The organism is Streptomyces sp. NPDC020490 (genome assembly GCF_044335305.1).
Lineage (GTDB): Bacteria > Actinomycetota > Actinomycetes > Streptomycetales > Streptomycetaceae > Streptomyces.
Genome location: NZ_JBIRUY010000011.1, coordinates 113,956 through 170,579, shown reverse-complemented (window position 1 = coordinate 170,579; position 56,624 = coordinate 113,956). Strand labels below are relative to the sequence as shown.

The 56,624-nt window shown below is 72.4% G+C and carries 48 protein-coding genes and 2 pseudogenes (2 of these 50 only partly in view); 23 read left to right on the top strand and 27 right to left on the bottom strand.

From position 1 onward, the window contains the following. Positions 1–111: the 3' portion of a hypothetical protein gene (locus tag ACH4ZX_RS14555; RefSeq protein ID WP_398272083.1), read on the top strand. 45 nt of this gene lie to the left of the window's left edge; 111 of the gene's 156 nt are visible here — the last part of the coding sequence; the start codon falls outside the window, past its left edge; it ends in the stop codon at positions 109–111. Positions 112–207: 96 nt separating this feature from the next. Here the strand turns inward: ACH4ZX_RS14555 and ACH4ZX_RS14550 are convergent, their stop codons facing one another. From ACH4ZX_RS14550 to ACH4ZX_RS14510, 9 genes are all read right to left on the bottom strand, one after another. Beyond that, on the bottom strand, positions 208–762 hold the full coding sequence (locus ACH4ZX_RS14550) for an RNA polymerase sigma factor (RefSeq protein WP_398272081.1): 555 nt from the start codon (positions 760–762) through the stop codon (positions 208–210). Between the two features lie 712 nt (positions 763–1,474). After that, entirely contained in the window at positions 1,475–1,777 is a 303-nt protein-coding gene (locus tag ACH4ZX_RS14545; RefSeq protein WP_398272079.1) for an anti-sigma factor family protein, read from the bottom strand. A 202-nt stretch (positions 1,778–1,979) separates the two neighbouring features. After that, positions 1,980–2,681, bottom strand: coding sequence for a response regulator (locus ACH4ZX_RS14540; protein ID WP_398272077.1), 702 nt, complete (start codon positions 2,679–2,681; stop codon positions 1,980–1,982). Beyond that, a complete protein-coding gene (locus ACH4ZX_RS14535; RefSeq protein WP_398272075.1) occupies positions 2,678–4,582 on the bottom strand; it encodes a PAS domain S-box protein in 1,905 nt (634 codons plus the stop codon). Before ACH4ZX_RS14535 ends, ACH4ZX_RS14540 begins: the two co-directional genes overlap by 4 nt. After that, positions 4,579–5,016, bottom strand: coding sequence for a hypothetical protein (locus ACH4ZX_RS14530; protein ID WP_398272073.1), 438 nt, complete (start codon positions 5,014–5,016; stop codon positions 4,579–4,581). Before ACH4ZX_RS14530 ends, ACH4ZX_RS14535 begins: the two co-directional genes overlap by 4 nt. Positions 5,017–5,078: 62 nt before the next feature. Further along, positions 5,079–6,479, bottom strand: coding sequence for a hypothetical protein (locus ACH4ZX_RS14525; RefSeq protein ID WP_398272071.1), 1,401 nt, complete (start codon positions 6,477–6,479; stop codon positions 5,079–5,081). Between the two features lie 558 nt (positions 6,480–7,037). Then, complete coding sequence (locus ACH4ZX_RS14520; RefSeq protein WP_398272069.1) at positions 7,038–8,738, bottom strand: glycosyltransferase family 39 protein; 1,701 nt, start codon at positions 8,736–8,738, stop codon at positions 7,038–7,040. A gap of 16 nt (positions 8,739–8,754) precedes the next feature. Then, on the bottom strand, positions 8,755–10,047 hold the full coding sequence (locus ACH4ZX_RS14515; RefSeq protein WP_398272067.1) for a glycosyltransferase: 1,293 nt from the start codon (positions 10,045–10,047) through the stop codon (positions 8,755–8,757). Further along, positions 10,044–10,541, bottom strand: a complete 498-nt coding sequence (locus ACH4ZX_RS14510; protein WP_398272065.1) for a GtrA family protein — start codon at positions 10,539–10,541, stop codon at positions 10,044–10,046. Before ACH4ZX_RS14510 ends, ACH4ZX_RS14515 begins: the two co-directional genes overlap by 4 nt. 563 nt (positions 10,542–11,104) lie before the next feature. On the opposite strand from ACH4ZX_RS14510, the gene ACH4ZX_RS14505 reads away from it, so the two are divergent. The 4 genes from ACH4ZX_RS14505 to ACH4ZX_RS14490 all read left to right on the top strand — a co-directional run bounded on the left by ACH4ZX_RS14505 (position 11,105) and on the right by ACH4ZX_RS14490 (position 14,961). Further along, positions 11,105–12,055, top strand: coding sequence for a S8 family serine peptidase (locus ACH4ZX_RS14505; protein ID WP_398272063.1), 951 nt, complete (start codon positions 11,105–11,107; stop codon positions 12,053–12,055). 8 nt (positions 12,056–12,063) lie between these two features. After that, complete coding sequence (locus ACH4ZX_RS14500; RefSeq protein WP_398272061.1) at positions 12,064–13,128, top strand: glycoside hydrolase family 6 protein; 1,065 nt, start codon at positions 12,064–12,066, stop codon at positions 13,126–13,128. A 205-nt stretch (positions 13,129–13,333) separates the two neighbouring features. Continuing rightward, positions 13,334–13,675, top strand: coding sequence for a DNA-binding response regulator (locus ACH4ZX_RS14495; RefSeq protein ID WP_360743000.1), 342 nt, complete (start codon positions 13,334–13,336; stop codon positions 13,673–13,675). Next, on the top strand, positions 13,672–14,961 hold the full coding sequence (locus ACH4ZX_RS14490) for a glycoside hydrolase family 5 protein (RefSeq protein WP_398272059.1): 1,290 nt from the start codon (positions 13,672–13,674) through the stop codon (positions 14,959–14,961). The genes ACH4ZX_RS14495 and ACH4ZX_RS14490 overlap by 4 nt, the downstream gene beginning before the upstream one ends. A gap of 168 nt (positions 14,962–15,129) precedes the next feature. On the opposite strand, the gene ACH4ZX_RS14485 is transcribed toward ACH4ZX_RS14490, so the two are convergent. The 6 genes from ACH4ZX_RS14485 to ACH4ZX_RS14460 all read right to left on the bottom strand — a co-directional run bounded on the left by ACH4ZX_RS14485 (position 15,130) and on the right by ACH4ZX_RS14460 (position 21,230). Then, complete coding sequence (locus ACH4ZX_RS14485; RefSeq protein ID WP_398272057.1) at positions 15,130–15,810, bottom strand: response regulator; 681 nt, start codon at positions 15,808–15,810, stop codon at positions 15,130–15,132. Positions 15,811–15,945: 135 nt separating this feature from the next. Then, positions 15,946–16,728 (bottom strand): phosphatase PAP2 family protein, encoded by a 783-nt coding sequence (locus ACH4ZX_RS14480; protein WP_398272055.1) that lies wholly within the window; start codon positions 16,726–16,728, stop codon positions 15,946–15,948. Positions 16,729–17,159: 431 nt separating this feature from the next. Beyond that, on the bottom strand, positions 17,160–18,476 hold the full coding sequence (locus ACH4ZX_RS14475; RefSeq protein WP_398272053.1) for an FAD-dependent oxidoreductase: 1,317 nt from the start codon (positions 18,474–18,476) through the stop codon (positions 17,160–17,162). Positions 18,477–18,514: 38 nt separating this feature from the next. After that, positions 18,515–19,225 carry a maleylpyruvate isomerase family mycothiol-dependent enzyme gene (locus ACH4ZX_RS14470; protein ID WP_398272051.1) on the bottom strand — a complete coding sequence of 237 codons (711 nt, stop codon included), beginning with the start codon at positions 19,223–19,225 and terminating at the stop codon, positions 18,515–18,517. After that, positions 19,225–20,064: a fumarylacetoacetate hydrolase family protein gene (locus tag ACH4ZX_RS14465; RefSeq protein WP_398272049.1), complete on the bottom strand. Its 840-nt coding sequence runs from the start codon at positions 20,062–20,064 to the stop codon at positions 19,225–19,227. The genes ACH4ZX_RS14470 and ACH4ZX_RS14465 overlap by 1 nt, the downstream gene beginning before the upstream one ends. Beyond that, positions 20,061–21,230, bottom strand: coding sequence for a cupin domain-containing protein (locus ACH4ZX_RS14460; RefSeq protein ID WP_398272047.1), 1,170 nt, complete (start codon positions 21,228–21,230; stop codon positions 20,061–20,063). Before ACH4ZX_RS14460 ends, ACH4ZX_RS14465 begins: the two co-directional genes overlap by 4 nt. A 99-nt stretch (positions 21,231–21,329) precedes the next feature. On the opposite strand from ACH4ZX_RS14460, the gene ACH4ZX_RS14455 reads away from it, so the two are divergent. Together ACH4ZX_RS14455 and ACH4ZX_RS14450 are read left to right on the top strand one after the other, a co-directional pair. Beyond that, entirely contained in the window at positions 21,330–22,118 is a 789-nt protein-coding gene (locus ACH4ZX_RS14455; protein WP_398272045.1) for an IclR family transcriptional regulator, read from the top strand. Positions 22,119–22,452: 334 nt separating this feature from the next. Then, positions 22,453–24,090, top strand: coding sequence for an MFS transporter (locus ACH4ZX_RS14450; RefSeq protein WP_398272043.1), 1,638 nt, complete (start codon positions 22,453–22,455; stop codon positions 24,088–24,090). Between the two features lie 329 nt (positions 24,091–24,419). Here the strand turns inward: ACH4ZX_RS14450 and ACH4ZX_RS14445 are convergent, their stop codons facing one another. From ACH4ZX_RS14445 to ACH4ZX_RS14425, 5 genes are all read right to left on the bottom strand, one after another. Then, positions 24,420–26,687: an SWIM zinc finger family protein gene (locus tag ACH4ZX_RS14445; RefSeq protein ID WP_398272041.1), complete on the bottom strand. Its 2,268-nt coding sequence runs from the start codon at positions 26,685–26,687 to the stop codon at positions 24,420–24,422. Further along, positions 26,684–29,554, bottom strand: coding sequence for an SNF2-related protein (locus tag ACH4ZX_RS14440; RefSeq protein WP_398272039.1), 2,871 nt, complete (start codon positions 29,552–29,554; stop codon positions 26,684–26,686). The genes ACH4ZX_RS14445 and ACH4ZX_RS14440 overlap by 4 nt, the downstream gene beginning before the upstream one ends. 106 nt (positions 29,555–29,660) lie before the next feature. Next, positions 29,661–30,242: a sugar kinase gene (locus tag ACH4ZX_RS14435; protein WP_398272038.1), complete on the bottom strand. Its 582-nt coding sequence runs from the start codon at positions 30,240–30,242 to the stop codon at positions 29,661–29,663. After that, complete coding sequence (locus ACH4ZX_RS14430) at positions 30,239–31,381, bottom strand: ROK family glucokinase (protein ID WP_398272036.1); 1,143 nt, start codon at positions 31,379–31,381, stop codon at positions 30,239–30,241. The genes ACH4ZX_RS14435 and ACH4ZX_RS14430 overlap by 4 nt, the downstream gene beginning before the upstream one ends. Before the next feature lie 105 nt (positions 31,382–31,486). Further along, positions 31,487–32,224 (bottom strand): GntR family transcriptional regulator, encoded by a 738-nt coding sequence (locus ACH4ZX_RS14425; protein ID WP_398272142.1) that lies wholly within the window; start codon positions 32,222–32,224, stop codon positions 31,487–31,489. Between the two features lie 131 nt (positions 32,225–32,355). Here ACH4ZX_RS14425 and ACH4ZX_RS14420 point away from each other — a divergent pair, with 131 nt between their 5' ends. Then, positions 32,356–33,378, top strand: coding sequence for a Gfo/Idh/MocA family oxidoreductase (locus ACH4ZX_RS14420; RefSeq protein ID WP_398272034.1), 1,023 nt, complete (start codon positions 32,356–32,358; stop codon positions 33,376–33,378). An 85-nt stretch (positions 33,379–33,463) separates the two neighbouring features. Then, positions 33,464–33,859, top strand: coding sequence for a ribonuclease domain-containing protein (locus ACH4ZX_RS14415; RefSeq protein ID WP_398272032.1), 396 nt, complete (start codon positions 33,464–33,466; stop codon positions 33,857–33,859). Here the strand turns inward: ACH4ZX_RS14415 and ACH4ZX_RS14410 are convergent. Then, positions 33,840–34,489: pseudogene (locus ACH4ZX_RS14410) on the bottom strand (dihydrofolate reductase family protein). The gene ACH4ZX_RS14415 and the pseudogene ACH4ZX_RS14410 sit on opposite strands and share 20 nt — an antisense overlap. 151 nt (positions 34,490–34,640) lie before the next feature. On the opposite strand from ACH4ZX_RS14410, the gene ACH4ZX_RS14405 reads away from it, so the two are divergent. Beyond that, positions 34,641–35,435: an SDR family NAD(P)-dependent oxidoreductase gene (locus ACH4ZX_RS14405; protein WP_398272030.1), complete on the top strand. Its 795-nt coding sequence runs from the start codon at positions 34,641–34,643 to the stop codon at positions 35,433–35,435. A 414-nt stretch (positions 35,436–35,849) separates the two neighbouring features. Here ACH4ZX_RS14405 and alc read toward each other — a convergent pair whose 3' ends face one another. Together alc and allB are read right to left on the bottom strand one after the other, a co-directional pair. Further along, positions 35,850–36,968 carry an allantoicase gene (gene alc / locus ACH4ZX_RS14400; RefSeq protein WP_398272028.1) on the bottom strand — a complete coding sequence of 373 codons (1,119 nt, stop codon included), beginning with the start codon at positions 36,966–36,968 and terminating at the stop codon, positions 35,850–35,852. Positions 36,969–37,060: 92 nt separating this feature from the next. Next, the gene (gene allB / locus ACH4ZX_RS14395; RefSeq protein ID WP_398272026.1) at positions 37,061–38,413 is read right to left on the bottom strand and encodes an allantoinase AllB; all 1,353 of its coding nucleotides are present in this window, start codon (positions 38,411–38,413) and stop codon (positions 37,061–37,063) included. 266 nt (positions 38,414–38,679) lie between these two features. Between allB and ACH4ZX_RS14390 the strand changes: the two genes are divergently transcribed. Beyond that, a complete protein-coding gene (locus tag ACH4ZX_RS14390; RefSeq protein ID WP_398272025.1) occupies positions 38,680–39,483 on the top strand; it encodes an IclR family transcriptional regulator in 804 nt (267 codons plus the stop codon). 37 nt (positions 39,484–39,520) lie between these two features. Here ACH4ZX_RS14390 and ACH4ZX_RS14385 read toward each other — a convergent pair whose 3' ends face one another. After that, complete coding sequence (locus ACH4ZX_RS14385) at positions 39,521–39,835, bottom strand: DUF5955 family protein (protein ID WP_398272023.1); 315 nt, start codon at positions 39,833–39,835, stop codon at positions 39,521–39,523. 230 nt (positions 39,836–40,065) lie between these two features. Between ACH4ZX_RS14385 and ACH4ZX_RS14380 the strand changes: the two genes are divergently transcribed. Next, positions 40,066–40,674 carry an NTP transferase domain-containing protein gene (locus ACH4ZX_RS14380; RefSeq protein WP_398272021.1) on the top strand — a complete coding sequence of 203 codons (609 nt, stop codon included), beginning with the start codon at positions 40,066–40,068 and terminating at the stop codon, positions 40,672–40,674. Between the two features lie 108 nt (positions 40,675–40,782). Next, positions 40,783–42,408: a malate synthase A gene (gene aceB, locus ACH4ZX_RS14375; RefSeq protein ID WP_398272019.1), complete on the top strand. Its 1,626-nt coding sequence runs from the start codon at positions 40,783–40,785 to the stop codon at positions 42,406–42,408. Positions 42,409–42,412: 4 nt separating this feature from the next. On the opposite strand, the gene ACH4ZX_RS14370 is transcribed toward aceB, so the two are convergent. After that, a complete protein-coding gene (locus ACH4ZX_RS14370) occupies positions 42,413–43,327 on the bottom strand; it encodes a HipA family kinase (RefSeq protein ID WP_398272017.1) in 915 nt (304 codons plus the stop codon). 405 nt (positions 43,328–43,732) lie between these two features. Between ACH4ZX_RS14370 and ACH4ZX_RS14365 the strand changes: the two genes are divergently transcribed. Both ACH4ZX_RS14365 and ACH4ZX_RS14360 read left to right on the top strand, forming a co-directional pair. Next, entirely contained in the window at positions 43,733–45,724 is a 1,992-nt protein-coding gene (locus tag ACH4ZX_RS14365) for an ABC transporter ATP-binding protein (protein ID WP_398272015.1), read from the top strand. A 95-nt stretch (positions 45,725–45,819) separates the two neighbouring features. Then, positions 45,820–46,908, top strand: coding sequence for a sulfite oxidase (locus tag ACH4ZX_RS14360; RefSeq protein ID WP_398272013.1), 1,089 nt, complete (start codon positions 45,820–45,822; stop codon positions 46,906–46,908). A 37-nt stretch (positions 46,909–46,945) separates the two neighbouring features. Here the strand turns inward: ACH4ZX_RS14360 and ACH4ZX_RS14355 are convergent, their stop codons facing one another. Next, positions 46,946–47,095 carry a DoxX family protein gene (locus tag ACH4ZX_RS14355; protein ID WP_398272141.1) on the bottom strand — a complete coding sequence of 50 codons (150 nt, stop codon included), beginning with the start codon at positions 47,093–47,095 and terminating at the stop codon, positions 46,946–46,948. Positions 47,096–47,169: 74 nt separating this feature from the next. Between ACH4ZX_RS14355 and ACH4ZX_RS14350 the strand changes: the two are divergent. Then, a pseudogene (locus ACH4ZX_RS14350) lies at positions 47,170–47,466 on the top strand (TetR/AcrR family transcriptional regulator); the annotation flags it as partial. Between the two features lie 17 nt (positions 47,467–47,483). Here ACH4ZX_RS14350 and ACH4ZX_RS14345 read toward each other — a convergent pair. Further along, positions 47,484–48,455 (bottom strand): LysR family transcriptional regulator, encoded by a 972-nt coding sequence (locus ACH4ZX_RS14345; RefSeq protein WP_398272012.1) that lies wholly within the window; start codon positions 48,453–48,455, stop codon positions 47,484–47,486. Positions 48,456–48,802: 347 nt separating this feature from the next. On the opposite strand from ACH4ZX_RS14345, the gene ACH4ZX_RS14340 reads away from it, so the two are divergent. From ACH4ZX_RS14340 to ACH4ZX_RS14310, 7 genes are all read left to right on the top strand, one after another. Next, positions 48,803–49,306, top strand: a complete 504-nt coding sequence (locus ACH4ZX_RS14340; protein ID WP_398272010.1) for an ATP-binding protein — start codon at positions 48,803–48,805, stop codon at positions 49,304–49,306. Continuing rightward, on the top strand, positions 49,303–50,802 hold the full coding sequence (locus ACH4ZX_RS14335) for an aminopeptidase P family protein (RefSeq protein ID WP_398272008.1): 1,500 nt from the start codon (positions 49,303–49,305) through the stop codon (positions 50,800–50,802). The genes ACH4ZX_RS14340 and ACH4ZX_RS14335 overlap by 4 nt, the downstream gene beginning before the upstream one ends. 136 nt (positions 50,803–50,938) lie before the next feature. After that, positions 50,939–52,384, top strand: a complete 1,446-nt coding sequence (locus ACH4ZX_RS14330) for an aminopeptidase P family protein (protein ID WP_398272007.1) — start codon at positions 50,939–50,941, stop codon at positions 52,382–52,384. Between the two features lie 124 nt (positions 52,385–52,508). Then, positions 52,509–53,213 (top strand): GntR family transcriptional regulator, encoded by a 705-nt coding sequence (locus ACH4ZX_RS14325; protein ID WP_398272005.1) that lies wholly within the window; start codon positions 52,509–52,511, stop codon positions 53,211–53,213. Between the two features lie 327 nt (positions 53,214–53,540). Further along, entirely contained in the window at positions 53,541–55,286 is a 1,746-nt protein-coding gene (locus tag ACH4ZX_RS14320) for an ABC transporter substrate-binding protein (protein ID WP_398272003.1), read from the top strand. 72 nt (positions 55,287–55,358) lie between these two features. Further along, positions 55,359–56,243, top strand: coding sequence for an ABC transporter permease (locus tag ACH4ZX_RS14315; RefSeq protein ID WP_398272139.1), 885 nt, complete (start codon positions 55,359–55,361; stop codon positions 56,241–56,243). Beyond that, positions 56,240–56,624, top strand: partial view of an ABC transporter permease gene (locus ACH4ZX_RS14310; RefSeq protein ID WP_324786923.1) — the 5' portion only. The gene runs 602 nt beyond the window's last position; the window shows 385 of its 987 coding nt (coding positions 1–385); it begins with the start codon at positions 56,240–56,242; its stop codon lies beyond the right edge, outside the window. Before ACH4ZX_RS14315 ends, ACH4ZX_RS14310 begins: the two co-directional genes overlap by 4 nt.

The window sequence follows — 56,624 nt, the reverse complement described above, 5'->3', positions numbered from 1 at the left end:
GAAGCCGAGGTGCTGGACGTCGTCGGACAGCGGAGCCGCCCCGCCGGGACGATGGAGCGGGTGGCCGGACACGGGGGCACGGCCCCGCAGGCGCCGGCCGAGCCGCCCTGATGACCGGCGCGGAGCGGGTGCTGCGGGCGGGCACAGCGGCGGGGTGCACCGCACCGGGGCGAGTGGTCCGGGACGCAGGTCCGGTCCGGCGCCGGGTCACATCCTCCTGCTGTTCGGCTTCGGTGCGAGTCCGGCCGCGACGAGCTGGGTCCTTATGCGCTTGCGGGCCCGGTGCAGCCGGCTCATCACGGTCCCCTCCGGCACGCCGAGCACCTCGGCGGCCTCCGCGTAGCTCAGCCCGCCGATGTCCACCAGCCGTACGACCTCACGGTGCTTGTCGGGCAGGGCGGCCAGCGCGGCGCCGACCGCCTCCTCGAAGCCCTCGCCGACCACCACGTCCTCCGGTGAGGCCACCGCCCGGGCGGACGGCACGCGGTCGAGGTCGGTGTCCGGGTCGTCGAGGAGGTGGGGCCTGCGGCGGCGGTGCCGGTTGATCTCCACCCGGCGCATGATGGTCAGCAGCCAGGCGCGCGGATGTTCGCCGTCGAACCGGTCGATCGCCCGGTAGGCGCGCAACAGCGTCTCCTGCACCAGGTCGTCGGCGTCCGCGGGCTGCGCGGTCAGCGTCATCGCCACCCGCAGCAGCACCTCCACCTCGGGCAGCACGAACTCCACGAACGCCTCGTCCCGCACCTTAGACGGCTCGGCCACACTGTCTCCCACGGGCTGGTATCCCCCAGGCCAACCTGAGCATTCCACGCGGACGGACACCGCGTAACGCGGACTTCCGGCGCACGACGGAACCGGGTGCCCGCGCGCGGGGCCGGTGGCGGGCGGAGTGCCGCGAGTGGCCGCGCCGGGTGCGACCGGCACCGCGCGGCCGAGGTCCGGACGCGCCACCGCGCCGACGCCCTTGTCCGCACTGCCCCGCCGGTCCGCGGCCGGCCGGACCACCGGCCGGCGCGGGCGGGCCGGCGCGCCCGGATTCCCGCGGCGATCCGGCTGATCAGGATGGACCGGTCCGGCGGCGCGGCGGGCTGCATGAAGGTTTTCCCGGCCCTCGGCCGAAAGGGTGAACCGGCTCGCCCCGTCCCACCGGTCGGGCGGCCGCCGGACCGTGGCTTGCGGATCCGCGTGGTCGGCACGGAACACTCACCCTCCGGGTGTGGCGGCAGGAACCCGCCACACGCCCGGATGCCGCTGCCCGTCCGGCTCGGGCCGCGTCCGGCCACCGGTGCGCGGTCGGCCACCGGTGCGCGGTCGGCCGGGTCCTGCCCGACGGCCGCGGTCCGGAAGCCCGCCTCGGACAACGCCGCCTCGGACAGCGGCGCCACGGACGGCGGCGCCACGGACGGCGGCGCCACGGACGGCGGCGCCACGAACGGCCCCGGCGGGCCACCCGCTCCTGCCGTCCTCACCGGTCTCACACCCCGGTCCTGCGCCTGTGCTGCCCGTCCGCGTCGCTCTGCAGCAGTCCCCCGGCGAACGCGCGCAGCCGCTCGACCGCGTCGGGGTCCGGCTCCGGCCTGCGGGCGAGCGCGTCCTTGATCCTCCGGTAGGTCTCGGCATCCGGTCCGCAGTGGTGGCAGTCCTCCAGATGGGCCGCCACCCGGCGGGCGGTCTCCTCGTCGGTCTCCCCGTCCAGGTACGCCTGCAGGGCCCGGGCCACCTGCGTGCAGGTCGTCCCTCGGTCGGCGGGTCGTCCGCGCTTCCCCCAGATGCTCACCGCTCACTTCCTTCCGAGTGAAACGTCGGTCCGGCCCTGGTCCCGCACCGGTTCTCCGGCCTGTTCCGGCCTGTTCCGGCCGCACGGTCGACATCGTCGCCACCCGCGGCGACGTCGCCCCTGAGCGGCGTTTCGCCCACTTTAGGTGGTTTCCGCCCCGGCGGCCTTCCCGCAGGACGGCACCGGAGCCGGAACGGACCCGTCACGCTCCGTCCGGCTCCGGTGCCGCGTCCGGGGCGGGCGGGCGCAGGCCCCACTCGAAGGCCTTGGCGACCGCCTCGAGCTGGGACCGGACCTCCAGCTTCTCCAGGATTCCGCGCACATGGGTGCGTACGGTGGCGTAGCTGATGGTCAGGCGGTCGGCGATGGCCCGGTTGTCGAGCCCCTGGGTCATGAGGACGAGGATCTCTTCTTCCCGGGCGGTGAGTCTGCCCAGTCGTTCCGCGTGCTGGTCGGAGACACGGGTGGTCTCGCGATGGCGGGCGAGGACCTCCATGAGGGTGCGGGCGGGGATGAGGATCTCGCCCGCGGCCGCCGCGCGGATCGCCGTGGCGATCTCGTCGCCGCCCGCCGACTTGAGCAGGTAGCCGCTCGCGCCCGCCTCGGCCGCGGAGAGCAGGGCGGCGTCGCTGGTGTCGGCGCTGAGGAAGACGGCCACGACGGCCGGGTCGCGGGCCCGGATGCGGGCCGCGGCCTCGGCGCCGGTGCCGTCGGAGAGCCGGTAGTCGATCAGCACCACCTGCGGGGAGAGCTGCTCCGCCATGGGCACGGCCTCGGCGACGGAGTCGGCCCAGCCGACCACCGTCAGGTCGTCGTACTCGTCGAGCAGGGCCCACAGCCCCTCGGCGACGGCCCGGTGGTCCTCGACCAGCATCACCGTGACGAGGTCGGGCGGAGCCTTCATGGCTGGGTGTCCTCCGGTGCGGAGGCGCCGCCCTCCTCCGTCCCGGGCTCCGGGGGCAGTGTCTCCGCGAGCGGCACCCAGAACTCGACCGTGGTGCCCGTCCCCGGCTCGCTCTCCACCCGGCTCCAGCCTCCCGCCATCCGGGCGCGTTCGTGGATGAGGGTGAGGCCGAGATGGCCGGGGCGGGACTCCACTTCGCGCGGGTCGTAGCCCACGCCGTCGTCGACGATCCGCATCAGGCAGCCCTCTTCGACGCCGAGCAGCTGGACGCGCACCATCGTGGCCCGGGCGTGCTTGCGCACGTTCATCAGGGCTTCCTGCGCGGTCCGGTAGATCAGCACCATGGTGTCGACCGGCAGGGTGGCCACCATCTGGTCCTCGAACTTGTAGTGGGTGCCGGTCTCGGCGCGCATCCGGTCGAGCAGGGTCTTCAGGGCGGTGGCCAGGCTGCCGTGCTCCAGGCTGGAGGGCCGCAGGTCGAAGATGAGCTGCCGCAGGCGGCTCAGCGAGAGTTTCAGGGTCTCGTCCAGCCGCTCCGTCACCTGGAGGTCCTTCGGATCCGTCAGCCGTCTGCGCAGCTGCTGCAGGCGCAGCGCGGCCGCGGTGATGACCTGGATGGTGTCGTCGTGGATGTCGGCGGCGATGCGCCTGCGTTCCTCCTCCTGCACGTAGATGAGGTGGCTGAGCAGCGCCTGCCGGTCCCGGTCGGTGCCTTCCAGGAGTTCCAGGCTGCGTTCGAGGACGAACTGGGCGCGCTGCACCTCGGTGATGTCCCGGATGGTCAGCACGGTGAACACGCCCTCGGCGGTGCGCAGCGGGCTGATGCTCACGTCGGCCGGGAACTGCTTGGAGTCGTGGCGCCGGCCGACCAGTTCCACGCTGTGCGCCATCGGTTCCTGGCGCGGGCCGGTCCAGTCGCGCAGCGAGACGGCCAGCGCCTGGTCGGGCAGCAGTACGTCGATGCGCATGCCCAGCAACTGCTCACGGCCGTAGCCGAACATGGTTTCGACACGGGGGCTGGCCTGGACGATGCGGCCCGCCGCGTCCACGACCACCATGGCGTCGGGAGACGACTCGACGAGCTGGCGCAGCCGGTCACCGGTCACGCCCGCTTCGCTCAGGTCCGTCACGTACACCACGTACCGGGGACGGCCGCCGCGCAGCCGGCCGCCGCCGATCCGGGCCGGGAACTCCGAGCCGTCCCGGCGCAGACCCCGTATCGCGGGCGCGAGCTCCGGTCCGCCGGCCGGTCCGGTGACGGGGAGTTCGGGCAGCAGGTCCCGCAGCCGCTTGCCGCGCAGTTCGGCCGTGCTGTAGCCGAACATGTGCCGGGCCGGCGCGTTGGCGAGTTCGATCCGGCCCTGGGCACCGGTGACGAGCACCGCGCAGGGGGCCTGTTCGAGCACGTCCAGGCAGGCCTTCTCCTCGATGCGTACGGGCGCGGTTCCCGCCCCGGGCACCTGCGGCCGGTGGGCGCGCCGCAGGGGGACCAGGCAGGCCTCGGCCAGCTCGACCGGGATGCTGAACTGGTCCCGGGCGGCCCGGCTGACCGCCTCCAGGATCTCCTCCGCGGGCGCGCCCTTGACCAGGTAGCCGACGGCCCCGGAGGCGAGCACGTCGGTCACGGTCTCCCGGTCCGCGTACGCCGACAGTGCCAGGATCCTGGTGTCCGGTGCCCGTTCGCGGAGGGTGCGTATGGTGGCGGGGGCGTCCCCCTTGGGCATGTGCACGTCCAGGACGAGCACCCGCGGGTGCGTCTCGCTCACCGCCGCGACCGTCTGCGCGTGGTCGACGGCCAGCCCCACCATCTCGAAGGCGGGATGGGACCGGACCAGGTCCGCGAGCGCCTCGCGGACCTCGGCGTCGTTGTCGGCCACCATGACGGTGATGCGGTGGCTCATGGCTGCCCGCTCCTTCCGCACATGGTGTCCGACAGGAGGCGGGCGCCGAGCCGGTCGGGCCGGCAGACTTCGAGCGACGGCATGACGGCGGCGACCGGGGCGATCAGGACGTCGTAGTGACCGCCGATCCTGTCGCAGACGGCGATCGCCATCACCGCGTCCCACACCGCGGCCCAGAACGCCCAGTCGTGCCTCTGGTGGTTCAGCGCCGTGTCCAGGGCCGCCCGGCGGGCGGCCGAAGCCGCCACCAGGATGCGGTAGCGCTCCTCCTCGGTGGTGGTGCGCCGCACCTCCGCCCACGCCTCCGCGCGGGTCTGGCTGGAGGTCTGCCGCCACAGGCCGGCCACCCGGTCGATCTGCTGCGCCGACAGGTCCTCGATGCGGGTGAGAAACTGCAGGACCCCTCGGGTGTTGGGCCCGAAGACGACACTCATGGTGCTCTCCTTGCGAGTCTGCCGCTCCGCCGGCTCCGGGCCGCTCGTCCAGCCCGCCCGGCCTACTGCCCCTGCCCCTGCTGTCCCTGGTTCTGCCCCTGGTTCTGGCCTTGGTTCTGGCCTTGGTTCTGGCCTTGGTTCTGGCCCTGGTTCTGGCCCTGGTTCTGCTGGCCGCCCCGCTGGGCCGAGTTGACGGACGCCTTGGTCACGCCGCCGCTCTTGCTGCCGACGAGCTTGAAGCTCACGCCTCCCTCGTCCGCCTTGGTGATCTGGTAGGAACCCACGGCCTCCGCCGCGCCCTTGTCGTTGACCTGGAAGGTCGCGATCTTCCTCGCGTCGCCGTTCGGGCCGCCGGTGAAGACGGTCACGTTCTCCCTCGGGGCGAACCCGGTGACGTAGAAGCTCACCGCCGTACCGGCCTTGCCGGAGTATGTGCTCGGCTCGGCGGCCGGCGTGTAGGGCATCACCTGGAAGGCGGAGCGGACCACGGCGCGGGTCCGGTCGCCCATCGCGGTGAGGCTCTGCGTGCCCTTCAAACCGAAGGGTACGTCGAAGGCGACGGTTCCGGACCTTCCGTTGGCGTCCGCGTTGGCGGTGAAGGCGGGGATTCCGCCGGCGCTGTTGATGTAGAAGAGGATGCGCTCGTTGGGAGCGAACCCGCTGGCGGAGACGCTGATCCGCTGCCCGGACTTCAGGGCCCAGGGCGACGACTTGATCGTCGGGTACAGGCCCAGGACCTGGAAGGGCGCGCTGGCCGTGGTGTGGCTCTTCCTGCCGACCAGGATCAGCGTGCTGGGGCCGGTGGGGGCCACCCCGACCTTGACGTCCGCGCGGCCGATGCCGCCGGATCCGTCGGCGGTCAGCGTGGCGTCCGGCTTGCCGCTGGCGCGGCCCCAGTAGACGTCGATGGTCTCGCCGGCCCCGAAACCGCGGACGTTCAGCGACACCGAGTCACCGGGCTTGCCCACCATCTTGCTGGCCTTCACGGAACCGGCCACGCCACCCGCGACGAGCTGGGCCTCGGCCGTCTTCTCGGCGTCACGCTGCTGCGCGACCACGACGGCGCCGCTGCTGACATTCTCGGGCACGGTGATCTGGGCGTTGATCGACCCCCACTTGTCGGTCTTCGCCGACGCGATGCCCTTTCCCTCGTCCTTCTTGGCCGAGGTCTTCAGGAACAGGTCCACCATGGACCTGGCGTCGAAGCCCGCGCCCTCGACGGTGGCCTTGCCGCCGGGGGTGACCAGGCCGGGGTTGACCACGATGATCGGTCCGGCCTGCCTGGGGACCCGCTGCCCGCCCAGTCTGATCGTCTTCGGCTTCTCGGAGGGCGACTCGAGCTTCTTGGACTCCTTCCCGTGCCCGGACTTGTCTCCGGTGGTGTTGAGCGCTCCGCCGAAACCGCCGCTCTTCGCGACGACCTGGACGAGGGAGCCCACGGCCACCAGCGCCACGGCGATCATCAGGAACTTCTTCCAGGTGAACCGCCTCTTCGTTCCTCCGGGTCCACCGGGGTCCCCGGGATCGCCGGGATCGCCGGGTCCTCCGGGTCCGCCGGGTCCTTCCGGTTCCACGGGCCATCCGGTCTCTTCGGATCCACCTGATCCACCGGATCCGCGAGGTCCTTCCCGTCCTGCGGGCCATCCGCTCCTTCCGGTCCCTCCGGATCCACCGGATCCACCGGATCCGCGAGGTCCTTCCCGTCCTGCGGGCCACCCGCTCCCTCCGCTCCCTCCGCTCCCTCCGCTCCCTCCGGTCCCTCCGGATCCACCGGATCCACCGGGTCCGCCGGGTCCATCCGGTCCCCAGGGCCACCCGCTCCCTCCGGTCCCACCGGATCCGCGAGGGCCATCCGGTCCCCCAGGCCACCCGCTCCCTCCGGATCCGCCAGGTCCATCCGGTCCCCCAGGCCATCCGGTTCCTCCAGGTGGAACCTGTTCGGTTCCATCGAAGCCCTCCGGTATTCCCTTTTCCCTGTGCTGGAAGTTTTCGGGCATGACGTTCACCTCCTCGGCCCGGGACTAACCGACCCGGTAGATTTGCAGCTTGATGTCGCCCTGACCGGCCTCCCAGACCTGCCTGGAGTTCTTCAGGGCGGTCAGGATCCAGTTCTCGCGGCCGTCGCTGTTGTTGCCCACCATGGACTGCCGCATCTTGTTGGACATGACGATGTAGTCGATGTTCTGCCACTTCTTGGCGAAGAGCTTGTCGCGCACATCGGGGTCGGACGAGGCATTCCAGTGGGAATGCGCGTACGGATAGAAGGGAGCGACGTCGTGGAGTTCGCTCCACAGGTCGTCGTCCATGATGATCCGCGCGTCCGCCGGCACGTGCTTGCGTATCCAGGCGACCTGCTGCTCCTGCATGCGCGTCAGGTTCAGCTTCGGCTGGTACTGGTCCGCGATCGCCACCCGTCCCTCGGTGTTGATCGTCAGCAGGTAGTTGGTGACCGGGGCGATCAGCAGTACGGCGCAGGCCAGGGCGGGCAACGCCACCCGCACCGCCGGACGGAAGCGGCGCAGCAGCCGGTCCGTCACCATGCCGATGGACGCCGCGAACAGCGGGATCAGGGGGACGATGTAGAAGTCCAGCAGCACGCTGCCGCGCACCAGGTAGAAGGTGTACGCGAGGGTGAGCGTGCCGATCACCAGGAAGCCCAGGTTCCGCTGCCGGTCCCGGAATCCCCAGTACAGCGCGGCCAGCATGGAGAACAGGCCGAGCAGCAGGAAGAGCCCGTCGCGGGGGATCCAGCTGTTGTACAGGAAGCTGCCCTGGCCGAGCAGGGAACCCTGGTTGCGGTTGAGCTGCCACCACAGGGTGTAGAGCAGGGACACGTGGTCGGCCGGCGGGTTGTTCAGGTCGAAGTCGAAGCCGCTGGGCAGCAACTCGTTCTTCAGCACGGCGTACAGGACGTAGCCGCTGACCGGGACCGCCGTCGCGAACGGCCACAGCGACTTGGCGAACCGCCGCTGCGTGGAACCCGACACCCTGCGGTGCAGCAGGTACACCAGGGTGGGCACGAAGAAGATCGCGTTCTCCTTGGTGATCAGCGCCATCCCCAGCGCGGTCCCGGCGCCCAGCGCGTGGCGGATCCGCATGTCGCGGCCGAGCAGCAGGTACAGGCTCAGCAGCACCCAGAACATCATGAGGTTGTCCAGCAGGACCTGCCGCTGGTAGTAGACGGCGATCGGCGAGACGTTGTAGAAGAACGCGGTCACCGAGGCGGCCAGGAGGCTGCCGGACAGCCGCCGGACGATCTCGAAGAGCAGCACGATGCCGGCGAGGTGGACCAGCAGCATCAGGACCCGGCCGGTGTTGATCGCGTTGCCGAACGTCTCGAACTGGTTCGGCAGCGGGAAGGCCCAGCCCGCGAGCTGGATCCAGCCGCCGGGCGCGTGGTCGTAGTCGTAGGTGTACGGCGACAGGCTGGTCTGCCGCACCAGCGACCACGCCCGCTGCATGTAGATGCCCTCGTCGGTGAGGTACAGCGGATACTCGAACAGGTGCCAGCCGTGCGTGACGAGGCCCGTGAGTACGGCGGCGCCCAGTGCGATCTTCCCGCCGGCCCCCAGCGGGGGGAACCGGCCCGGTGTGACGACCGACTGCGGGGCGCGCCGCCGAGGCGCCGGGGCCTGCCCGGCGGCCCGTCCGGAGGTCTGTCCGCTGGTCTGTCCGCTGGATGCGCGTCCCTTGTCGGGGACCACGACCAGCCGGGGCCTCATCGAACCCCGTCCCGGCTCACGCGACATGGGAGTCCGCCTCCGGTGGCTCGGTCCGGTGGGCGCCGACGTGCTGCGTCTTCTCCCAGTCGCTGCGGCCGGCCATCTGGCGACGCATGGCGCGGATCGCCGCGTAGGCGAGGACGAGCTGGTACGGGTACCAGGCGACGGCCATCTTCAGGACGGCCATCGGCGACCCCTTCAGCCCGTGGGCGTCGGTGAACTCGTACAGGCCGACGGCCTGCGTCACGAAGTGCGCCACCAGCATCAGCACGGGCAGCCAGGAGACGAGCGCCACCAGCACCGGGACCTTCAGGAAGAACATCATGCCGAGGGAGACCAGCAGGTACACGCCCAGCAGCGCCTGTCCGTGCGGGAACGCCAGTACGTAGAAGGAGAGCCAGCGCTGTTTGCGGGTGGGCATCTGCTTCCAGGTCCCCTTGCGCAGGGTCTGCATGAACCCCTGGCTCCACCGGGTGCGCTGCCGGACGAAGTGACCGAGCGTCGGCGGGGTCTCCTCCTTGGTGACGTAGCGGTCGTCGTAGACCACGCGTACGCGCTCCCCCGCGACGGACACCCGCAGCCCGAGGTCCGCGTCCTCGGTGAGGTTGCGGTCGTCCCAGCCGCCCAGGCGCACCAGCAACTCGCGTGCGAAGAACACCGTGTTGCCGCCGAGCGGGATGGCCCCCTCGAGGGCGTGGTAGTGCAGCCGGCTCTTGAACCAGAAGAAGTACTCCAGGACGTTCAGGGAGGAGTACCAGGTGGACTGGTAGTTCATCAGCTGCACGCCTGCCTGGACGACCCTGACCCGGTCCTGGAGCATCACCGTGTTGACCAGGTTGAAGATCGCGGGGTGGATGTCGTCCTCGGCGTCGAAGATGGTCACCACGTCGTGACTCGTCTGCGGCAGGGCCGCGTTGAGGCCATGGGGCTTGTTCACTGGCTGGTCGTCGAAGACGACGACCCCGACGTTGTGCACCCCCTCCCGGCCGAGTTCGGAGATCTTCTCCTCGGCCATGCCGATCGTGCCGGTGTCGTCCGCCGAGCAGATCACGAAGACCTCCAGCAGCTCGGCCGGATAGTCGGCGCGCACCACCCGCTCGATGGTGGTCTGGATGACGTCCTCTTCGTGCCGGGCCGGCAGCAGCACGCTGAAGGACAGCCGGGGCGGCAGGAACTCCTCCGGCGCCCTGGCCCTGTCCTCGGCGTCCTTCTGGTCCCAGGTGTAGAGCATCAGGTACAGGACGTGCGCCGACTGCGCCGTGAGCAGGACGGAGACCGTGACCAGCACGGTGTACAGAACCGCGGTCATCGGATGCTCCCCCGGGTCCCGTCCCACACCCACAGGGCGCTGGAGACGTAGTTGACGGTGAAGGCGGCGCCGATCGCGAGCAGGTTCGCCACCACGAGGTGGACTCCGCCGTGCACCAGGATCCACAGCACGAGCACGTTGACCCCGAGCCCGGTGAGCATGGACACGTTGAACTTGCCGAACCGCTTGAGCGACGGAGCCCGCGCGGCGAAGGTCCACCAGTCGTTGAGCAGGTAGTTGTTCACCACGGCGACTTCGACGGCGACGGCCGAGGCCGCGAGGAGCGGCAGCCCCAGCGGGCCGTGCAGGACGTACAGCACCGCCGTGTTCACGACCGTGCCCACACCGCCGACCACCGCGAACCGGAGGATCCGGCTCTCCAGCAGCGCCCTGGCCCGCGCACCCCAGGCCGTGGATGCGGCATTTCTCGGGGACAGTTCCGCCTCCGCTCGTGGTTCGTCGGTGTGCACGGGCACCGTTCGGAAACAGCGCATATCGGCTCCTCCAAGCGGGAGACGCCCCGACTCCACGCGGCGGGACATCACACACCAGCCTGCGCTCAGGAGCAGGCGCGGACATCACATAAACGGGTGAGCGCGATGGCCCCGTTCTGGGGAGGCGTCGCTCCCCCATTCGGGGGATGTACCACTGCCTGCCGAAAGAGGGGGGAGCCTGTTCCCTCACCCGAAGGGGGGAGCGCCTCCTCCCCCGTTGGCGGGTGCAACGCCCTTCTCCCCCTGCGGAAAGTGGAGCGCGCAGGGATGTCCCGGCCCGGCCCTCCCGGTGGGAGCGGCGGGGCCGGGACCACCGGGCCGCCGGCCCAGTCTCGGCGGCCCGGCCCATGGCCCAGCAGCAGAGGTAGGTGCCTCATATGGCCGGTCGTTCCAACGCACGTTCCAGGCTAGCCGCCCGCGCCGGAGCAGCCGTCGCGGCGACGGCTCTGGCCGTCCTCTCGGGCACAGCCGCTTCGGCGGGCTCCGGAGGGCTACGCGATTCCGAATGGGCGTTGCACGCCCTCAAGGCCGACCGGGCCTGGGAGACCTCCAGGGGGGAGGGCGTGACGGTAGCGGTGATCGGCACCGGCGTCGAGGCCTCCCATCCCGACCTGCGGGGCCGCGTGGTCAGGAGCAAGGACGTCAACGCCACGCACGACGAGGGGTCCGCCCCGGTACAGGGCACCCACGCGGCGGGCGTGATCGCCGGAACCGGCCGCAACTACGGCGGCGACGGCCTGGTCGGGCTCGCTCCGGAGGCGCGCATACTCCCCTTCCGGGTCTACCGCGACAACACGGCCCTGACCGCCGCGACCGCCAGGGCGATCATGGACGCCGCGCGGCAGGGGGCCGGGGTCATCGACGTCACCGTCGGCTTCCGCCGCCCGAGCGACGACCTCAGGACGGCCGTCAAGTTCGCGGCCGACCGGGACGCCCTGGTCGTGGCCGGTGCGGGCGACACGGGCGGGAAAGGGAACGCGGTGACCTACCCGGCCGCCTATCCGGAGGTCCTCTCGGTCACGGCGGTCGACAAGAAGGGCACGGTCTGGCCTGACTCGCACCGCGGCAAGGACGTGGACCTGGCGGCGCCGGGTGTCGACATCCTGACCACCGCCAGGAGCCACGACTACTGGACCGGCACCGGCACCGGGTTCGCGGCGGCCTGGGTGGCGGGCTCGGCCGCGCTGCTGCGCTCCGACCACCCGAAGTGGACCGTCGAGCAGGTCACCCGGTCACTGACCGAGACGGCCACCGAGCGGGGCAAGGCGGACTGGAACGCGCGGTACGGCTGGGGGACCGTGGCCCCCGCGGCGGCGCTGTCGCGGCGTGCCGCCCCGTCCGGCTCCGACGCGGCCGCGCCGGCGAACGCCCAGGCGGCGGGCATCGGCGTCCGTCACGCCTCCGACACCGGGCCGATCCTGGTCGTGCTGGCCGTGGCCGCGACGACGCTCGTCCTGGCCGTCGCCGCCTGGTTCCTGATCCGCCGCAGCGTCACCGCGTCGGACGACGAATGACGACCCGGTTGAGCGAGCCCGCCCCCGAGCGCGCGCGCCCCGAAACACCGGCCCCGGGGCGCGCGCTTTCCCGTCCGCTGGGGGTGCGGCTGACGGCTCTGCTGGCCTCTCTCGGCCTGCTCGTGGCGGTCGCCGCGGCAACGGCCGCGCCGTTCCTCCCGGCCCCGGGCACCGGGGCCGCCCCGCCCCGCGCCCTGCCGGAGCCGCGTCTGCCCGCCACGGCCCGCCTCTACACCGCCCCGGACACCCCGGCCGCCGGCTGGGTGCGGGAACACGCCGACGACCCCCGGGCGGCGGTCATCCGCAAGCGCATCGCCTCCCGGCCCCAGGGGACCTGGTTCACCGACGCGGATCCGTCGCAGGTGGAGAGCCAGGTGCGCGCCGTGGTCGGCGCGGCCCGGGCGCGGGGCGAGCTGCCGGTCCTGGTCGCCTACGCCGTGCACCGCCGCGACTGCTCCGGGCACAGCAGCGGCGGCACCGGTGATCTGGCCGCCTACCGTGACTGGATCAGGGGCTTCGCCCGCGGGATCGGCGCCACGCGCGCGCTGGTGGTCCTCGAACCGGACGCCCTCGCGCTCGCCGACTGCCTCAACGCCCGGGAGCGGAAGATCCGCTTCGCGTCCCTGTTCTACGCGGGCCAGGTGCTCCGCCGCGACGCCCCGGGCGCCAAGGTCTACTACGACGCGGGCAACTCCGGCTGGCAGCCCGCCCGGACCATGGCCGACCGGCTCAGGCGCGCCGGTGTCACCCGCTACGCGGACGGCATCGCGCTGAACGTGTCCAACTTCAACCGGACCCGTGACGAGATCCGCTACGGCCGCTCGGTGCTCCGGGAACTGGACAGCACCCGCCTGACCATGGTGATCGACACCAGCCGCAACGGCGCCGGTCCGGCCCGGGGCCACCACGCCTGCGATCCGGCGGGCCGGCGCCTGGGACGGGCCCCGACGACCGACACCGGGGTGCGCGGCGTCGACGCCTACCTGTGGGTGAAGCCGCCGGGACAGGCCGACGGGTGCGCGGCGGCCGCGGGGACCTTCGACGCGCGGTACGCCTACCGGCTCGCCCGATAACCGGACATAAACCCCACATCATCACCTTCAGCACATAACTCATATAAGTAACCAAACGGCCGAATTCGGTCTACTTCAATTGAGGTAGACCGAATTCGGCCGTTTAGCGTGCATGGAATTCGACCGGTCGCAGGAAGATTTGACCAGAACTCTTTTCCTAGTGTCGTGGGCAACGCAGCAAGAAGTCCGAAGGAGCCCACCGCCCATGAAAAGAGTTCTCGTCGTGGAGCCTCATCCGCAGGTACGGGCGGCCCTTTCCGATCTCGTAGAGGACGAGCCCGGATGTGAACTCGCGGGGGCCTTCACCACCATCGCCGAGGCAATGCCACTGGTCAGTGAGCTAATGCCGGACGTGGTCCTGATCGACGCGGACACGCCGGACCGGCAGGCCCAACGACTCGGCGAACTCCTTCCCACGGCATTTCTGGTCTTTATTTCGACCGCCACCGAGCCGTGTGAAGAGTGCCCGGAGCCGTCGGCAAAAACACCCGGCATCGGCATCCTCAAGTCCGACGTAATCGAATTCCTCAGGAGTCTTACCTCATGAATTCCCCCCTGGGAAAGAACAACGACTCGACCAATCCCATGCCCGAATCCGCGGCCGCTGAGAAGAAGCCGGGTCGTGGTCGGCGGCGGCTGGTGCTGAGCGTCACGGCAGCGGCTGTCACGGCCGCCGCGATCGGCGGAACCGTCACCGCGTTTACAGTGGATTCCGTGAGCGGCTCCGCCAAGAAGGACACCGTTTCCGGGGTGCACGGCGCACTGCACACCAAGGGTGGCGACATCGTCGACGCCAACGGCAAGAAGGTGGTGCTGACCGGCGTCAACTGGTTCGGCCTGGAAACCGGCACGTTCGCGCCGCACGGACTGTGGACCCGCAACCTCGACTCCATGGTCGATCAGATGGTCGACACCGGGTTCAACACCCTCCGGCTGCCGTACTCCAACGAGCTGTTCGACGCCAAGAGCAAGCCCAACGGCATCGACTTCAAGCAGAACCCCGACCTCAAGGGCCTCAACGGCCTGCAGATCATGGACAAGGTCGTCGACGCTGCCACCAAGCGCGGGATGATGGTCATCCTCGACCAGCACCGCCCGGACCAGTACGGCCAGAGCGAGCTCTGGTACACCGAGAAGGTCCCCGAGAGCAAGTGGCTGTCCGACTGGAAGATGCTCGCCGAGCGCTACAAGAACAACGACAAGGTCATCGGCGCGGACCTGCACAACGAGCCGCGCGGCCAGGCCACCTGGGGTGACGGCAACCCCAAGACCGACTGGAAGATGGCCTCCGAGAAGGCCGGCAACACCATCCACTCGGTCAACCCCGACTGGCTGATCTTCGTCGAGGGCAACGACAACTACAAGAACGAGACCACCTGGTGGGGCGGCGAGCTGCGGGGCGTCAAGGACCACCCGGTCAAGCTCAAGGAAGCCAATAAGGTCGTGTACTCCGCGCACGACTACGGGCCGGGCGTCTACAACCAGAACTGGTTCATGGACAAGGACTTCCCGAACAACATGCCCGCCTTCTGGGACAAGCACTGGGGCTTCGTCAAGAAGGAGAACATCGCTCCCGTGCTGCTCGGCGAGTTCGGTGGCCGGAAGAGCGCCGGCAAGAGCACCGAGGCCGTCTGGCAGCAGAGCCTCATGCAGTACCTGAAGAAGAACGGCATGAGCTACACCTACTGGTGCTGGAACCCGGACTCGGGTGACACCGGCGGCGTTCTCCAGAACGACTGGAAGACGCTGGACCAGGGCAAGAAGGACCTGCTCTCCGTCTACCAGGAGCGACTGCCGGCGGCGAAGAAGACGGCGGATTCCTCGCAGCGGTAATCGCGGCGACCCCCTTCACAGCGGTGATCCACCGCACACCACCGGGTGACCGGTGAGCGTGAGAGGCCGCGGGCATTCGTGCCCGTGGCCTCTCAGCCGTACCCGCCCGCTTCCGCGGCGCCGCCGCACGGGCGGCGTCGGCCGGGGCGGTGCGGCTGGACGCCTCCGTCACGCCGACCACGGGTAGTCGTCCACCGCGACGAGACCTTGGGCGAGTTCACCGGACGGCACGAGCCCCAGCCGCAGGGCGTGGGCGACCGCCTGGGTCCGGCTGTGCACGCCGAGCTTGTCGAAGATGTGGCTGACGTACGTCTTCACGGTCTGCTGCCCTATGCCCAGCTCGCGGGCGATCTCCTTGTTCGCCTTGCCGCGGGCCAGCATGACCAGTACCTCGGACTCGCGCTCGGTGAGACGCTCCGGCCCGCCCGCGCCGTTGACCTGGTCCACCAGGCGGGCGACCGCCGCGCTGGAGACGTACGTCTTGCCCGCCGCCGCGGCCTTCACCGCGTGCCGCAGTTCGTCGGCCTCCGCGTTCTTCAGCAGGAAACCCGTCGCGCCCGCCCGCACCGCCGCCATCACGATGCCCCCGTCGAGCGCGCTCGTCAGCGCCACGACCCTGACCTCGGGCAGTTCCTCGCGGATCTGCTCCGTGGCCTCGATGCCGTCCATGACGGGCAGCATCAGGTCCATCAGCACCACGTCCGGGCTCAGCTCCCGGGCCAGGCGAACAGCCTCCCGGCCATTGGTCGTCTCACCGGCCACCGCGATGTCACCGTCAAGGCTCAGGAAGTCCCGCAAGCCCTGCCGGACCACCGCATGGTCCTCCGCGATCAGAACATGCACTGCCACTGATGATCTCCGTTGTCGAGCACCGGCTCGAGGCGCCACCACGACTGCTGCGCGGTACGTGCCCGCGGCCGACACGGCCGGCATCGTCCCTGCTTTCCCTCCACTTCCCAGCCAACAGGGAACATGAACGGATTTTTAGGACATACCGGGAACCCGCGGCGGCCCGCGCTCATTCCACACCCGGGGATGCGAGGCGAGCGCCGCGCCCGCGGAAGACGGCGCGGCCCGGCACAGCGCCGCGCGCCCGCAGGCCCTCGGCGCCCCGCCGGCCACGGCCGCCACGGGGGCCGGCCACGGCACGGGAGCGGGCCGCGGCCGCTCGCGGAGCCTGCCGGCCCATACGGTCAGACGCTCGGCGAAGCGCTCGCAGAGCGGCAGCGCCAGCAGCACCAGCGCGCCGGCGATCCAGCCGCCCAGGGCGTCGCTGAACCAGTGGTAGCCCTGGTAGACGGTGGTCAGCCCGACCGCGAGGGCGGCCAGCGCGGCCAGCGCCCCCGCCGCTCTGCGGCGGCGCGGGGCGAGGTGGGCCAGCGTCCCCCACACGACGACGCTGTTGGCCGTGTGCCCGGACGGGAACATGTCGCCGCCCCGGAAGAACTCGGGGGATCCGAAGGCGTGCGCGTAGTCGGGCCCCACGCGCCCGGTGCCGAGTTTGACCGCGCCGACGCTCACATTGAGCAGCACCAGCGCGGCCAGGAGGACCAGCAGCGGGCGCGGGTCCCGGCTGCGCCGGAAGCCCCACCCCAGCCACGCCGCCGCCACGGTCGCCGTCGGACCTCGCTGCCCCGCGACGACGAGGACGCCCAGCAGCCCGGCCGGCTGCGGCCATTGCCGGTACGGCCGCCACATGGCCACGCGCCAGTCGAACTCCAGCAGGGGCGACCGGGTGAGCACCGCCGCCAAGACGGCCGCGTACATCCCGGCCGCGAGTGCGAAGAGGGCCGCCGTGCGCCCGCCGCCCCCCGGCCTCCGCCGGCGTGCACGCCGAACGGAACGGTACGACGGAAGGGAGCCACGCACTCCTGGGACGAACAGACCCCGTCTCGGGGGAAGGGGCATGATGCCCATATCGCACTCCCAGCCCCTCGGGAATTCCGACCGTGCGGCCGGAATCCGGATGCGGCGCGATGCAACGGCACATACAGGGAATTCGGCATCACATATCGGGAATTCCCGTTTTGCCAAATATATCCTCGGGGACCGGTGGCGACCACACGGCCGCCTGCGCCGTAGCGCCGCCCGACGGCCCCCGCCCCGGCCGGCCACGCGGGGAGCGCGGCCGGCCGGGGCGGGGATGCGCGCGGCCGGGTTGGCGGGTGCGCGCATCCGGCCGGGAGGGGAGGCGCCGCTCAGGACGCGCCGCTCCCCGTCGCCGTCAGCGGTGCGCCCTCCGGGTCGTCGACGACCGCCGAGGACAGCGGGATCGGCGTGAACATGGGGGGCTCCTCGTCCGGCGTCAGCGCGGTCGGGCCGTAGACCCAGTCGGTGAAGGAGTAGTCGTAGGTGTCCCGCGCCCGCATGATCGCGTTGCGCTGCAGCCGTGGCGTGCCGTCGAGGTGCCACAGCTCGCCCCAGACCCGGCCCGTGCTCTGCACCCGGCGGCAGTGCTCCACCCGGACCGCCTCGTACGCCACCAGCGCGGCGTCCCAGTCGGGCCGGGCGCCCGCTTCGGCGGCCCCGGTCAGCCGGGCGTAGTGCTCGGCGAGCACCCAGCCGTCCTCGATCGCCATGATCGCGCCCTGCGCCATGTACTGCAGCGGCGGGTGGGCGGCGTCGCCGAGCAGGGCGATGCGCCCGTGCACCCAGGTCTCGATGGGGTCGCGGTCGAACATCCGCCACCAGCGGTCCCGCCACATCAGCGGGATGCCCTTGCGCACGGTGTCGCAGGTCGCCTCGAAGGCCGCGTCCAGTTCGTCGGGCGTGCCCCAGTCGTCCTGGCCGGCCAGGGCCTTGGGCGACTCGAACACGGCGACCTGGTTGAACATGTCGCCGCCGCGCAGGGCGTACTGGACGAAGTGGCAGCGGGGGCCGATGTAGACGGTGACGTCCTTCTCGGCGACGCCGTTGTCCCGGACCTGCTCGATCGGGACGGCGGCGCGGTAGGCGACGTAGTTGGAGCTGACCACGTCGTCGCCGACCAGCAGGCGGCGGGCCACGGAGTGCAGTCCGTCGGCCGCGATGACCAGTTCGGCGGCCTCGACGCGGCCGTTCTCGAGGAGGACCCGGGCGCCGTCCCCGGTGTTCTCGTAGCCGATGACCGTCTGGTCGGTCAGCAGCTCGACGCCCGCGCGCTCGCAGGCGCGCAGGAAGATGCCGTGCAGGTCGCTGCGGTGGATGACCATGTACGGGAAGCCGTAGCGGCGTTCGAGGTCGCGCAGGTCGAGCCGGGTCAGTTCCCGGGAGTCGAGCGCGTCGCGCATGACCATGTTCTCGGGGACGACGCCGAGTTCCTTGGCCTCGTCGAGCAGGCCGTACTGGTCGAGGATGCGGGTGCAGTTGGGGCCGATCTGCAGGCCGGCGCCCACCTCGCCGAACTGCGGGGCCCGTTCGAGGACGCGCACGCGCAGTCCCCGGCGGGCCAGGGCGAAGGCGGAGCTGAGGCCGCCGATGCCGCCGCCGACCACGAGGACGTCGGGCCGCCCGGCGGGGGTGGATTGGGGTTTCATGATCTGTTCCTTCGGTCGCGGGGCGGGCGGGCCCCGGGTCAGAGCCAGGCGCCCAGCGCGGGGGCGGGCGTCCCGTCCGCGGTGAGCGGGCCGGCGTCCCGCCCGGTCAGGTAGGCCGCGATGGCGTGCAGCTCCCCGGTGACCGGGACGGCTTCGCCGGCGCCCGGCAGGTCCCACGCGGCTCCGGTGGCCGGGGCGCGCAGGGTCACGGCCGGGCCGGGGGCCGCGGCGCGCTTGGCGACGACGTCGTCGCACAGAGCGGTGAGGAAGTCGTCCGGCAGGTCGGCGAAGGTCACGCCGTCCGCCAGGTCGACGGCGTGCACGCACACCTCGCGGGAGCGCAGCCAGGGCACCTCGGTGGCCGGCACGGTCCGGCCCTGCGCGGTGACGACCTGCGCGCGCCACCGCTCCTCGTCGAGGGCCGCCATCCTCTTCTCCAGCCTGTCCGCGGAGTCGTGCAGCCACGCGGCCAGCTCGGCGGCCGGCAGGGCGCGGCCCCGTTCGATGCCGGCGGCGCGTTCCTCGGCCGAGGCGTACATCGGTGTGGGTTCGCCGGTGGCGGCCCAGTGCACCAGGTTGGACAGCGCCTCGGCGTTGGCGGCGACGTGCGCCGCCACGTGCGCCCGGCTCCAGCCGGGCAGGGCGCTCGGCGCGGCGAAGGCGTCGTCGTCCAGTCCGGCGGCGGCCTTGATCACCAGCTCGGTGCCGAGCCGGGCCCAGCGGCGGGCGTCGTCGAAGGTCCGGGACATCAGGAGGCGTTCTCCTTGACGACCCGGTTCTCCAGGCGGCCGATGCCGTCGATCTCGGCGACGACGGTCTCGCCGCCGAGGAGGTAGCGCTCGGGCCTGCGGGCGTGGCCGACGCCGCCGGGGGTGCCGGTGGCGATGATGTCGCCGGGGTTGAGGCGGACGACGGTGGAGACGTACTCGACCAGGGTGACCGGGTCGAAGAGCAGGTCGCCGGTGGTGTCGGACTGCATGACCTCGCCGTCGACGAGCAGGCGCACGTCCAGCGACGGGCGGACCCCGCCCGGCAGCTCGTCGGGGGTGACGAGGTACGGGCCGACGGGCGTGGTGGAGTCCCACACCTTGCCCTGCAGCCACTCGCGGGTGCGGAACTGCCAGTCGCGGCAGGTGATGTCGTTCAGCACGGTGAAGCCCGCGATGGCGCGCTCGGCCTGCTCGCCCCGGGCCCGGCGCACCGGCGCTCCGACGACGACGGCGAGCTCGACCTCCCAGTCGAACTGCCCGGTCTCCTCGGGGCGCACGATGTCGTCGCCCGCGCCGATCAGCGAGTCGGCGAACTTGGCGAAGAGGGTGGGGTGTTCGGGCAGGTCGCGGCCCATCTCCTGGATGTGGTTGCGGTAGTTCAGGCCGACGCACACGATCTTCGACGGCTGCGGGACCAGCGGCGCGAAGTCGGCGCCGGCCAGGTCGTACGTCTGTCCGGTCGCCGTGCCGGCGTGCTCGGCCCAGCCCTCCTGGGCGAGCAGGGCGCCCAGGTCCGGGACGCCGAGGTCGACCAGGGTGTCGCCGTCGAGCCGGACGGCCCGGGTGGTGCCGCCGGTGCGGAGGGTGGCGAGCTTCATCGGGTGGTTCCTTCCACGTGGGTGCGGTCGAGCCGGAGGGCCTCGAAGATCGGGGCGTCGCTGAACCGGAACAGGTCCAGCGCGCCGGAGTCGGAGTCGGTGGCGCCGGCCTCGGAGCGCACGGAGAGCGGCTGCCAGGACGGCACGACGAACAGGTCGCCGCGGGTGACCGACCAGGAGGTGTCGCCGACGGTGACGGTGCCGGAGCCGTCGAAGACCTGGTAGACCGACGAGCCGGTCCCGCGCACCGGCGCGGTCTCGGCGCCGCGGGCGATCCGGTGCATCTCGGCGCGGATGGTGGGCAGCACGTCGGCGCCGGTGGCCGGGTCGGTGAAGCGGACGGCCGCGTGACCGGGCTCGACGGTGCCGGCGAAGCCCTCGGCCTCCAGGGCGAGCTGGTCGGCCAGGGCGCGGTCGGTGTGCTCCCAGCGGTAGGCCAGCAGCGGCGAGCCGGGAGCGGTGGCGCCCACGGAGAGCGGGCGCAGGCCGGGGTGGCCCCACAGGCGCTCGGAGCGGGAACGCTCGGGGGTGATCCGTTCCGCGTCGGTGATCTCGTCCCGGCCGAACTCGAAGAACTGGGTCTCGGTGGCGTACTGGAAGGGGATGTCCAGTCCGTCGATCCAGGCCATCGGCTCGGCGGTGGCGTTGTGGTGGGCGTGCCAGTTCCAGCCCGCCTGCGGGAGGAAGTCGCCGCGCCGCATGGCCACCGGGTCGCGTCCGACGACCGTCCACACGCCCTCGCCCTCGACGACGAAGCGGAAGGCGTGCTGGGTGTGGCGGTGCTCGGGGGCGTCCTCGCCGGGCATCAGGTACTGGATCGCCGCCCACAGCGTCGGGGTGGCGAAGGGCCTGCCGCCGAGGGAGGGGTTGGCCAGCGCGATGGCCCGGCGCTCACCGCCGCGGCCGACGGGGACCAGGTCGCCGGCCTGGGCGGCCAGTTCCCGCAGCCGCTGCCAGCGCCACAGGTGCGGCACGGCGCGGGAGCGCGGGTGGGCCGGCATGAGGTCGCCGATCTCGGTCCACAGCGGTACGAGCAACTCGCTCTCGAAGCCCCGGTACAGCTCTTCGAGCGCCGGGGTGACCTCGGGCTGCCCCTCGGCGGTGACGGCCTGGAGCCGGACCGGGGAACCCGTTGCGTTGTCTTGGGCGATGGAGGACTGAGTCACACTCCGCAGGGTGCATCCTGTCCTTCAGGAGAACAGACAGATTCTGGAGAGCAGAATTCAGCCGGAATCCAGCAAGCCCGGCGACCTGGAGGACCAACGATGGACAAGCCGCTCAAGACGCCGCCGCCGTATCCCATCGCCAGCGTGGACCACGCGCTGCGGGCGGCGACCATCCTGCAGATGGAGGGCGGCGCGACGGTGTCGCAGATCGCCGAGCGGCTGGGCGTGGCCCGGTCGACGGCCCACCGGGTGCTGGCGATGCTCGTCTACCGGGACTTCGCCGTTCAGGACGAGGACCGCGTCTACCGGGCGGGGCCGGTGCTGGAACTGGCCGCGCACAGCCAGTCGCTCGTGTCGCGGCTGCGCGCCGCGGCGCTGCCCCACCTGCACCGGGTCGTCGACCTGCTGGACGAGACGACGAACCTGACCGTGCGCACCGGGGACACGGCCCGGTTCATCGCCAGCGTCGAGTGCCGGCAGGCGCTGCGGGTCGGTTCCCGGGAGGGCATGGTGTTCCCGGCCCACCGCACTACGGCGGGACTGCTCCTGCTCGCCGACCTGACCGACGCGGAGCTTGAGGAGGTCTACGCCCCCGAGCGCTACCGCGACCGTCCGGCCGACCGTCCTGACCTCGGCCGGCTGCGCACCGAGCTGAGGCGCCTGCGCCGCAACGGGTTCGCGGTGAACAAGGAGCGCTCCGAGCGCGGCCTCGTCGCCGTCGGCGTGCCGGTGCGCGACCGGGACGGCACCGCGGTGGCCGGCCTGTCGGTGTCCATGCCCAGCGTGCGCTACGACCCCCACCGCCTCCAGTCGCTGGCCGCGACTCTGGCCGCCACGGCGCACGCCCTGGAGAAGGACCTGGCCGAGCACTCCACCTCACCCCTCTGACCCGACTTCCCCCGCTTCCCCCCTTGCTGACCTGGCCCTGTCGCCGAGCGGGCACCGGAGCGGACGCAGGAGCGACGCCGGAGCGACGCCGGAGCGACGCCGGAGCGACGCCGGAGCGACGCCGGAGCAGGCTCTCTTTACATGATGCTTGTTCGGCTTAGATTACGAACAAATCATTGACGCGACGTAAAGCGAGTGTCATTCTCCACGGCATCGCGCCGGACTCGCGTCGTGCCCTGCCTCCCCCACCACGCACGCGGAGCCGAACCGTTCCACACGCTCGAGGCTCCCCCTGTGGGACGCCCGCCTTCCCCAGCCAGGGAGAAAAACAGCAATGACGCTCAACAACGGGACGACGACGTCCCAGGGCCCAACCGCGGGGGCCGCCCGGACGCCGGGCTACGCGGGAACACTGGCTGCCGCCTGCAGCGCGGTCTTCGTGGCCCAGGTCGCGAACGCGCTGCCGGCCTCGCTCAACGGGCTCTTCCAGGAGGACCTGCACACCCACGGATCCCAGCTCACCTGGATCACCGCGGCGTTCATGATCGCCGTGGTCTGCTTCGAGTTCACCTTCGGCGTCCTCGGCGACCTGTTCGGCCGGCGACGGCTGGTCGTGGCCGGCACGCTCCTGGTCGCCGCGGGCAGCAGCGTGGCCGCGCTCGCCCCCACCGTCCAGGTGCTGTGGATCGGCGCCGCCCTGAACGGACTCGGCGCCGGCGCCATGTTCCCCGGCTCACTCACCGCGATCACCGCCGTCACCCGCACCATGCGGGCACGGGCGCACTCCGTGGCCGTCTGGAGCGGCTTCCTGTCCGCGGGCGCGGCCGTCTCGCCGTTGCTCGGCGGCATGTTCGCCAAGATCGGGTCGTGGCGCGGTTCCTTCTGGGTCCTCGTCGGGCTCGCCCTGGTCAGCACGGTGCTCACCCTGGTGCTGGCCACGGAGTCGAAGGCGCCCGAGGGCCGCAAGCTCGACGTGCCCGGTCAGATCGCCTTCGCCATCGGTCTCACCCTGGTCCTGTTCGGCGCGGTCGAGGGGCCCGAGTCGGGCTGGACCACGCTTCCCGTCCTGCTCGCCTTCGCCATCGGCATCTGCTTCCTCGCCGGGTTCGTCGTCGTGGAACTGGGGGCCGAGTCGCCGATCTTCGACCTGAAGCTGTTCCGCAACCGGGCCTTCGCGGTGTCGTCCGTCGTCGCGGTCATCGGCATGCTCGCCTTCCTCGGCGCCTGCTTCGCCACCAGCATGTGGCTGGGTCCGGTGCAGCACCAGGACCCGATCCGCGTCGCGATCCCCTTCCTGCTCCTGCAGGGACCCACCTTCCTGCTCATCCCGATCGTCTCGCGCCTGCTCCACCGGGTCGCCCCGTCCTGGCTGCTGACCAGCGGTTTCGTCCTGATGGCGGTCGGCTCCCTGCTGTGCACCCGGCTGGACGTCACCGACCCGGACCTCGGGGCGTTCGTCGCGCCCGCCCTGCTGATCGGCATCGGCTTCGCCCTGACCGTCAGCTCGGTGACGGCCGTGGCGCTCAACAGCGTGCCCCTGAACCTGGCGGGCATGGCGAGCGCCACCACCAACATGCTGCGGGACCTCGGCTTCGCCCTCGGCCCCGTGGTCGTCGGCGCGGTCGCCCTGAGCAACGCCGGGTCGGCGTTCGCCTCCAACCTGCCCGGGGCGCACCTGCCGCCCGCCCAGGAGGCGGCGGCACGCCAGATCGCCGAGGCCGGAGGCCCCATCGCCGTGAACAGCCTGCCGGCCGGCGTCCCCGGCTCCGCGGCGCACGGGGTGGCCCTCGAGGCCCTGGGCAGCGGCTTCAGCACCGCGTACCTGGTGTGCGGTGTGGCTGCCGCGATCGCCGCGCTGCTGACCGCCGTCGGCATGATCGGAACCCACAAGCACCGCACCGGCGAGCACGAGGAGATTCCCACCGCCGCACCCGAAGGCAACGGCAGGCAGCAAACCGCCCTCACCCGCTGACCCGCCAGGCATCCGGCCGCGTGTCCGAAGCCTCTCTGCACGCCACCGCACCTCGCCGCACGCCGCCGCACGCCGCCGGGGCGGGCGGGGCGGGCGGGGCGGGCGGCAGGGCACCGACCACCACGGCCGGTGCCCTGCGCGTTTCCGGCTCCGGCGATGCGCCGGGCGGCGGGCGGCGGGCGGCGGGCGGCGGGGAGAGCCGACGGCCGTGCCCGGAACCCGGAGCCCGGAGCCCGGAAGCCGGGGGCCAGAGGCCGGGACCCGGGAATCGCGATTTCGGCTCTGGGAGGTGTCGCGGTGCTCGTCCCGCCTGCCGGGGTCCGGCGTTCTCACACTTCGCTTGACGCGCCGAGGCCCGTCAGTGCGCCCACCGGGTCCGGGTCGGGGGTGCCGCGGGGCCACCAGTCGTCGTGGCCGGGCTCCGACTCGTACGCGTACCACAGCCCGTCCCGGCCCAGGCGGAGCTGGACGTGGCCGCGCGGGTGCGTGAGGCGGTTGTGCCAGGGCCGGAACGCCGGCAGGTCGGCGGCGAGGAGCAGCGGGCGGGCACGGTCGAAGCGGCCGGCCGGCGGATCCCAGGGTTCCTCCAGGACGGCCAGCCCCTCCGGGCCGCCCTGCCGCCAGGCGGCCACGGCGCGCGCCAACTCCGCCGGGGTGCGCCCGGCGGCCGTGGCGAGCGAGGAGTACAGCGCGCGGGTGGCCACGGTGAGGCCCGAGCCGGGGCGGGCGGCGGCGAGCCGGACCGCGTCCTGCCAGAGCGTCAGCTCGGCCACCGGGTCGTGGCCGGTGGCGAGCAGGGCGTGCGCGCGGGCGGCGGCATCGGTCGCCAGCTGGTCCAGCGCGAAGGGGTCCGGCCCTCCCGGCGCCGCCGGGTAGACCGGCGGCTGCCCGGGATGCGGCGGCACGGGCAACGGCGGCGGCAGCGGCGGGAGTTGTCGCCGGGCGACGGCGTCGGTGGCCCGTACGCCGGGCAGCGGTGCCGGTTCCCGGTCCCGGGCGGCGCGGGCCGCGCGCGCGGCGCTGAGGCGGGAGAGGGAGTCGAGCAGCTCGCGTTCGCCGCGGCCGCGCAGCAGGAGCAGCACGAAGGGGTCGGCGTCGAGCAGCCGGGCCGTCTGGTAGCACAGGGCCGCGGCGTGCTTGCACGGGTGCCCGTGATCGGGGCAGCTGCAGTGCGGCTCCAGGTCGCCTGGGCCCGGCAGCAGCGGCACTCCGCATTCGGCGAGGGAGTGCGGCAACTCCTTGTCCAGCAGCGCGGCGATGTGCCCGGGCCGCTCGACGGCGGCGTCCAGGAACCGGTCCCAGTCGGCGTCGTCCAGCGTGCGCAGCCGCACCTGCACGCGGTAGGGGCGCGGGCGGCTGCCCTGGACGTAGGCGAGGACGAGGCCGGGAGTCACCGTGATGGCGTCCACGTGGCCCTGCTCGGCGTACCCCCGGCCGCGCGCCAGCCGCTTTGCGTCCAGCGCGCCTTCCTCCAACGCCGTCACCCAGGCGTTGCCCCACCAGGTTTCGGCGAAGCGCGCGTCACCGCCCGACGAGCGGGGCGGGAAGGCGGCGAAGGTACGACGAAGGTCGCCGTCGCGGGAGGGGGCGGCCATGGACCGGGGAACGGTGGGGACCGCGGGGGACGCCGGGACGGCGCCGTCCTCACCGCCGCCGTGACTGTCGTCGCCGTGACCGCTGTGGGCGGGGCCGCTGTCGGCGGGGGCTTCCTTCGGCCGGGTCGTCGCGTCCTCGCGAGGCATGCCGAAGGCTCCGGCGAGCAACTCCCCCACGCTACGGGCCTGCGGCCCACCGGCCGCGCGTGCCGACGGACGACGGGAGTCACGGGCGGGCCCGGCGTTCCGGTGCTCGGGGCCGCGGTGCTCCGGGCCGCGGGGATCCGAGATCCGGCGGTCCGCATCGACTCGGTCGGCGTGCCCCGGCTCGGCGTCCGAGTCCGTACGGTCATCGCTACGACGGCCGGCGTCCGTGCGGTCGGCGTCCGTCTGCCTCTGCCGCAACGCCGCGCGCAACGCCTCGCGCGCGATGTCCGCGGGACGTGGTCCGCGCGTCCCAGCTTCTCCGGGCGGACTGGGGCGGACGCCGGGGGCGGACTCGGCGTCCCGGGCGCTCCGGCCCGCCTTCCGGTCACCCGCCGGGTCTGCCGCCCCGCCACCGGTCCGGCTCGCTCCCCCGTCGGCGAGCGAACCCGCTTCGGTGCCGGGCGAGTCGACGGAGCGCCCCTCTGCCGAAGTCACCTCCGGCGGTGTCCCGCCGGCCGCGCCAGTCGGCGTCGGGTCGGCCGCCTGCGCCTCCGCGATCTCTCCGGCGGTGGCGCTTTCCAGGACACGCCGGGCGGAGACCGCCTGCCGCAGCGCCGCGCGGGCGGCGTCGGCCGGTCGCCGCGGCTCGGGCGCGGATGTCCCGGGCCCCGGTGACCGGCCGTCGGCGTCCTCCGTCGGCGGCGTCCCTCCCCGGGTCCCCTCAACCTCCGACGCCCGGCCCGCGGCCCCCTCGGCGGCCTCCACCGGCGTGTCCTCCGCGTCGGAGTCGCCCGCCCGGCGTTCCCGTGCCTGTCGCAGGGCGCGGCGGGCCTCGTCGGCCGGGCCGGGGGTCATGACGGCCTCCGCAGGGACACCAGGTCGGACAGTTCACGGTCCGTCAGTTCCGTGAGCGCCGACTCGCCGGAGCCGAGGATCGCGTCGGCCAGGGCGCGCTTGGCCTGAAGCATCTCGGCGATGCGGTCCTCGACCGTGCCCTCGGTGATCAGGCGGTGGACCTGGACCGGCTGGGTCTGTCCGATGCGGTAGGCGCGGTCGGTGGCCTGTTCCTCGACGGCCGGGTTCCACCAACGGTCGAAGTGGATGACGTGACCGGCGCGGGTGAGGTTGAGGCCGGTGCCCGCGGCCTTCAGCGACAGCACCAGGACGGGGGTCGCCCCGCTCTGGAAGCGGTCCACCATGCGCTCGCGCTCCGCGACCGGCGTGCCGCCGTGCAGGAAGTCGGCCGGGACCGCGCGGGAGGCGAGGTGCGACATGATCAGGCGGGCCATGCCGACGTACTGGGTGAAGACCAGTGCCGAACCGTCCTCCGCGAGCAGCGTGTCCAGCAGTTCGTCGAGGAGGGCCAGCTTCCCGGAGCGGGCGACCAGGCGTTCGCCGTGCGCCTGCGCCGCCGTCTCCTTCAGGTACAGGGCGGGATGGTCGCAGATCTGCTTCAGCGCCCCCAGCAGCTTCAGCACCAGGCCCCGGCGCGCGATGCCCTCGGCGGTCTCGATGGCCAGCAGGGACTCCCGCACCACCGCCTCGTACAGGGCCGCCTGTTCGCGGGTGAGCGGCACCGGGCGGTCCGTCTCCGTCTTGGGCGGCAGTTCGGGCACGATGCCGGGGTCGGACTTCTTGCGGCGCAGCAGGAAGGGGCGCACCAGGCGGGAGAGGCGGGCCACCGCCTCCTCGTCCTCGCCGTTCTCCACCGCGCGGGCGTGCCGGGCGCGGAAGGACTTCAGGGGGCCGAGGAGCCCCGGCGTCGTCCAGTCGAGCAGCGCCCACAGCTCGGACAGGTTGTTCTCGACCGGCGTGCCGGTCAGGGCGACGCGGGCCGTGGACGGGATCAGCCGCAGCGCCTTCGCGGTGGCCGAGTAGGGGTTCTTGACGTGCTGCGCCTCGTCCGCGACGACCATGCCCCAGCGCTGCCCGGCCAGCAGCGGCGCAGCGGTGCGCATCGTGCCGTACGTGGTGAGGACGAAACCGCCGGACAGGTCCTCCAGGCTGCGGTCGGGGCCGTGGAAGCGGCGGACCGGGACACCGGGCGCGAACCGGGTGATCTCGCGCTGCCAGTTGCCGAGCAGGGAGGCCGGGCAGACCACCAGGGTCGGTTCGGTGCGGGCCCGTTCGAGGTGCAGGGCGATGACGGTGATCGTCTTCCCGAGGCCCATGTCGTCGGCGAGGCAGCCGCCGAGGCCGAGGGAGGTCATGAGGTCCAGCCAGGCCAGGCCCCGGAGTTGGTAGTCGCGCAGGGTGGCGTGCAGGCCCGGCGGCGGTTCGGCGGGACGCAGCCCGGCCGTCAGGCGGTCGCGCAGGGCGGCCAGGGCGCCGACCGGTACGGCCTCCACCGTCTCGCCGTCGACCTCGGCGCTGCCGGTGAGGGCGGCGGACAGCGCGTCGACCGGGTCCAGCAGGCCCAGTTCGCGTTTGCGGGCCTTGCGGACCAGCGCCGGGTCGACGAGCACCCAGCGGTCGCGCAGCCGGACGACCGGGCGGTGGGCCTCGGCGAGGGCGTCCATCTCGGCCTCGCTCAGCGGATCGCCGCCGAGCGCCAACTGCCAGCGGAACTGGAGCAGTTCCTCGCTCTCGAAGAAGCCGGTGCCGTCGGTGGCGGAGCCCGGGGCGGGGCGGACCACCGCGGCCGCGGTGAGGTCCCGCGCCAGGTCCCGGGGCCAGTGCACGGCGACCCCGGCGGCCGCGAGCCGGGCGCCCGCCACGCCGAGCAGGTCGCCCAGTTCCTCGTCGGACAGGGCGAGGACGTCGGGCACGTCCTGCTCGCAGAGCCGGTCGAGCGGGGCCCAGACGCGGGCCGCCCGCCGCACGGCGAGGGCGGCGTCCACGCGCGCGCGTGGGCCGAACGCCGCGTCCGCCTCGCCCGCCCACAGCGCCGCCGCGTCGGCGACGAGGGTGGGGTCGGCGAGGCTGTGCACCTGGACGACCGCCGCGCCCGCGGTGCGCACGCCCTCGCCGCCGTCGAACAGCTCGTACGCCGACAGGTCCAGGCGGAGCGAGAGGCGTACGCCCGCGTCCATGCCGGCGGCGACCTCGGCGGCCCACTCGTGGGCGCCGGGCAGGTGCTGGGGGCGGCGGTCGGCGAAGGGCCGGCCGGAGGCGTGCGGCGCGGCGGGGGTACGGGGCAGCGTGTCGGCGACGGCGTCCAGGAAGGAGCGCATCAGCGCCTCCGGCTCGGGCAGCCGCAGCGGGCCGGAGCCGGGCAGCGGGACGGCGTGTCCCTCGTACGGCAGGGCCGCGGCGATCGCCCTGAGGTGCGCGATGTCGTCGGGGTCGAGGGGGCCGGCCCGCCAGGCGTCGTGGCCGGCGGACGTCAGGCCGGGCAGCAGGCGGCCCCGGGCGACGAGCCGCAGGGCGTGCAGCGCGGCCGCGCCCCAGCAGGCGGTGGCGGGGTGGGCGGCCGGGTCGCGGCGGGCGCGCGCGAGCAGCGGAAGCGCCTCACCGACGGGGAGCGCGAGAGCGGGCGCGGTGCGGCGCCGTACGCCCGCGCCGTGCTGTCGTACGACGGTCAGCTCGGTCACGGCGGTGAGCTGCTCGGTGTCCGCTGTGTCCTCGGTGGCCTCAATGTCCTCGGCGGGCAGCGGTGCGCCCTCGGGGTCCCAGAAGGCGATCCGCCCGTCGCGGGGCAGGGGCGCGGGGAGGTAGACGGCCGCCAGCCGGAGCGGCACCCGCTCCCCCGCGCGCCCGGCCACCGTGGCCGTGTCGCCCATACGACTGTCACCTCCCGCCCGTCGTGTCGGATCAGACGTCTTCGACTCTACGGGCGGGGTCTGACAATCGGCCCCGGCGGCCCGTACGGCCCCGGCGCCGCCCGGGTCAGGGGACGGTGCGGGAGACGACGTAGACGAACGGGTTGTCCGGGTCGGCGAGGCTGACGACGACGTCCTGGGTCGGCTTGGGGTCCTTCTGCCGGTGGACGAGGCCGTACCAGGGGCCGGCGCCGGTGAACCGCCAGCCGGTGATCTTCTGGTCGCGGGCGCCGATGGTGATGTCGCCCCGCTTCAGGTCCGACCGTTCGACGCCCATGTCGCGCAGGAAGACGTCGAGGTTGGCGTTCGGCGTCTGGAACTGGACGTAGAGGCGGCTGGTCTTCCAGTTGTTCGTCTCGTAGTAGGCGACCTTGCCGGAGGGGTGCGGCATCGGCACCTGGTAGAGGCGGCGCTGCACCTTGGACGGCCAGCCCCTGGTCAGGCCGGTCGCCGAGTACTTCGCCTCCTTGTCCTTGCCCGCGTTGCGGCTCTGGTTGGCCGAGATCACCAGGTAGCCGGCCGGTACGCCGATGAGCAGCACGATGATGAGGAGGGTGAGCGTCCTGCGGCGGATCATGTGGCGGCGGTCCTCGGCGTGCCCGGGGCGCCGGCCGGTGGGCTCCGCCTGGCGCGGCAGTGCGGCCGTCATGCGGTGTCCTCACGGCGGGAGGACGTGTACCGCTCGTAGCGCTCGTAGCGCTCCACCCGGCGCCGCTTGGCGCGGCGGAAGCGGCGGGCGACCAGGCGGGCCAGGTCGGCGGCGCCGACCATGCCCGCCTCGGGGCCGAGCTGGGCGCGGGTGATGCGGGCCTCGGGGCGGTAGCCGCGGCCGGTGAGATGGCGCTTGAAGGCGTCGCGCGCGGGGCCGATGAGCAGGTCGTCCGCGGCCGACACGCCGCCGCCGATGACGAAGCAGGAGGGGTCGAGGGCGGCGGCGAGGTTGGCGATGCCGACGCCGAGCCACTGGCCGATGTCCTGCAGCAGCTCGATGCACATGGCGTCGCCCTCGCGGGCCAGCTCGGTGATCATCGGACCGGTGATGTCGGAGATGTTGCCCTTGACGTGCTCGATGATCCCGTAGGCCACCGGGGAGTCGGCGGCGGCCAGCTCGCGCGCCTCGCGCACCAGCGCGTTGCCGGAGCTGTACTGCTCCCAGCAGCCGCGGTTGCCGCACGGGCAGCGGTGGCCGCCGGGCACGACCTGCATGTGGCCGAACTCGCCGGCGACCCCGTACTTGCCGCGCTTGACCTGGCCGTCCTCCAGGATCGCGCCGCCGATGCCGGTGCCGAGCGTGATCATGACGAGGTGGTCCTCGCCGCGGCCGGCGCCGAAGCGCCACTCGGCCCAGGCGGCGGTGTTGGCGTCGTTGTCGACCAGGACGGGGACCGCGAGGCGGCCCGCGATGCGGTCGCGCAGGGGTTCGTTGCGCCAGGACAGGTGGGGTGCGAACAGGACGCGGTTGCGGTCGGCGTCGACCCAGCCGGCCGCGCCGATGCCGACGGCGTGCACGTCGTGCCGGTCGGACAGGTCGAGGACCAGCTCGACGATGGTGTCCTCGACGACCCTGGGGCTCTTGGACTTGTCCGGCGTCTCCGTGCGGACCTTCTCCAGGATGTTGCCGTCCGCGTCGACGACGCCCGCCATGACCTTCGTGCCGCCGATGTCGATGCCCACCGTCGGGACGCGGGGCGCCGTGAGGTGCGAGCGGCGCTCCCGGGTGCCCACGGTTCTCAGGACCGGAGCGCGGCGGGAGCCTATGGGGGCGGTGAAGTCGCGGTAGGTGCTCATCAAGGCCCGATTCTGCCTCACCGTGACTCTGCGTGCCGTGCCGGGGAGAAAAGGCGGGGACGAGTCACCCGCGCCTTTGTCCTGACAATACGACCAGCGCGGGACTCATGACCGTACGAGCAGCTGGAACTCGAAGGAGTAGCGCGACGGCCGGTAGGTGTGGCTGCCGAACTCCACCGGGCGGCCGGTGTCGTCGAAGGTGGTGCGCTGCATGGTGAGCAGCGGGGCGCCCTCGGTCTCGCCGAGCCGCTCGGCCTCGCCGGCGGTGGCCGCGCGGGCGCCGATGGACTGGCGGGCGCTGTGCAGCGTGATGCCTGCGGCGCGCATCATGCGGTACAGGCCGGTCGTCTCCAGCTGCGCGGTGTCCAGGTCCAGCAGGCCGGGCGGGATGTGGTTGCACAGGCACGCCATCGGCTCCCCGTGCGCGAGCCGCAGCCGCTCCACCCGGTGCACGTCGCTGCCCTCGGCCACGCCGAGCGCGGCCGCGACCTCCGCCGTCGCCGGGACCACGGTGTTGACCAGCACCTTCGTCGCGGGGCGCTGGCCGGCCGCCTCCAGGTCGTCGTAGAGGCTGCTGAGTTCCAGCGGGCGCTTGACCTGGCTGTGCACCACCTGGGTGCCGACGCCGCGGCGGCGCACCAGAAGGCCCTTGTCGACGAGGGACTGGATGGCCTGGCGGACGGTGGGCCGGGACAGGCCCAGGCGCGCGGCCAGCTCGATCTCGTTGCCCAGCAGGCTGCCCGGGGTGAGCTCTCCGCGTTCGATCGCCGCCTCGAGCTGCTGGGACAGCTGGAAGTACAGCGGCACCGGAGAGCTGCGGTCCACCCGCAGGTCGAGCGACACGGTCGGGTCCTCTTGTGGTTTCGGCACGGGGCCGAGCGTAACTCCGTGCGTTGTTGACGGGAAGTCGTGTAGTTCGATTGTCCGGACATACGCATTGACAGTGTCCGTGTTCGCGTCGCACTTTTGTTTCCATGCGCATCGGGGTCATCGGTACGGGCCGCATCGGCACCATTCATGCGAACACGCTCAGCCGTCACCGCGAGGTCGGCTCCCTGATCCTCACGGACACGGATCCGGCACGGGCCCAGGAGCTCGCGTACCGGCTCGGCGAGACGGCGGCTCCGGGCGTGGACGAGATCTTCAGATGGGGCGTGGACGCCGTGGTGATCACGACGGCCACGTCGGCCCACGCGGAACTGATCGGCCGGGCGGCACGCTCGGGGCTGCCGGTGTTCTGCGAGAAGCCCATCGCCCTCGACCTGCCCGGCACCCTGAACGCGATCGCCGAGGTGGAGGCCGCGGGGACGATCCTGCAGATGGGCTTCCAGCGCCGTTTCGACACCGGTTACCTGGGCGCGCGGGAGGCGGTCGGCTCCGGCCGGCTGGGACGGCTGCACACCGTGCGGGCGCTCACCTCCGACCAGGCCCCGCCGCCACCGGAGTGGCTGCCGCTGTCCGGCGGGCTGTTCCGGGACACGCTCATCCACGACTTCGACGCCCTGCGCTGGGTGACCGGGAGCGAGGTCGTCGACGTGTACGCGGCCGGGTCGGACGCCGGACCCGCGATGTTCCGCGCGGCGGGCGACGTCGACACCGGCGCCGCCCTGCTCACCCTCGACGACGGCACGCTCGCCACGGCGACCGCGACCCGGCTGAACGGCGCCGGGTACGACGTGCGCATGGAACTGGCCGGGGAGCTCGACCAGATCGTCGTCGGCCTGGACGACCGCACGCCCATCGCCTCCACCGAGCCGACCGGGCCGCCGGCCGCGGACAAGCCGTGGCCCGGGTTCCTGGAACGCTTCGGCCCCGCCTACGAGGCGGAACTGGCCGCGTTCGTCGACGTGGTGCTCGGCCAGCGGGCGAACCCGTGCGACGGCCGCGAGGCGCTGCAGGCGCTGCGCGTGGCCGAGGCCTGCGAAGTGTCCCGGCGGGAGCGCCGACCGGTGGCACTGGCAGAAATCCCGGGCGGGGTCGAGTCGGCGTTCAGGTGAACGGCCGGTCACGCACGTGTTCCGGCGGGAAATCGGCCGAAGTTGTCATTGACATGCCACCTTCTACGCGCGTCATCATGTGGCCATGATTTTCCCCCCACGCGCCACCCGGATCGGCGCCGCAGCCACCCTCCTGTCCGCCCTCCTCGTGGGCGGCGCCGTCTCCGCCACCACGGCGGACGCCGCCGCCACCTCCGTCGGGAGCATCTGTTACAGCGACCTGCCGTCCCAGGCCTACGACACGCTCGACCTGATCGCGTCGGACGGCCCCTTCCCGTACTCGCAGGACGGCACCGTCTTCCAGAACCGCGAAGGCGTCCTGCCCAGCCAGCCGTCCGGCTACTACCACGAGTACACGGTGATCACCCCGGGCTCCTCCACGCGCGGCGCACGCCGCATCGTCACCGGCGAGGAGTACCAGGAGGACTACTACACCGCCGACCACTACGCCACGTTCGACCTCATCGACTTCGGCTGCTGAGGTCCGACGGCCCGCCCCCGTCGCCCCGCGCCCGGACAGTCGCACGCGGCGCGCGGCGGCGCGGGCGACTGCCCGCGCCGCCGGCGGTGACGTGGCCCGCGGTGTACGTGAACGCGGTCGGCTCGGCGCCCTCCGTGAACAGGCGGCGCCCGGAGCCGAGCACCACCGGGAAGGTCGCCAGATGGAGGGTGTCGACGAGGCCGAGGCCGAGCAGGGAGCGGACGAGGGCGCCGCTGCCGTGCACCTGGAGCTCGCCGTCGACGCGTTCCTTCAGGGCCGTCGCCTCCTCGGCGAGGTCGCCGGTGAGCACGGTGGTGCCGGACCACCCGGGGTCGGTGAGAGTGGTGGAGGGGACGTACTTCGGCAGGGCGTTCAGCCTGCCGGCGACCGGGTCGGCGGGGTCGGTCGCCTTCGGCCAGTACGAGGCGAAGATGTCGTAGGTGACACGGCCGGGCAGGAACGCGCCGGCGCATGAGAAGACGTCACTGACGAAGCGGCCGAAGTCGTCGTCGCCGTACGTGAAGCTCCAGCCGCCCTGCCGGAAGCCGTCGCGGGTGTCCTCCTCGGGGCCGCCCGGGCCTGGTAGACGCCGTCGAGGGTGACGAAGATCGTGGAGACGAGCCTGCCCATGGCGGATGCCTGCTTTCCGGTGTGCGGGGTCTTCCGTCGTCACTTCAGACACCTCCGGCTCCCGCGACTCATCGCTCGGCCCGCCCGGGAACCGAGGTCGGTGTCCGCAGGCCGCCAGCGCCGGGGGGGCGGCGGCCGCTGGGATGGGTCCATGACTACTTCTCAGCAGCCCCTGACCACGTCCCCCGACCCCGCATCGCACTCCGCGTCTCCCCTGGCCGGCAAGGTGGCCCTGGTGACCGGCGGCAGCCGCGGCATCGGCGCGGCGACGGCGGTGCGGCTGGCCCGGGAGGGCGCGGACGTGGCCGTCACCTACGTCGACGGCAAGGAGGCGGCCGCGGACGTCGTCCGGCGCGTCGAGGGCCTCGGGCGGCGGGCGGTGGCCCTCCGGGCGGACGCCGCGGACGCGCGGGAGGCGGCGGAGGCGGTGGAGCGCGCGGCCGGGGAACTGGGCGGGCTCGACGTGCTGGTGAACAACGCCGGCATCGGCGTCCTCGGCCCCCTCGACACGCTCACCGCGGCGGACGTCGACCGGGTGCTCGCCGTGAACGTGCGCGGGGTGTTCCTGGCCTGCCGGGCGGCGGCCGCGCACCTGGCGGCGGGCGGCCGCATCATCACCGTCGGCACCTGCCTGACCCAGCGTGTGGCGGGGCCCGGCGCGACGCTGTACACGATGAGCAAGTCGGCCCTGACGGGTCTGACGAAGGCGCTGGCGCGGGAGTTGGGGTCCCGCGGGATCACCGCGAACATCGTGCACCCGGGCCCCACGGACACCGACATGAACCCCGCCGACGGACCGTACGCCGCGCCCCAGACGGCGCTGACCGCGCTCGGCCGCTTCGGCGACCCCGACGAGATCGCTGCGGCGGTCGCGTACCTCGCCGGCCCGGACGCGGCTTACATCACCGGCACCGAACTGTCCGTGGACGGAGGACACGCGGCCTGACCGGGCGCCACGGGCCGCGGCCGTGACGGCCGGTGTGACGGCTGGTGCGGCAGCGGGCGTGACGGCCTCAGGGACATCGGCCGTCGGGACGGCCATCCGGACGGCCATCCGGACGGTCGGCGGGACCGGCGGGCCTCACGGCGGCCGGTCGGAAGGCTCGACGCGCGCCACGGGGCGGGACCGGGTACGAGCCGCGGCCGTGACGGCCGGCGGGCTGCGGGAGGCGGGCGGCGGCCGGCGGGCAGCGGGCAGCGGCCGGCGGGCGGCGGCCGGGGCGACACCGATGCGCCACGCGCACGTGTCAGCGCCCCGCCCGTCGACGAAGTGCTCGACTCGGCCGAGCGCTTCGGCACGCCGATGCCGGGTCGGCCCTGTGCCCGGTCCGGGACGCCGGGCCCGGCGGCGGACCGGGCGTCAGCCGGAGGCCGACGCCCGGTGGCGTGCGGCCAGTTCCGACGCGCCGTCTTCCGTGAGGGTGCCGAACAGGCGCAGGCGGGAGATGCCGCCGTCCGGGTAGATGTCCACGCGCGCGTGGGTGCCGACGGCGGGCTCCGGCAGGGCGAAGCGGTGGTCGGTGTCGGGCTGGAGGCGGGTGCGCGGGAGGATCTCGCGCCAGTCGCCGTCCTCGCCGTCCTTGACGGAGACCGACGCCCAGCCGGCGCTGTTGCCCTTCAGGTACGCCGTGTCGATCTCGACCGCGCGGATGCCGGACCGGGCGGCGAGACGGTAGCGGATCCAGTCGTGACCCCGGTCGCGGCGCCGGCGGGTCTCCCAGCCGTCGTCCATCCTGCGGGAGCGGCCCGGGTGGATGGTGTGGGCGGCGGGCGAGTAGAAGAGGTCGGAGGCGTCCTCGACCCGGCCGCCGTTGACCAGCGCGACCACGTCGAAGGTGCCGAGGGCGGCCAGCCACGCCGGGTCGGGCACGACCTCGCCGTACACACGCAGGCGCGCGATGCCGCCGTCGGGGTGCTGGTTGAGGCGCAGGTGGGTGACGCGCTGTTCGACGTGGACGGCGAAACCGTTCGCCGCGTGGCCGCCGACCGGTGTGCGCGGCACCAGCGTCGTCCACTTCACGTCGTCGGCGAGGAGGTCGGCCGGGGACGGATGGCCCGGCGCCGACGTGCCCTCGACCGACACCGCCTGCGGGTGATTGCCGCGGAAGTGGGCGGTGTCGACGACGACGCCCCGCACGACGCCGGGCGCGCCGAGGCGCACCAGCGCCCAGTCGTGGTCGTCCGCCGCCGGCCACGGGTGGCCGGCCGACGTACCGCGCCGCCGTCGCGTCTCCCAGCCGTCCATGGTCTTGCCCTTGTGCCCGAAGCGCCCGGGGTCGAACTCGGCGCGCCCGGGCAGCAGCAGGTTCTCGCGCTCGGCGAAGAACTCGTCGTTCGCGGCGACGACGCCCGCGCCGAGTCGCCGGTCGGCGAGGTCGGCGTGGTGGGTGAAGGGGAAGTCGGCGGTGCGGTAGTCCGCGTAGGGGTCACCGCCGGCGTAGGGGCGCGCGTCGCCGGTGAAGCTCGGAATCGCCGTCACGTCGATCAGGGGTTCCTTTCGGAGTCGGTCCGGTTCCTCTCCGGAGTCGGTTCCTCTCCGGAGCCGGCCGCTGAGGGGCGGGGGCGCGCGGGTCAGCGGGGGCGGGTCAGCAGCCGGCCCTTCGGGGCGGTGAACTCCCCGTCGGCCACGATCCGCTCGCCGCGCAGCCAGGTGGACCTCACCACGCCGTACAGGGTCCGTCCCGCGTACGCCGTCACGCGGTTGCGGTGGTGGAGGGCCGCCGGGTCCACGGTGAACGTCTCGTCGGGCGCGAGCACCGCGAAGTCGGCGTCGCGGCCGGGCGCGATGGCGCCCTTGCGGGCCTCCAGGCCGGCCAGGCGCGCCGTCCGCGTGGACATCCAGCGCACGACGTCCTCGAGGCCGTGCCCGCGCGCGCGTGCCCCGGTCCACACCGCGGGAAGGCTCAGCTGGAGGCCGGAGATGCCGCCCCAGGCGGTGGCGAAGTCGTCGGTCTTCAGGTCGGCCGTGGACGGGGAGTGGTCGGTGACCACGCAGTCGACGGTCCCGTCGGCGAGCGCCTGCCACAGCAGGTCCTGGTTGGCCGACTCCCGGATGGGCGGGCAGCACTTGAACTCGCTGGCGCCGTCCGGGACTTCCTCGGCGGTCAGGGTGAGGTAGTGGGGGCAGGTCTCGACGGTGACGCGGACGCCCCTCGCCCTGGCCGCGGCGATCAGCGGCAGCGCGCCGGAGGACGACAGGTGCAGGACGTGCACGCGCGCGTGGAGGCGTTCGGCCTGTTCGACGAGGTGGGCGACGGCGCTGTCCTCGGCGTCGCGCGGGCGGCTGGCGAGGAAGTCGGCGTACCGGGGGCCGCCGTGCTGCGGGGCCGCGTCCAGGTGGTGCGGGTCCTCGGCGTGCACGATGAGCAGCCCGTCGAAGGAGGCGATCTCGGCCATCGCCCGCGCGAGCTGCCGCCGGTCGAGGGGCGGGAACTCCTCGACGCCCGAGGGCGACAGGAAGGCCTTGAAGCCGAAGACGCCGGCCTCGTGCAGTGGGCGCAGGTCCTGGAGGTTGTCGGGCAGGGCGCCGCCCCAGAAGCCGACGTCGACGTGTGCCTGGTCGGCGGCGACGGCCTGCTTGGTGCGGAGATGGCCGACCGTGGTGGTCGGCGGGAGGGAGTTGAGGGGCATGTCGACGAGGGTGGTGATGCCGCCGGCCGCCGCCGCGCGCGTGGCGGTCCAGAAGCCCTCCCACTCGGTGCGGCCGGGGTCGTTGACGTGCACGTGGGTGTCGACCAGGCCGGGCAGCAGGGCGTCGTCGCCGATGTCCTCGAGCCGGGCGCCGGCGGGGACGGGCGCGTCGTACGGCAGGACGGCGGTGATCCGGCCGGCCGCCACCGCGACCGAGGCGGCGCGGGTCCCCGCCGGGGTGATGACGCGCGTCGAGCGCAGCACCAGCTCCGCGTCGGGCTCTGTGTCGGACAACCCGGACCCCTCTCTGCCGTCTGACGCGTTGCTTCCGAGGAACGGGGTTTACTTCCACGTAACGGAATTCAACGTTCTGTTGAAGGAGTCTTCACTCCCCGCACCCGCGTCGTCAAGGGCGCCCTTCGCCCGCGGGCTCCGCACGGCGACCGGCGGGCCTGCGGGCCTGCGGGCCTGCGGGCCTGCGGGCCTGCGGGCCTGCGGGTACGCTGCTGCCCTTGCCGCCAGTCCCGACCGGTTGCCGCCGGTCCCGAAAGGAACGCGCCGTGCCGACGTCCAGCGCCAGCGCCACCGGCTCCGCCAAGCCCCCGGCCGGTGGCGGCGTCCAGTCCCTCGAGCGCGCCTTCGACCTGCTCGAACGGATGGCGGACGCGGGCGGCGAGGTCGGCCTGAGCGAGCTGTCCGCGAGCAGCGGGCTGCCGCTGCCCACCATCCACCGTCTGATGCGCACGCTCGTGGCCTGCGGGTACGTCCGCCAGCAGACCAACCGCCGGTACGCGCTCGGTCCCCGGCTGATCCGCCTGGGCGAGTCCGCCTCCCGCCTGCTCGGCGCCTGGGCCCGGCCCCACCTGGCCCGCCTGGTCGAGGAGACCGGCGAGACGGCGAACATGGCGCTGCTGGACGGCGACGAGGTCGTCTACGTCGCCCAGGCGCCCTCCAAGCACTCGATGCGCATGTTCACCGAGGTCGGCCGGCGCGTCCTGCCGCACTCCACGGGCGTCGGCAAGGCACTGCTGGCCACCGTCCCGGACGACGAGGTGCGCGCCCTGCTCGCCCGCACCGGCATGCCGGCCCTGACCGACCGGACGATCACCACGCCGGACGGCTTCCTCGCCGCCCTGCGGGAGGTACGGCGCCTCGGCTACGCCATGGACGACAACGAGCAGGAGATCGGCGTCCGCTGCCTGGCCGTCCCGGTCCCCGGCTCCCCCACCGCCGCCGCCATCTCGATCTCCGGCCCGGCGGGCCGGGTCACGGAGACGGCGACGGAGCGGATCGTGCCGGTGCTGCAGCAGGTGGCCCGGGAACTGTCGGAGTCCCTGGCGAGCACGGGCGGCACGCCGGCCTGAACCCGGCCGGTCCGCCCGGCTGCCCGCTGGCGGGGGCTCAGCCGCGCGTCGGCTCCCCGAACAGGTCCACCGCGTCGCGCACCTGCGACAGCGCGCCGGAGAGCGCGCTCACCGAGCCGATCGCGCCGGCGATCACGAGCAGCGAGCGGCGCAGCCGCGGGGTCTCGGGCGCGCCGTCGAGGGTCATCGCGGCCAGCGCCGCCAGTTCCTGGTCGGCGATGCACCGGTCGGGGACCTGGGCCGGGTGCGCGGCGAGTTCACGACGCAGCCGGGACACCGCGGCCCGCAGTCCCGTCACTCTCGGATCCTCGCCGCTACCGGTCACCGACTTCTGCCCCATGCTCCGCAACACAGTTCTCCCCCTCGCACGTACTCGCGCGCCCTTACACGCCGTTCGCGCGCCCCCGCGCGCCGCCGTGCGCCGTTCTGCCATGATCCACTCGGTCCGCGCCCCAGTGCGCGGGTCGAGCGCCGGGGACGCGGGCAAGTAAACGCCACCCGGGACCCCGCGCGCCACCGCGCGGGCTGAAATTCAGCCCCAGGAGACCGGGCGCCCGCCGGGATGTCAGGTATGCAGGACGCATGACCGACCACACCGACAACCACGGCCAGGTCGCCGGACTGCTGCTCGCCGCGGGAGGCGGGCGCCGGCTCGGCGGGCGGCCGAAGGCGCTGCTCGAACACCGCGGGCGGCTGCTCGTGGAGCACGCGGCCGGCGTGCTGCGCGCGGCCGGCTGCGCCCGCGTCCATGTGGTGCTCGGGGCGCGGGCCGCCGACGTGCGGGCACGGGCCCGGCTGACCGGCTGCGTGCTCGTCGACAACCCCGGCTGGGAGGAGGGAATGGGCGGTTCGCTGCGGGCCGGGCTCGGCTCGCTGGCCGGCACGGGCGCCCGGGCGGCGCTCGTCTCGCTCGTCGACCAGCCCGGCATCGGGCCGGAGGCGGTGGGCCGCGTGCTGGCGGCCTGCCGGGACGAGACCTCGTTGGCGTCGGCCGCCTACGACGGCGTACGCGGGCATCCCGTCCTGCTCGGCGCCGCCCACTGGGCGGGGGTCACCGCGAGCGCGAGCGGGGACCGGGGGGCGCGCGCCTACCTCAGGGCGCACGAGGCGGCGCTCACGCTCGTCGAGTGCGCGGACGTGGCGCGGCCGTACGACATCGACACGCAGCGGGATCTGGCCCACCTGGAGTAGCCGCGGGACTCCCGGCGCCGGCAGCACGTCATTGAGGTTCCACGATGAGGAAATTAGTATCCATCCAGCAGAAGCGCCCAGCAGCGCCCTATCGAGGAGTGACAGCTCATGCCCGCAGCAGCGCCGTCCCCGCTGGCCGTAGTCGACGCCGAGCCCGTGCCGCGGCAGGAGGAGGTCCTCACCGACGCGGCGCTCACCTTCGTGGCCGAGCTGCACCGCCGGTTCACGCCCCGGCGTGACGAACTCCTCGCCCGCCGCGCCGAGCGCCGCGCCGAGATCGCCCGCACCGCCACCCTCGGCTTCCTCCCCGAGACGGCCGCCATCCGCGCGGACGACTCCTGGCGGGTGGCCCCGGCGCCCCCCGCCCTCGACGACCGCCGGGTCGAGATCACCGGCCCCACCGACCGCAAGATGACGGTCAACGCCCTCAACTCCGGCGCACGGGTCTGGCTCGCGGACTTCGAGGACGCCTCCGCCCCGACCTGGGAGAACGTCGTCCTCGGCCAGGTCAACCTGATCGACGCGTACACCCGCAGCATCGACTTCACCGACCCGGCGAGCGGCAAGTCGTACGCCCTGCGCCCGGAGGAGGAACTGGCGACGGTGGTCGTGCGCCCGCGCGGCTGGCACCTGGACGAGCGTCACCTCGTCGACGCCGACGGCACCCAGGTCCCCGGCGCCTTCGTCGACTTCGGCCTCTACTTCTTCCACAACGCCCGGCGCCTGCTCGACCTCGGCAAGGGCCCGTACTTCTACCTCCCGAAGACGGAGTCGCACCTGGAGGCCCGCCTCTGGAACGACGTGTTCGTCTTCGCTCAGGACTACGTCGGCATCCCGCAGGGCACCGTCCGCGCCACCGTCCTGATCGAGACGATCACGGCGGCGTACGAGATGGAGGAGATCCTCTACGAACTCCGCGACCACGCCTCCGGGTTGAACGCCGGCCGCTGGGACTACCTGTTCTCCGTGATCAAGAACTTCCGTGACTGCGGGCCCCGGTTCGTCCTGCCGGACCGGGGCGCGGTGACGATGACGGCCCCGTTCATGCGGGCGTACACCGAACTCCTGGTCCGCACCTGCCACAAGCGCGGCGCGCACGCGATCGGCGGCATGGCGGCCTTCATCCCGTCCCGCCGGGACCCCGAGGTGAACAAGGTCGCCTTCGAGAAGGTCCGGGCCGACAAGGACCGCGAGGCGGGCGACGGCTTCGACGGCTCCTGGGTCGCCCACCCCGACCTGGTGCCGATCGCCATGGAGTGCTTCGACAAGGTGCTCGGCGACCGGCCGAACCAGAAGGACCGCCTGCGCGAGGACGTCCACGTCGAGGCGGCCGACCTGATCGCCGTCGACTCCCTGGACGCCCGGCCGACGTACGCCGGTCTCGTCAACGCCGTCCAGGTGGGCATCCGTTACATCGAGGCCTGGCTGCGCGGGTTCGGCGCGGTCGCCATCTTCAACCTCATGGAGGACGCGGCCACCGCGGAGATCTCCCGCTCCCAGATCTGGCAGTGGATCAACGCCGGCGTCGAGTTCGAGAACGGCACCAGGGCGACGCCGGAACTGGTCCGCGAGATCGCCGCCGGGGAACTCGACGCCGTCCGCCGCGAGACCGGCGCGGAGGCCTTCGCGTCCGGCCACTGGCAGCAGGCCCACGACCTGCTGCTCAGGGTCGCCCTGGACGAGGACTACGCCGAGTTCCTGACCCTGCCGGCGTACGAACAGCTCGCGGGCTGACGCCTCAGCCCAGGTGGACCGACCAGTCCTGTTCCGCCGCCGGCCTGCCGTGCAGGTCGGGCACCCGCTTGAGCCAGTCGGGGCGGCCCTGCTGGGTGCGTGCCGCGCGCCGGGCCTCTTCGGCGGCGAGCTCCTCCCGGCCGGGGAAGTCGGTGGGCAGCCAGGCCGCCGAGGCCCGCACGCGCGCGTGCAGGTAGCCCGCGTACGCCTCGCGCACCTGGTCCGGGCCGGCGAACCCCGCCTCCTGGGCCAGCCAGGCGTCCGGCACGCACGCGGTGACCTCGCGCAGCAGCTCGGGCGTCACCTTCGGTGCCAGCTCGGCGTCGGCCGCCCGGGTGTCGGGGCCGTAGTGGCCGAGGGCGTGGTGCCGGAAGTCGTACGCCTTCTCCGGGGCGGAGATGTCCCAGCGGTGGTGGAAGACCAGGGCGGCACCGTGGTCGATCAGCCACAGCCGCGGGGGTGCGATGCCGAGCGTGGGCCACAGCATCAGGTTGGAGCTGTGGACCGTACGGTCCACGTTCGTGGTCAGCGCGTCGAGCCAGACGATCCGGCCCGCCTCCAGCGGATCGACCGGGAAGACCTTCGCGACCTCGGGCGTGAAGTCCCGCGCGCCCGGCAGGAAGTCCATGCCGAGGTTGATCCCGTGGCTGGCGGCGTGCAGGTCGCGCACCTCCTGGTGCGGTTCCTGCCCGGCGATCGCCGGGTCGAAGTGGACCAGCACGAGTTCGGGGAAGCGCAGTCCGAGGGCGCGGGCCAGCTCCCCCACGATCACCTCGGCGACCAGCGCCTTGTGCCCCTGCGCGGAGCCGGTGAACTTCACGACGTAGGTGCCCAGGTCGTCGGCCTCGACGATCGCGGGGACGGAGCCGCCGGAGTGCAGGGGCGCGACGTAACGGGTTGCGGTGACCTCTCTCAGCATCTCCCAGGCCCCCACAGTGTCCTTCGGCTCACTCGGCTCACTCGGCTCACTCGGCTCACTCGGCTCACTCGGCTCACTCGGCTCACTCGGCTTGCCTTCCGCGGCCGGCCTCCGGCCCGAAGTGAGCATAGTAACCGAGCGTGACAGACGGGGAGGAACGCCTGGGCCGTCGCACCGGCGGCGCAGCTCCACGAGCGTGCGGACCGGGCCGTCCGCACGCAGCACCCTGTCGGCCGGCCCGGACAGCGCATCCGAACGCCTGGTCGGACATGAGCAGAACTCGCCCCGGAAGCGTGACACTTCCACGAACCGATCCTGCCGGACGGCGGTCTGCAACAGACTCGGCATGCTCACCCACGGCCCGGCGTACCGGGCCCTGAACTGGCCCACTTCGGGAGGCGCCCGGTGAAGAGGTTCTTCGGTCCGGTGAAGATGGCCGAGCCACGGGTCTCCGACGCCGAACAGGAGCTGTTCGGCGGACCGTTGCGCTATGACATGGGCTGGTCCCACCACGAGCACGCCGGCCTGGACCTGACCATGATGTCGGCGCTGCGCTCCATGCCGTCCCTCGTCGGCGCCACCCTGCGCCTGGCGTGGAGCGCCGACCGGCGGGCACTGTTCGCGGTGGCGGCCAGCGAGCTGGGCCAGGGCATCGCCGCGGCCGTCGGCCTGCTCGCCCTCAACGCCGTCATGCACGCCCTGCTCGGCGGGAGCGGCGACGCCGTCCAGCGGCTGCACTCGCTGCTGCCCGGCCTGCTGGCCGTCGCCGCCATCGGGGTGGTCAACTCCGCCCTCTCCGCGTGGTCGACCTCTCGCGCCGGGCGTCTGGAGCCGATGGTCGAGCGGATCGCCACCACCCAGTACCTGGCCGCCGCCACGAGCGTCGAGCTGGAAGCCATCGACGACCCCGACTTCCGGCGGCTCGTGGACGTCGCCCAGTACGGTCCGGCCTCCGCCCGCCGCATGATCGGCGCCTGCGTCGCCGCGCTGAACGGCCTCATCTCCCTGGTCACCACGGCCGGCGTGCTCGCCGTCCTCCACCCGGTCCTGCTGCCCATGCTGATCCTCATCGCCGCCCCGCGCGGCTGGGGCGCCATGCGCGTGGCCCAGGAGCGGTACGTGTCGGTGATGAGCTGGATCGAGCACGTGCGGGCCGGCCGGCTCATCGGCAACCTGCTCACCGAGCGCAGCGCCGCCCAGGAGGTCCGCCTCCACGGCGTCGGCGCCTTCCTGCTCAGCCGCTACGAGCGCATGGCCGAGAGCGCGGAGTCCGAACAGGAACGCCTCGCCTCCAGCAAGGCCCTGACCGAGTGGGTCGCCTCCGCGCTGTCCGGCCTGGCCATGGCCGCGACATACGGGGCCATGTTCTGGCTGATCACGGCCGGGCACATGAGCCTCGCCATCGCCGGTACCGCCGTGATCGCGGTTCGGACCGGGTCGGCGAGCCTGGGCGCGCTGGTGATGAACATCAACCAGCTGCACGAGGAGTCCCTCTACGTCCGCGATCACGGCCGGTTCCTGGTGCAGGCAGCGCGGCGCACCATCCCGGAGGGCGGCGATCCGGTCCCCGAGCAGGTCAGGGAGATCGTCCTCGACCGCGTGACCTACCGCTACCCCGACCGTGACACGGACGCCCTGGACCAGGTGTCCCTCACCCTGCCGATGGGCTCGGTCACCGCCGTGGTCGGTGAGAACGGTTCCGGCAAGAGCACGCTGATGAAGATCCTGTCAGGCCTGCTGCTGCCCCAGGCCGGCGCCTTACGCTGGGGCGGGGCGGACATCGGCGACCTCGACCGCTCCCAGGTGTTCGAACGCGTCTCCCTGCTCACCCAGGACTTCCAGCGCTGGCCCGTGACCGCGGCCATGAACATCCGCCTCGGCCGCCCCGCCCACGCGGCCGCACCGCAGGACCTGCAGCCCTCGGTGGACTACGCCGGAGCCGGACCGGTCATCGCCAGACTCCCCGACGGGCTGCGGAGCCTGCTGGCCCGCGTGTTCCGCGGCGCCATCGAACTCTCCGGCGGCGAATGGCAGAAGGTGGGTCTCGCCCGCACCCACTGGCGCAGCTCGACATCGCGGGCGGACAGCGTCCTCATCGTCGACGAACCCACCTCCGCCCTCGACCCCGAAGCCGAGATCGAAGCCTTCGACCGCATCCGCCGCCTCGCCGCCCCGAACCGGGCCGTCGTCCTGGTCACGCACCGCATGTCCGGCGTCCGCCACGCCGACCGCATCTACGTCCTCGCCCAGGGGCGCCTCGCCGAACACGGCACCCACGACGAACTCATGACCGCCCAGGGCCGCTACGCCGCCATGTTCGACGCGCAGGCGGCCCAGTACGCACCCGAGGCCGGCATCCCGAAACCCGCCGCGCCGCCCGTCGCGGATCCCGCATGACCCATCGATCGGATCGACCGGAAAGCCCGCACCCGGTCGGGGGCATCGCCCCCGCATGCGAGGGTCCGACCGCGGGCCGCGGGTAGGCGTCCCGTATGGAGCTGTGGGGCAAGCGGGACGACATGGTGGTGCACGAGCGGGAGCCGTTCAACGCCGAACCGCCGCGCGTGGCGCTGGCGCGAGAGCGGCAGACCCCCGTCGGCGTCTTCTACAGCCGCAACCACGGACCGATCCCCGACATCGACCCGAGGGCGTGGCGGCTGCGGGTGGACGGCCTGGTCGGGCACCGGCTGGAGCTCTCCCTGCGGGAACTGCGCGAGCGGTTCGAGGAGGTGGAGATCAAGGCCACCTTGCAGTGCGCGGGCAACCGGCGCGCCGGTCTCGCCGCGGTACGCGACATCCCGGGCGAGGCTTCCTGGGGCCCCGGCGCCACCGCCACCGCCCGTTGGAGCGGCGTCCGGCTCCGCGACGTCCTGGCCGAAGCCGGCCTTGAATCCCAGGCCGCGCACATCGCCTTCAGCGCCCCGGACGTCTCGCGGAAGGCCGACCCGCCCCAGCCCTACGGCGGCTCGATCCCCGCCACCAAGGCCCGCAGCCCGGAAGTGCTGCTCGCCTGGGCCATGAACGGAGAACCACTCCCCCGCGTCCACGGCGGCCCGCTGCGTGCCGTGGTGCCGGGCTGGATCGGCGCACGCAGCGTCAAATGGCTCACGCGGATCACCGCCCGGTCCCAGCCCTCGACCAGCTACTTCCAGACGACCGCCTACCGCATCCTGCCGGCCGGGGCCGACCCCGCCCGAGCCGAACCCGGCACCGGCATCTCCCTCGGCCCGCTCCCCGTGAACTGCGACATCCTCACCCCTGACAACGGCGCCCAACTGCCCCCGGGGCCTACGGAAATCATGGGCTACGCCCTGGCGGGCGACGGCCGCATCGTCGCCCGCGTCGACGTCTCCCCCGACGCCGGAGGCGACTGGCGGCAGGCCGAACTCGACCCCGCGGACAGCCCCTGGGTCTGGCAGCACTGGCGCACCACGCTCGACCTGCCCGCCGGCGAAAGGCACGTGACCGCCCGGGCGTGGGACAGCACCGGCGCGCTCATGCCCGAATCTCCCCGCTCCCTGTGGAATCCCCGGGGCTACGGCAACAACTCCTGGGCCCGCGTCCACGTCACCTGCCGCTGAACCGGGATGGCGTCGCCGGTCCCGCCGTGTCGCTGGTTCAGCCGGACGTCGTGAGCAGGGACGTGAGGTAGACGGTGACGAGCAGGGCGCACACGGTCGCGGGGGCGAGGGCGCGCACCCCGTCTGCGCGGCGTGCGTGCGTGATCACGGCGCCGGCCATGAGCAGCAGCAACCCGGCACCGGCCAGGGTGCCCAGTGGCGGTACCGCCGGCCCGGCGGCGACTCCGGCGGCACCGGCAGGTAGAACTGCGTCCTGGTCAGCTGCGCCGCCGTGGACTCGGCTACCTGCACACGGACAACGGCCTGTCCTCGCGGGCCCGGCGCGACCTGCAGAGCGGGATCGCCTCCGGCCGCTTCACCGCCGTGGAACCCGCCGTCGCCCTCTCCGCGCTGGGCGGCACGCTGCTGTCACTGCTGGAACTGAAATTCTCCCGCCCCGACCTGGACGGGGACGAGGCGGCATCGCACCTCGCCGAGATGGTCCTGCGCATGCTGGGCCTGACCGCGGACGACGCCCGGGAGGTCGCCCGGCGCCCCCTGCCCGACCTCGGCCGGTGAGAGCCGGACGGAGATTCCTACCCGAGCCCGCTCGGCAGGCGTGCGGAGGTGTAGGCCCGGTTCACCCAGCGCTGCAGGTGGGGGGCCTGGGCCAACAGGTCGCGGTAGACGCGGACCGCGTGGTGATGCACGGCCTCGACCACGGATGCCTCGACGGCCTCACCGCGCCAGATCAGCAGGTGCCGCTGCCACAACGGGTCCCCGGCCAGAGGCTTGACCACCACCCCGTCGATGGGGCGCACGGTGGGCTGGACCACGGTCACCCCCAGCCCCCTGGCGATCATGGACTGCAGCTGATCGAGTACGTGGAACTCGTGGGTACCGGCCGGCATGAAACCCGCGGCCTGGCAGGCGTCGTAGAAGGCGCCGGGCCAGCCCACCCCGTCGTCGGAGGAGACGAACCAGGTGTCCTCGGCCAGCTCCTCCAGCGGGACCTCCACGCGGTGCGCCAGCGGGTGGCCGGCGTGCATGGCCACGAAGATCGGGACGGTGTTGATGGCACGGTGCGCCAGAGCGGAGGAGTGCCGTAGGGGCAGTCCGGGGTAGTCGACGCCCAGTGCGGCGTCGAGCTCGCCGGCCTCCAGGAGACTGAGCAGTTCGCCGGTGGCGTAGACGCTGCAGACGGAGACCTTGAGGTCCGGGCAGGCGTCGCGCAGGGCGTTCAGCAGCGTCGGCACGATCGGTGTGTTGGTGGCGCCGAGGCGGAGCGTACCGTCCACTGTGGTCGGGCAGCTCGTACGCCGTCGCCCGAGGGCGTCGGCACGTACCAGGATCTCGCGTGCCTGGCTCACGACCTCCGCTCCATAGGCGGTCAGCCGCACGCCCGTACTGCCGCGCAGGAACACCCCCTCACCGAGCAGTCGCTCGATGCGACGCAGTTGGGTGCTCAGTGCGGGCTGGGTGAATCCGAGCGCGACGGCCGCCCGGCCGACGCTCCCGCAGTCCGCGATCGCGCACAGCACACGCAGGTGACGCAACTCCAGTTCCATCGGTTCACCTCGTCGTGCGGCGGAAACAGGGGTCCATTATGCGCGCGGGCCGACAGGCGCGGCACTCCACGCTCTCGGGGCCGGAGTGGTGCGGCCCGGCCGGCTCGCCGCGGGCGCCGCGCGTTATGCGTGGTCCGCTCGTTCTCTTATGCCTCAGCCCGTTGTCCCCGCGGAGCCGGTCGTGGAACTCTCCCTGCACGTCCTGTCCCGCCGAGGTGGAGCGGGTCTGCTCCCGGTGACCCGGGCATCCCCGTGGCGGTCCTCATCGCCGTGCGGAGTGCTCGTGCGCCGCGGCGGCTGTGGCATCCGGTGACCGCCGAAGCGCCTCATCTTCGAGGAGAGACAACATGCCTCATACCCAGGCCAGCTTCACCGTGGAGGCGACCGCGGCGGCGGTTCACGGCGCTCGCCACCGTATCTCCGCGACGGTGAGGTCGTGGGACACATCGTTCGAGGACGAGCTGTTCTCCCGCTTGGAACTGGTGGCATCGGAACTGCTCACCAACGGCCTCCAGCACGCGGGCGGACCCATGTCCGTCGAGGTGACCCTGGAGCAGGGCCTCCTCGTCATCGCGGTCCTCGACGGCAGTGCGGCGGTTCCGCAGCCGTGTGCGGCCGAGGTCGACGACGAGCGTGGACGCGGCCTTCTTCTCATAGAAGCCCTCTGTCTGTTCCAGGGCGTCGAACGCACCGCCTCCGGCAAGCGGTGCTGGGCGGTTCTGCCCGTGGCGACCACACCTGCCCCGGCTGACCGGCGGAGCACTCAGGACGGCAGCGCCCCGGATGCGCGCTGGTCGGTGACGCCCGCCGGCGAACGGCTGCTGTCGAACCTGTTCGAGATATGTCCATGACCAATACGTCTGAGGAGGCGATGGTGGCTGCAGAGACGGCCGCAGAAACGGCCGCGGAGACGGCCGCGGAGACGGATGAGAGCAGAGAGCGGAAGAACGGTCTGTACGGCCGGGTGAGCGTCGAACTCGCCGAGAACATGAAGCAGGGCTGGGCGGACACGGAGCGCCGCGGTCTGGAGCAGATCGCGCAGTCGGCCTACACCGCGCGTCGCAGGACGGAGCTGTCCGCCCGGTTCCCCGGCGAGTTGCTGGTGATCCCGGCCGGCAACCCGAAGGTCCGCGCCAACGACACGGCCTACCCCTTCAGGCCCTCGTCGGACTACGTCTACCTGACCGGCGATCAGTCCCAGGACGCCGTGCTGGTCCTGGAGCCCGGCCGGTACGGCGGGCACCGGGCGATCGCGTACCTGCTCCCCCGCTCCGACCGGGAGAGCGGAGAGTTCTGGCTCGACTATCACGGTGAGCTGTGGGACGGCCGCCGCAACAGCCTCGCGGAGAACGAGCAGTTGCTCGGTCTGCCCTGCCGCGATGTCCGCACGCTCGCCGACCGGCTCGGCGCGGCCGACGGCCCGGTCCGCCTGCTGCGTGGCTACGACGCGGGTATCGACTCGGTGCTCGAAGGGAAGGTGACGGACGAGCACGACGACGAGTTCCGCGTGGCCCTCTCCGAGATGCGTCTGGTCAAGGACGAGTGGGAGATCGCTGATCTGCGTTTCGCCTGCGAGGCCACGGCCCTCGGCTTCGAGGACGTCGTCCGCGCCCTCAGCGCCGCCGCGCCGACGCCCGAGCGGCTCATCGAGGGCACGTTCTGGACGCGCGCCCGGATCGAGGGCAATGACGTCGGCTACGCGTCGATCTGCGCGGCGGGATCCCACGCCACGACTCTGCACTGGGTGCGCAATGACGGCGAGACCCGTCCCGGCGAACTTCTGCTGCTCGACGCCGGAGTGGAGACCCGTAATCTCTACACCGCCGACATCACGCGCACCCTGCCCGTCGACGGGCGCTTCACCCCGGTCCAGCGAAAGGTCTACGACGCGGTGTACGCGGCGCAGGAGGCCGGCATCGCCGCGGTCAAGCCGGGTGCCGCGTACCGGGACTTCCACGACGCCGCCCAGCGGGTTCTGGCCGAACACCTGGCCGCCTGGGGGCTGTTCGGGGACAGGTCGGCGGACGAGGCGTACGAACTCGGACTGCAGCGTCGCTGGACGCTGGCCGGCACGGGCCACATGCTCGGCCTGGACGTTCACGACTGCGCCAAGGCCCGCACCGAGATGTATGTGGACGGCACACTGCAGCCGGGCATGGTGCTCACCGTGGAGCCGGGCCTCTACTTCCAGTCCGACGATCTGACCGTTCCCGAGGAATACCGGGGCATCGGCATACGGATCGAGGACGACATCCTGGTGACCGAGGAGGGCAGCGAGAACCTCTCGGCCGGCCTGCCGCGGGAAGCGGACGAGGTGGAGGCCTGGATGTCCCGGCTGCGCGCCTGACGTCTCCTGCCGCGTTCCCCGCGGGCGGGGGCCGGCCACCGGGGACCGCGTCAGCACGACTCCGGTCAACCGCATCTTCGCTGCAGAGCGGAAGCTGTGCAGCCGAACCACGACACGAAACAGGAGAGGCTTCTCGATGCAGGAGCAGGGCAACGCCTCCGACACGGGCGATGACGAGTCTCACGGGCCGGCCACCCCGGCCGGCCCCTTCCGGGGAGGCTGGGCGAATACGGACCTGAAGCCGCCGCTCCTGCCGGGTGCGGCGTGCGCGGCCAAGCGGCGCTCGGCGGTGTCCGAACGGTTTCCCGGTGAGCGGATCGTCGTCCCGTCAGGCGGGCTGAAGGTCAGGAGCAACGACTTCGACTACACGTTCCGGCCGCACTCCGCTTTCGTCCATCTCACCGCCGATCACGGGACGCAGGCGGTCCCCGACAGCGTCCTCGTCTTCGAGCCGACAGGATGCGGACACTCGGTGACCCTGTTCGTCCGGCCGCGGTCGCCGCGTGACGGCGGCCGGAACGGCGCGGAGTTCTACGGCGACCGACGGCACGGCGAGTTCTGGATCGGCCGGCGCAGAACGCTGTCGGAGACCGCGGACGCCCTCGGTCTCGAGGTCGCCGCGCGCGACGATCTCGAGCGGGCTCTCGGGAAGAAGGCACCGACCCGCGTGCTGCGCGGTGAGGACGCGCACGTCGACTCGCTGGTTCCGCCGGACTCGCGGGCAGACGCCGAACTGGTCACCTTCCTGTCGGAACTGCGACTGGTCAAGGACGAGTGGGAGGTCGGCCAGCTGCGTGCCGCCGTGGACTGCACCGTCGCGGGTTTCCACGACGTCGTCGGCGAACTGGGCAACGCCACTCTCCTGGCGCGGGGAGAACGCTGGATCGAGGGCACCTTCAACCGGCGTGCCCGGCTCGGCGGTCACGGACTGGGCTTCGAGACCATCGTGGCGGCGGGGGCGCACGCCTGCGTCCTGCACTGGATGCGCAATGACGGCCCGGTGCGGAACGGGGACCTGCTCCTGCTGGACGCGGGCGTCGAGGCGGACTCCTTCTACACCGCGGACGTCACCCGGACGCTGCCGGTCAGCGGCCGCTTCACCGATGTCCAACGCCGCGTCTACGACCTGGTCCTCGCCGCCCAGTCGGCGGGCATCGCCGCGCTGCGGCCCGGCGCCCGGTACGGCGACTTCCACGACGCCGCCATGCGGGTCATCGCCGAAGGACTCGACGCCTGGGGGCTGCGGCCGTCCGGCGGTGCGGTTTCGGGTTCCGGGTCCGACCTGTACCGCCGGTACACCCTGTGCGGCTCGGGCCACATGCTGGGTCTGGACTGCCACGACTGCGCCGGCGCCCGCGACGCGACGTACCTGGGCGGTGTCCTGGAGGCCGGACATGTCCTCACCGTCGAACCCGGGCTCTACTTCCAGCCCGACGACCTGACGGTGCCCGAAGAACTGCGCGGCATCGGCGTACGGATCGAGGACGACTTCGTCATCACGGCCGACGGGGCCATGTGCCTGTCCTCGGGCCTGCCGCGCGACGCGGACGAGGTGGAGACCTGGATGGCGTCCTTGCGCTGACTCCCCCGCCCCGCCTTGGTGCGGCCCCGGAGCCTGGAACCGATCTTGCAAGTGGAGCAACGTGACATTGTATAGTGGGAGGTCAATGCGCTGGTATATAGGGCTGGTACTCGGAGGAGCGAAGATGCCTCATCTCAAGTCGCAGGCGATCTCCGTCCAGACCCATCTGCGCGATCAGGTCGCCAATGCCCTCCGAGCCGCGCTCATCGCGGGTGAACTCCGTCCGGGTGTCATCTACTCGGCCCCCACACTGGCGGCGGAACTCGGCGTTTCCGCCACCCCGGTGCGTGAGGCCATGCTGGACCTGGCGAGGGAGGGCCTGGTCGAGGCGGTGCGCAACAAGGGGTTCCGCGTCACGGAGATGACCGACAAGGACCTCGACGACTTCACCGACATCCGGACCCTGATCGAGGTCCCCACCGTGGGCCGCGTCGCCGCGACGGCGAGTGCCGGGCAACTGGAAGCCTTGCGTCCGCTGGCGGAGCAGATCGTCACGGCGGCCCAGGGGCATGACGTCCTGAAGTACCTCGAAGCGGATCACCGGTTCCACCTGGAGCTGCTGGCCCTGGCCGGCAATCCTCACCTCGTGGAGGTCGTGGCCGACCTGCGCAAGCGGTCACGCCTGTTCGGGCTGGGCAGCCTGAACGAGACCGGCCGCCTGGTGTCTTCCGCCCAGGAGCATGTCGAACTCCTCGACCTGATGCTGGCCGGCCGGATCCAGGAGGCGGAGGACTGCATGCGCCGCCACCTCGCGCACGTCCGCACCCTGTGGGCGGACGGCCAGGCAGACGCCGTAGCCGACGCGTCGGTTCTTCGGCTCAGCCGGTAGGCCTCCGGCCACCGCACACCACCCGCCCCGAAGCCCCTGTCCGCGGCGCGCGGCAGCCTTTCCGCGCCCGCGATCACAAACAGCCATGTCCCGGACGGCCCGTTCCCTCCGCCCGCGAGACCTGCCGGTCCGTCCGTGAGACCTGCCGGTCCACACGGTGACGCCGTCGGACCCTGACGGCGCCACCTGAGCCCGCAACCCGCGGTCCGGATATCGGACACAGCTCGGTAACGAGCCGTCACACCCCTTGGCTATGCAATTTCACATTACTATGTTACGCGTCACACCTCACAGGCGGATTCCCGCCATCACAAGCAAGGAGTGGCTATGAGCCGTCAAACGCGTGCCCTATCCGCCTCGTTGAGCGCCTCACTCACACTGGCCCTGTTGGGCGCCTGTACGAATCAGTCGGGTGATGGCGGCTCCGACGAGCACAAGCGGCCCGGCGTCGCCACCGGAACGATCATCGGCGGCACCCCGAAGAAGGGCGGCACTCTCACCGTGCTGTCCAACCAGGACTTCGGCCACCTGGACCCGGCCCGGAACTGGGTGATGCCGACCATGGACTTCGGCAGCCGCCTGCTCTACCGCACGCTGACCACGTTCAAGGCCGCCCCCGGCAACAAGGGCAGTGAGATCGTTCCCGATCTCGCGACGGACCTCGGCAAGTCCTCCGACGGCGGCCGGACCTGGACGTTCACGCTCAAGCCCGGTCTGAAGTACGAGGACGGGACCCCGATCAGAGCCCAGGACGTCAAGTACAACGTCGAGCGCTCCTTCGCCCCGGACCTGGTCGGAGGTCCCGACTACGCCCAGCGGTACCTGGCCGGCACCGAGGGCTACACCGGGCCGCTGCGGGGCAAGCACCTGGAGTCGATCAAGACTCCCGACGACCGCACCATCGTCTTCTCGCTGCGCAGGCCGGTCGCGGAGTTCTCCTACACGGTCACGCTGCCCACCTTCTCCCCCGTGCCCGAATCGCGGGAGAAGGGAGTCCAGTACGACCTGCGGCCGTTCTCCTCCGGACCGTACAAGATCGAAAGCTATGCGCGGGGCAAGAAGCTGGTGCTGGTCCGCAACCCGCACTGGGACCCGGCCACGGACCCGGTACGCAAGGCCTACCCCGACCGGATCGTCGTACAGCAGGGTCTGAAGGGCGGTCAGATAGACGACCGCATCATCGCCGGCGAGGGCGCCGACGCCTCCGCCGTCGAGTGGTCCGACATGCAGCCGTCCAGCATCGCCAAGGTGCTGCCGCGGCCGGAGGTCAAGAAGAGGCTGTCCGCGGAGCGGACCGGCTGCACCGACATGCTCGCCCTGAACACCTCCCGCGCGCCGTTCGACAACCTGAAGCTGCGTCAGGCGATGCAGTACGCGGTCGACAAGTCGGCCCAGGTGACCGCCAGCGGCGGCCCCGCCCTCAACGACATGGCCAACGGTTACCTCCCGCCGGCCCTCACCGGCGGCCGCCGCGCCGACGGCCTCTACGGGCGGTCGACCACCGGCGACGTGGCCAAGGCCAAGAAGCTCCTCGCCGAGGGCGGCAAGCCGAACGGCTTCGCCACGACGATCACGGTGTCGACGGGCGACAAGACACGGGCCGAGGCGCTCCAGCAGAGCCTGTCCCGGGTCGGGGTGCGCCTGCAGATCCAGACCGTCGACCCGTCGGTCTACTACGACACCATCGGTGACACCAAGCACGCACCGGACATGGCGATGAGCGGCTGGTGCCCCGACTACCCGTCCGGTTCCACCTTCCTGCCCTTCGTGTTCGACGGCCGGACCATCAAGGAGAAGGGGAACCAGGGCAACGTCTCCCAGTTCCGCGACAAGGCGGTGGAGAAGCGCATGGACGAGATCGCCGCGATGTCCGACGCGGCGAGCGCCAATCAGGCCTGGATCAGCCTCGACTCCGTCATCCAGAGCAAGTCGCCGGCCGTTCCGCTGCTGTGGAAGCGCAAGCCCCTGCTGGTCGGCGACAACATCGCCGGTGCCTTCGGCCACGCCGCCTGGACCGGCCAGTTCGACTTCGCGGTGATCGGTCTGAAGGACCCGTCGAAGAGCGAGGGCTGAGGACGAGCCGTCGTGACCTTCACACTGGACACCACCGCGCAGACCGGGCCTTCGGCCCTGCTCGAGCATCCGCTGCGGGCCACGTCGCGCAAGCTGTGGGGTGACCGGGGCAGCAGGCTCGCCCTGGTCGCCGTCGCCCTGCTGGTCCTGGTCGCCCTGACCGCCCCGCTGCTCAGCCGGCTGGGCGGCTGGTCACCCACCGCCTTCGACAGCGACGCGATCGACCCCTACCTCGGGGGCATGCCCCGCGGGCCGCTCGGCGGCATCAGCGCCGAGCACTGGCTGGGCGTGGAGCCCGCCACCGGCCGCGACCTGTTGGCGCGCGTGGTGCACGGAGCCCAGGTCTCGCTGCTGATCGCGTTCGCCGCCACCGCGATCGTCGTCGTGGTGGGCACCGCCGCGGGCATCGCGGCCGGCTACTTCGGGGGCCGCGTCGACACCGTACTGAGCAGGCTCATGGACCTGACCATGTCCTTCCCCTCGCTCATCTTCATGATCGCCATGATGTCCGTGGCCCAGGACGTCAACCGGGTCCTCCTGATGACCGCCGTCATCGGTGTCTTCGGCTGGCCCGGCATCGCCCGCGTGGTGCGCGGTGAGGCCCTCACCCTGCGCCACCGCGAGTACGTCCAGGCGGCCCGCGTGGCCGGCTCGGGACCGTGGCGCATCCTCACCCGCGAGGTCCTTCCCAACATCTCCGGGCCGATCATCGCCTACACCACGCTGCTGATCCCCGGCATGATCAGCACGGAGGCGGCGCTGAGCTTCCTCGGTGTGGGCGTGCGCCCGCCGACCTCCTCCTGGGGTCAGATGATCGCCGAGGCCGTCGCCTACTACGAGACGGACCCCATGTACTTCTTCGTCCCGAGCACCTTCCTCTTCGTCGCGGTGCTGGCCTTCACGGTGCTGGGCGACGCCCTGCGCGACATCCTCGATCCCCAGGGAGGCCGCTCGTGACCGCCTACCTGCTCCGCAGATGCCTCGGCGTGGCCGGTGTGCTGCTCGCCATCTGCGCCGTCACCTTCGTCATCTTCTACCTCCTGCCCGCCGACCCGGCCGCGGCCGCCTGCGGCAAGACGTGCAGCGCGGAGCGGCTGGCGGAGGTGCGCCACCACATGGGCCTCGACCAGCCGTTGTGGCGCCAGTTCGGCGACTACGTCGTCGGCATCTTCGCCGGACGGGACCTGGGCAGCGGGCCGCACGCGCTGCACTGCGGCTTCCCCTGCCTGGGCTACTCCTACGACAACGCCCTGCCGGTGTGGGACCTGCTCATGGACCGGCTGCCGGTCTCCGCCTCGCTCGCCTTCGGGGCCGCCTGCATGTGGCTGGTGCTGGGGC

Bases quoted from the DNA above. Each gene is read 5' to 3' on its own strand.
- ACH4ZX_RS14480 (WP_398272055.1), bottom strand. From the start codon at position 16,728: ATGTACGCGGCCGTCTTGGCGGCGGTGCTCACCCGGTCGCCCCTGCTG.
- aceB (WP_398272019.1), top strand. From the start codon at position 40,783: ATGCCCGCAGCAGCGCCGTCCCCGCTGGCCGTAGTCGACGCCGAGCCC.
- ACH4ZX_RS14415 (WP_398272032.1), top strand. From the start codon at position 33,464: ATGATTTTCCCCCCACGCGCCACCCGGATCGGCGCCGCAGCCACCCTC.
- ACH4ZX_RS14535 (WP_398272075.1), bottom strand. From the start codon at position 4,582: ATGAGCCACCGCATCACCGTCATGGTGGCCGACAACGACGCCGAGGTC.
- ACH4ZX_RS14525 (WP_398272071.1), bottom strand. From the start codon at position 6,479: ATGATCGCCGTGGCGCTGGTGGCCGTGGGCTCCCTCGTCCAGGTCGTC.
- ACH4ZX_RS14420 (WP_398272034.1), top strand. From the start codon at position 32,356: ATGCGCATCGGGGTCATCGGTACGGGCCGCATCGGCACCATTCATGCG.
- ACH4ZX_RS14345 (WP_398272012.1), bottom strand. From the start codon at position 48,455: ATGGAACTGGAGTTGCGTCACCTGCGTGTGCTGTGCGCGATCGCGGAC.
- ACH4ZX_RS14405 (WP_398272030.1), top strand. From the start codon at position 34,641: ATGACTACTTCTCAGCAGCCCCTGACCACGTCCCCCGACCCCGCATCG.
- ACH4ZX_RS14520 (WP_398272069.1), bottom strand. From the start codon at position 8,738: ATGAGGCCCCGGCTGGTCGTGGTCCCCGACAAGGGACGCGCATCCAGC.
- ACH4ZX_RS14490 (WP_398272059.1), top strand. From the start codon at position 13,672: ATGAATTCCCCCCTGGGAAAGAACAACGACTCGACCAATCCCATGCCC.
- ACH4ZX_RS14515 (WP_398272067.1), bottom strand. From the start codon at position 10,047: ATGACCGCGGTTCTGTACACCGTGCTGGTCACGGTCTCCGTCCTGCTC.
- ACH4ZX_RS14530 (WP_398272073.1), bottom strand. From the start codon at position 5,016: ATGAGTGTCGTCTTCGGGCCCAACACCCGAGGGGTCCTGCAGTTTCTC.
- ACH4ZX_RS14335 (WP_398272008.1), top strand. From the start codon at position 49,303: ATGACCAATACGTCTGAGGAGGCGATGGTGGCTGCAGAGACGGCCGCA.
- ACH4ZX_RS14470 (WP_398272051.1), bottom strand. From the start codon at position 19,225: ATGTCCCGGACCTTCGACGACGCCCGCCGCTGGGCCCGGCTCGGCACC.
- ACH4ZX_RS14445 (WP_398272041.1), bottom strand. From the start codon at position 26,687: ATGACCCCCGGCCCGGCCGACGAGGCCCGCCGCGCCCTGCGACAGGCA.
- ACH4ZX_RS14510 (WP_398272065.1), bottom strand. From the start codon at position 10,541: ATGCGCTGTTTCCGAACGGTGCCCGTGCACACCGACGAACCACGAGCG.
- ACH4ZX_RS14360 (WP_398272013.1), top strand. From the start codon at position 45,820: ATGGAGCTGTGGGGCAAGCGGGACGACATGGTGGTGCACGAGCGGGAG.
- ACH4ZX_RS14495 (WP_360743000.1), top strand. From the start codon at position 13,334: ATGAAAAGAGTTCTCGTCGTGGAGCCTCATCCGCAGGTACGGGCGGCC.
- ACH4ZX_RS14475 (WP_398272053.1), bottom strand. From the start codon at position 18,476: ATGAAACCCCAATCCACCCCCGCCGGGCGGCCCGACGTCCTCGTGGTC.
- ACH4ZX_RS14380 (WP_398272021.1), top strand. From the start codon at position 40,066: ATGACCGACCACACCGACAACCACGGCCAGGTCGCCGGACTGCTGCTC.
- ACH4ZX_RS14465 (WP_398272049.1), bottom strand. From the start codon at position 20,064: ATGAAGCTCGCCACCCTCCGCACCGGCGGCACCACCCGGGCCGTCCGG.
- ACH4ZX_RS14450 (WP_398272043.1), top strand. From the start codon at position 22,453: ATGACGCTCAACAACGGGACGACGACGTCCCAGGGCCCAACCGCGGGG.
- ACH4ZX_RS14430 (WP_398272036.1), bottom strand. From the start codon at position 31,381: ATGAGCACCTACCGCGACTTCACCGCCCCCATAGGCTCCCGCCGCGCT.
- ACH4ZX_RS14435 (WP_398272038.1), bottom strand. From the start codon at position 30,242: ATGACGGCCGCACTGCCGCGCCAGGCGGAGCCCACCGGCCGGCGCCCC.
- ACH4ZX_RS14320 (WP_398272003.1), top strand. From the start codon at position 53,541: ATGAGCCGTCAAACGCGTGCCCTATCCGCCTCGTTGAGCGCCTCACTC.
- ACH4ZX_RS14440 (WP_398272039.1), bottom strand. From the start codon at position 29,554: ATGGGCGACACGGCCACGGTGGCCGGGCGCGCGGGGGAGCGGGTGCCG.
- ACH4ZX_RS14370 (WP_398272017.1), bottom strand. From the start codon at position 43,327: ATGCTGAGAGAGGTCACCGCAACCCGTTACGTCGCGCCCCTGCACTCC.
- ACH4ZX_RS14455 (WP_398272045.1), top strand. From the start codon at position 21,330: ATGGACAAGCCGCTCAAGACGCCGCCGCCGTATCCCATCGCCAGCGTG.
- ACH4ZX_RS14325 (WP_398272005.1), top strand. From the start codon at position 52,509: ATGCCTCATCTCAAGTCGCAGGCGATCTCCGTCCAGACCCATCTGCGC.
- ACH4ZX_RS14340 (WP_398272010.1), top strand. From the start codon at position 48,803: ATGCCTCATACCCAGGCCAGCTTCACCGTGGAGGCGACCGCGGCGGCG.
- ACH4ZX_RS14540 (WP_398272077.1), bottom strand. From the start codon at position 2,681: ATGAAGGCTCCGCCCGACCTCGTCACGGTGATGCTGGTCGAGGACCAC.
- ACH4ZX_RS14330 (WP_398272007.1), top strand. From the start codon at position 50,939: ATGCAGGAGCAGGGCAACGCCTCCGACACGGGCGATGACGAGTCTCAC.